The organism is Paraburkholderia sediminicola, from assembly GCF_046027825.1.
Classification (GTDB): Bacteria; Pseudomonadota; Gammaproteobacteria; order Burkholderiales; family Burkholderiaceae; genus Paraburkholderia; species Paraburkholderia sediminicola_D.
The window spans coordinates 1-57,671 of sequence record NZ_JAQQDU010000007.1 but is presented as its reverse complement, the minus strand read 5'-3'; the positions used below and the strand labels follow the sequence as shown (position 1 = coordinate 57,671).

The window sequence follows — 57,671 nt, the reverse complement described above, 5'->3', positions numbered from 1 at the left end:
CCGGGGCGAATCGCAAAGAAGGGTTCGTTCACGGCACCAGACCAGAAAACGTTTTCCAAATATAATGACTGGAAATTCCCCAGTCAATCGTTTTCCTTTTTCTCGCTTATCAGTGAAAACCCGATAGCGAACCGATGGTCGCCGATCGACCGTTGAACGCCTGATGATCGCGACGGTTTACTGCAACTCGACTTTCAACTAGCATTGGAAAACGTTATCCTTAAGCAGATGAAAAAGACCTCTCCTACGATCCGCGATGTCGCGGCCGCCGCCGGTGTTTCCGTGGCCACCGTGTCGAAGTACACGAATGGCTCGCAACGCTTTTCCGCCCCGGTCGAGGCAAAACTCAAGAGCGCCATCGAAACACTGGGCTATCGCTCGAATCCGCTGGCGCGCTCGATGATTACGGGCGAGACGCGCACCATCGGCCTCGCGATCCTCGATATCCGCAACCCCCACTTCACGAACATCGTGAAGGGGGCGAACCGGATCGCGCTGCAGAACGATTACACGCTGCTGCTCGTCGATACGGAGGAAAGTCAGGAACGCGAAAGGACACTGATTGAAGCGCTCGCACAACGGGTTGACGGCATGATCGTGAGTTCCCGAATGCCCGATGATTCGGTGCAGTGGATGCTCGAGTTGCACAAGCCCGTGGTGCTGTTCGGCCGCAGTCCGAATTTCCCGATCCCGAGCGTCGGTTCCGACGGCTATCTTGCGGCCTACATGCTGACGCGCCATCTGCTGAATCAGGGCCACCGGCGCTTCGCCTATCTCGGCTTTGAGCCGGCGCGCTGGAATAGCGAGCGGATTCGCGGGATGCAGGCGTGCCTCGACGAACAGGGCTTGAGTGCAACCGTGTACGACGCAGCGGCGCCCTCGCCACAAGCCGGCGAGCGCGCCTGCTCAGCCATCATGCTCGGACCGAACCGCCCTGATGCCGTGGTCTGCTACAACGATCTGATCGCGCTCGGCTTCATCAAGGAAGCGCGCGCACTTGGGTTCAAGCTGCCGCAGAACGTGTCGATAGCCGGTTTCGACAACGTGCCCTACGGCGAGTACACCTCCCCCGCGCTCACCACGGTCGATCTGCAAAGCGAAAGGATGGGCGAACTGGCGATGCTCAAACTGATCGACGCACTCGCCGGCAAAAGCGACAGCGAATACTCCTTACTCGAACCACGCCTCGTCGTGCGCGAATCCACGCCGCGCCGCGAACCAACCTGAAAGCGCGACATCGCGTCGAACCACTCCGTCGCGCGAGAAATCCCATGTCAATGTCTTCGCATGATGAAGCCGGATCGCGGACGCCATGCCGGCCGGCAAACGCGGCGGTCAGGCTGGCAAGCGGCCCCATTGAAGCCGAGTTGTATCCGGCGCTCGGAGCCCGTATCGGGCGCCTGCGCCACCTTGGCGGCGCGAAACCGTTCGACTATCTCGCACCGCTTGAAGTCGCCAGCTTCAATCTCTCAAGCTGGCCGAGGGCCGGCTGCTTCACGATGCTGCCGTACACCAACAAGTTTCACGGCAACACGCTGAAATGGGGCAACGAGGTCATACGCGTAGCCAATCCCTGCGCACCCGCCTTTCTGCATGGCTGGGGACTGCGGCAAGCGTGGTCGGCCGTGGAAGCGTCCAGCACGCATTGCACGATGGCGCTTTGTGCCGCGGCAACCGATGCGTGGCCCTGGGCATACCGATCGGAACTGCGCGTGCGCGTGGATGCTGACGGCATGGATCTCGCGCTAACCGTATTCAACGAGTCAGCCCGGCCCATGCCAGTCGGCATGGGCTTTCATCCATATTTTTCAATCGACAGCGGTATCGAGGCCAGCGTGAACGCGAGCGCGCGCTGGCACGCGGATGCGACAAGCGCGGGGCTGCCTGCCGTTCGCGAGGCACTCGACATGCCATTGCGACTGAGCCTGCAGAACGGTACGTTGCCTGAGGACACCCTGACCTGGTTCTGCGAGACGCCGCGCGCTGAAGCCGTGATCGGTTACCCGAACGCTGGTCGACGAATCAGCTTGTCGTGCAGCGAGGCACAGTATCTGGTCGTTCACTACCGGGCGGGTGAGCGATTTTTGTGCATTGAACCGTGCACACATCAGGCGGGAGGACTCGACCCGCTGACCCATGTGGCACTCCCCGGGCAATCGGTCTCGCTGTCGATGCGATTGCAGCTTGCCTAGCGTGCAGTCCTGCGCCGCTACGGTAGCCTCACCACCACGATCGCTCCCGCGCAGCGGAGAGTGCAGCGTCAAGCTGCGGCAACTCGGGATGCCAATGCCGCTCCCATTCCAGGCTCAATAGTCCGTCGTACCCGTCGGCGCGTAGCGCGGAAAGCAGAGCGGACATTGGGAAATCGCCATCCCCCGGAAGGACATACGCGTACCCAGCGGGCTTTTGTGCGCTGGCGACGCTATCCTTGACGTGGATATGCCGCACGTTATCGCGCACTATCGCCCAAGTGCGGACGGGATCTGCGCCGCCCTTGCGCCAGGTGTGGTGGGCATCCCACAGCACCTGGCATTGCACGTCACCGTCCAGAAACCGCAGGAGGCTCTCTTCGATCGCAAAGGCGTCGTGGGTCTCGATTGCGATATCGACGTTCCAGCCGTTGTCGGCACGCAGTTCCTGCCACCAGCGCAGCGTGGACCGAGCAGATTCGATTTCGTCGGCACTGCCACTGGCCCCACCGTCGAACACTCGCAACGTCGACGCGCCGCAGGCTTCCGCCCAAGGGACATGCCGGAGAAATGCCTCACGGCTTTCAGCCGTATTGCCGATCAGACGCAATGAGGTGCTCAGGCTCACAATTCGAACGGACGTCGATTCCATCAGATCCGCGAGTTTTTCCGGCACGGCATAGCGCGCAGCGAAGTAGCCCGGCAAATCCACCATGCCGCCCAGCGTACGCAACTCCACGCAGGGTATGTCATGGCGTTGCGCGATCGCCATGACCTCGTGCAACTCATTCTCCCCGCAGCCAAGCGACGAGAATGCCCGCTTGAAATTAAACTCATCCGAACGCGCAAGATATGACAAATCCAGGTTCTCTCGATCTGCAGGGTTCTCAATAAGCACAAGGTACAAGGATGATGCGCCGCGATGAAAACCTTATTGAACAAAAGCTTCGAAAGGAAAAATCAATTCACCAAACAATAAAGTCTGATTGACCCTTGTTCCGAAGCTTTACAAAGCTACGTCAATGTCGACACATCAAAACGTATGCTGGATGGCAGCCACAAAAGTAAACTGATTACGTCCCGATGACGGCGTGCTATTTTGTCCATCACCAACACTCGCCACCGCATTTTCAATGACAGGCGCAGAAGGCACCCCGGAAGTCGGCGGCGCATACAAGGTTTGCCCGCTAGCCCGCTGATAAGCCTGGAGAAAATAAACTCTCGTACGCACGGAGAGTGAGTAGATTTCCCCGAACGTAATCTGCTTGTAGCTGGCGGAGTCTGTCACGCCATTTGACTCGCTGGCATGCGTATAGGCATACCCCGCGCCCAGAGTCAGAGCAGTGCTCGCTCTATAAGCGGTGAACACAGCCGCGGTATTGAATATGGCCTTGTCTGCAAACAATGAATATTGACCTGGAGCATAAGCCACATTGGATCCGCTCACGCCAACCATCAGCTTGCCGACTGTGTAGCGGGCTGAAGCACCGATGATCCGCACACTTTCTGCGGTGAGATACCCACCGTTAATCGCGCTGGTGGCGAAATTGCCCAACGTCGGGCTTGTCACCAGATTTTTTCCGCCGTTATTCAATTTATTGAAACCCACCGCGCCTTCAAACGGGCCATTGCTGTACTGCAAGGCGGCACCGTAGACGCTATCCGACGATATGTCTCCCGCGACACCACCAAACGCATACATTGCGCTGGCCTGAAGACCTTTTACAAGGGGCGTTTTATACAGAACAGAATTATTGATTCTAAGTCCCGTATCCTCGCCGTCGATATCGCCAGGATGCGCGCCCGCCCAACCCGTGAGCGTGCTACCCCCTCCCAGTCCCGATAATGCACCAACCGTAAAAAAGTAAGGCGTGTATTGACGGCCAACGGTGAGGCTACCGTAAGTATCATTCGTCACGCCCACAAATGCCTGACGATTGAACATGTACCCGGTTGCCCCTTGCGCGCCAGTCAGGCTATTAAAGCCGCCTTCCAATGTAAAGATCGTGCGGGTTCCACCACCCAGGTCTTCAGTTCCCGTAAATCCAAGCCGGTCGCCATTTTTAACGCCTTGCACCAGCTCCAGATTGGAGTGCCCCCCTTGATTACTGACGTAGCCAATACCAGTATCAATCAATCCATACATGGTGACACTTGACTGAGCCATTACGCCCGACGAAATCATACCGGCGGCACATAACCCAAGGCTCCCAATAGCCTTTAGCTTCATAACTTCTTCCTTATTAGATTCTAAAAGATTCAATGACGGGTCATGCGACTGACGGCATGCCACGGGGCAGCGCAATCGATCTGAATGTTTGTTCCATCTAGTCTCCAAACCATTAGTCAATTTTTTATATTTCAACAACGCTTCAAACCGGGATGCGCACCGCGTCATGAGCGCCCGGAAGGAAAGGGGAGGACCAGGTCAGATTTCGATCTGACGCTCGATCAAACTGGCAGAACGGACAAGGGCGTCTCCAAGTCCTTCTTTAAGTACTGCAGTGCCGGCCGAGTGTGCTGCCAGCGCCCATCAACTGGCGGCACTCCATAGCCGGGTGGCCGTATCAGTGGCTCACCGCTGGCGCGGCGTTCGTGTGCTGGACTGCGGGTGCCGGCCTTACCAGTGTCCACAGCAACGTGGCGCCGATCAGATCGCCAATGCCAAGTGCAACGAAGAACGGCGTGTACCCCACCCGGCTCACGAACCAGCCCATCGTCATCGTGAAAGTGAAATTGCCAAGCCCTGCGACGAGCGCCGCCAACCCCGTGACCGTGCCGACCTCCCGGCGCGGAAACAGGTCCGCCGACATCGAGATCACCGTAATCGACAGCGTCTGGTGTGCAAAACCGCCCAGGCACAGCAGGAAGATCGCCATCGCAGGGCTGCTTACCACGCCAACACCGGCCATCCCAATCATCAGCACGGCGGCCATCGTGAACACGATTCGCTTGCCATTGACGATCGGTGTATCGAAGCGCCTTTTGAGCCAGGCCGACAACGGGCCGCCCACCATGCAACCAAGATCGGCGGCCACGAACGGCAGCCATGCAGTCAGGGCGATCGCCTTCAGATTGAAGCCACGCGCCTGATAGAGATACAGCGGCATCCAGTACACCAGCGTGCCCCACACCGGGTCCGCGAAAAAGCGGGGCATGGCAATACCCCAGAAATTCCGGTCCTTCAGGATATCGAGCAGCGACGGCTTGGGATCGTCGCTCGAGCGCAATGCCAACTCCTCCCCTCCTCCGATATACACCGACTCCTCTTTCGTCAACGCCGGGTGCCGGCTCGGATGCCGGTAGAGCGCCAGCCACAGCATCGACCAGGCAAGACCGAGCGCGCCAACGATCATGAACGCGGCCTGCCAGCTATAGTGCAGGATCGACCAGGCGATCAACGGCGGGGCAAGGATCGCGCCGGTCGACGTGCCGAGATTGAATACACCCGCCGCTGTGCCGCGCTCGTGCGACGGAAACCAGTAGGCTGCCGCGCGCATGCCGCCAGGGATGAACGATGCTTCTACAAGACCGAGCATGCCGCGCAGCACAAACAGTCCCACCCACCCGCTCGCGAAACCATGCGCCATGCAGATGAACGACCACGCAACACCGCATATCAGAAAGCCCATTCGCAGTCCGACGCGATCCATCAGATAGCCTGTGAGCGGCGCCCCGATCGGGTACATGACCAGGAACGCGCCCGTAATCCACCCGTATTGCTGGGTGCCGATATGCAGGTGCGCCATGACGGTGGGCGCGGCAACGCTCAGCGAGCTGCGCGCGAGGTAGTTGGTGATCGTGCCCAGCGTCAGCAGGCCGATCATCCACCAGCGCAAGCCCTTTACCTTGATTGTCATAATGTCTCTCTCCATTTTCATTCGCGGCGCGGCGCTTAGTTCTGTCGGGCTGCCTGCTTCAGCATCGTTTGCGCGCCATTGCGCAGCAAGCCGATATCGGTTGCCAGCGCAACATAGTCGAAGCCGCTGCGCAGATACTCGGCAGACAGCACCGGATCCGGCATCAGGATGCCGATCGGTTTGCCGCACCGGTGCGCACGAGCGGACGCATCGTGGATCGCGGCCTGCACTTCGGGATGCCGAAAATCACCGAGATGACCGAGCGCCGCAGCAAGATCGGACGGCCCGATGAAGAGCGCGTCGACGCCGTCCACCTCGGCGATCCGCTCCAGATTCGCAAGCGCCTTGACGGTTTCCAGTTGCACGAGCAGGCACACCTCGTCGTTGGCCTGCTGCAGGTAGTCACTGTCGCGGCCATAGCGGTTCGCACGGGTCGCTGACGACACCCCTCGAATACCCACCGGCGGATAGCGCACGGCCGCCGCCGCGCGAAACGCGTCCTCCGGCGTGTCGACCATCGGCACGAGCAACGTCTGCGCGCCGATGTCGAGCAGACGCTTGATCTGGACGGTGTCGTTCGTGCTGGGACGCACGACCGCGGATACATCCGATTGCGCGACGCTGCGCAACTGCTCCTGCACCATCGGCACCTCATTGGCCGCGTGCTCGGTGTCAAGGAGAATCCAGTCGTATTCGGACTGTGTCAGCACTTCTACGACATTGCTCGACGCGAGCATGCTCCAGATGCCGAGTTGCTGCTTACGGGCCAGCAATTGCGCCTTGAACCGGTTGCGCTGCATGAAATTCTCCTGATATTTTTAGCAGTCTTGATGAATTCCGAAGCCCGCGCTGACCGGCGAGGCTCCCGGTATCCGTGAACTGACCGAAGTAACGACCGGATTCATGTCGTCTCCAGTTTTTAATTGTTTGGCATTGACGGATTTCCGGTGGCCGGTTCATCTCGCCTGTCACACCGTCGCGTCATGCCGGCGTGCGAAGCTGGGCGAGCAGGCCGCCGTCCACCGGCAGTACATGCCCGGTAATAAACGACGCGGCGTTGGATGCGAGGAACAACACGGGCAGCGCGGCTTCGTCCGGATCGCCATGGCGCGGCAGCGGCAAACCACGCGCCGCGGCCGGGTTCACCTCACGCACATGCGAATGGGGAATCTGCGCGGGCGCGATTGCATTGACGCGGATACCGTGACCACCAAAATCCACCGCAAGACAACGCGTCAGCGCATCCATCCCCCCTTTCGTCATATCGTAAATCGCGTTGTTGCGATGCGCGCGCTGCGCACCCGGCGACGACACATTGACGATCGCGCCCTTATGTCCGCGGGCAATCCAGCCGCGAATCACATCGAGACTCAACGCCCACGTCGCCCGAAGATTGACGCCTACGATGCTATCGAAGTCCTCAAGGCTCGCTTCGAGCGTGGGCATTTTCGTCTGCGTCATGCCCGCGTTGTTGATCAGCAGGTCCGCCCCGCCGAGGCGCGCGGCGCAGGCAAGGATGTCGTGCCGGTGCGCGGCACCGGCCAGATCGCCGATAACCAGCTCGCAGCGCTCGCCCAGTTCGGCCGACAGGGCCGCCAGCGCATCCTCACGCCGACCCGTCGCGACAACATGCGCACCCGCCTGATGAAAGCACCGGGCGATGGCCATGCCGATGGCGCCGCTCGCGCCAGTCACTACCGCCACCTTGTCGCTGAAATCAAATTGCGCTTGCATAGCTGTATTCATTGAAATTCGGGAAGAGAGAGGTCACACGCTACGGGAGGGCGAGGAGATCAAAACGTTTTACTAATATCCCCAAATGTCGATATTCAGTCAAACGTTTTCCCTCCACAACGCGCCAGAACAAACCACGATTGACAGCACCCAACAAGTTGACCTAGACGCCGAGGCAACCGCAGATTTTCGAGCCTAATATTGTGCATTTTTCATAAATTAAATCGGAATATTTGACAATATTGCGTAAAAATGAGTTTTAGACGCTCAGAAGATCGACTCGCACCCTGATCGAGCGGCACGCCAAAATCCATGACTTGCTTGCCAACGTCGTTTGTGTAAAATTCAGGAAAACGTTATCTAACAAGATAAACGATAACGTTTTCCCCTCTGAACAAAGTACCTGGCACGCGGTGCGTCGCCGCCGCGGCAACCAGTCTTTCCGTCGGCACCGCGCCGCCGGCGCAAACCGCACCAATCCGACAGCGCGTCCCGAGGCCGCGCCACACCACCTGAAAGGGAGCAGCAGATGAAGATCGTCGCCGTCCGCGTCACGCCCATAGCCATTTCCGATCCGCCGCTACTCAACGCGAGCGGCGTTCACGAGCCGTATGCGCTGCGCTCGATCATCGAGGTGGAGACCGACAACGGCCTGATCGGTCTGAGCGAAACCTATGGTGACAAGCCCGTGCTCGATGCGCTGCTGCGCGTCAAAGACCGCCTCATCGGACTCAGTCCGTTCGACCTGAATGGACTGTGGCGCCAGGTGGCGTCGAGCGTGCCTCACGGCGAGACAGGCACGCCCGCCATCGAACTGGACCTGGCGCCCGGCTCACAGGAGAACAAGGCCGGTCACAAGACCTTCGGCGCCTTCGAGGTCGCCCTGCTCGACCTGCAGGCACGCTCGCTCGGCATTCCCGTGCACGAACTCCTCGGTGGCGCTGTGCGCCGGCAGGTGCCGTTCTCGGCCTACCTCTTCTTCAAGTTCGCGAGCGACGTCGATCCGTCGTACCGGCCCGACACCTGGGGGGAAGCGCTCAGCACCGATCAGATCGTCGCGCAGGCGCGCACGATGATCGACCGCTACGGCTTCGGCAGCATCAAGCTCAAAGCGGGGGCGCTCGACCCCGAACACGAGGTCGAATGCCTGAAGGCCCTCAAGCGGGCTTTCCCCCATCACCCCCTGCGGATCGACCCGAATGCGAACTGGTCGCTCGACACCGCTATCCGCATGGCGGAGCAACTGCAAGGCGATCTCGAGTACTACGAAGATCCCACACCCGGTCTCGAAGGCATGGCCGAACTGCACAAGGCGACAGGCTTGCCGCTTGCCACCAACATGGTCGTAACAAACATGGAGGAATTCCGCCGCAACGTCACGCTTAATGGCGTGCAGATCCTGCTGTCGGATCATCACTACTGGGGCGGCCTGCGGGCAACGCAATCGCTTGCGGTCATGTGCGAGACGTTCGGCCTTGGCCTGTCGATGCACTCCAATTCGCACCTGGGCATCAGCCTGATGGCCATGTCGCATCTGGCTGCGGCCGTGCCCAACCTGACCTATGCTTGTGACACACACTATCCATGGCAGGACGACGAGGTCATCAAGGGCGGCAAGATCGCCATCGAGAACGGCTGCGTCACGCTGACCGACGCACCGGGGCTTGGCGTCGAACTGGATCACGATGCGCTAGCCGCACTGCATGAGCAATATCTGCGTTGCGGCATCACGCAGCGCGACGACGTTGCCCAGATGCGTAAATTCCGCCCCGACTGGACCCGCAAGAAGCCGCGCTATTGACACGTAGCCATCACAAGTACACATCGTATTACCCATTCAGGAGTAAACAATATGGCGAAGATTGGCTTCATCGGCCTCGGCATCATGGGCGCGCACATGGCGCGCAACCTCATCAAGGGCGGTCACTCGTTGTTCGTGAACGGCGCGTACTCGGTGCCGGAAGATCTGGGCAAGACAGCCACGGTGGTCGCCAACTCGACAGCCGTGGCACAAGCGGCCGACATCGTCGTCATCATGGTGCCGGACACGCCTGACGTCGCCAACGTGCTGTTCGCCGACGACGGCGTCGCCGCCGGCCTCACGCACGGCAAGCTGGTGATCGACATGAGCTCGATCTCACCGCTCGAGACGCAAGCCTTCGCGAAGAAAATCAATGCACTCGGCTGCGACTATCTCGACGCGCCGGTGTCAGGCTGTGAAGTAGGTGCACGCGAAGCGACACTCACGATCATGGTGGGCGGCCCGGAAAAGGCCTTCGAATCGGCCAAGCCGCTGTTCGAACTGATGGGCAAGAACATTTCGCTCATCGGTGACAACGGCGCGGGACAGACCTGCAAGGTTGCGAACCAGATCATCGTCGCACTGAACATCGAAGCCGTGGCCGAAGCGCTCCTGTTCGCGTCGAGTTCAGGCGCCGATCCGGAGCGCGTGCGCAAAGCGTTGATGGGCGGTTTCGCTTCGTCGCGGATTCTCGAAGTACATGGTGAGCGTATGACGAAGCGTACGTTCGATCCGGGTTTCCGTATCGAACTGCACCAGAAGGACCTGAACCTTGCGCTCGACGGCGCACGCAAGCTCGGCATCGCCCTGCCGCACACGGCAAGCGCGCAGCAACTGTTCAGCGTCTGCGCGGCGAACGGCGGCAAGGCGTGGGATCACTCCGCCATGGTCCGCGCGCTCGAGATCATGGCCAATAAGACGGTGGTCTGAAATCGACGCTCAATAACGGGCGCGGACCACCTGCAGCAGACGGTCCGCCCGCGAAAAATACCAGATCGCGAGGCCGGCCAGCACCGGGTACATACAGCACAGGCGCGCGAGCGCCCCAACCTCAGCAGAAAAGCCCATTACCTTCCCCGGTCAATCGTGGATGCCAATTTGAAACGGCGCGACCAGGCTATTAGGTGCCGGTTCGGGCCTCATCTGGAGACAACAAAACCATACGCGCGGACCTATTATCAGTGATTCCCGGCGGCGCGATATAAGTGGCTTCCATAATCGCTTCCGCCCACGTTGACGCGGGCATCAGCATCGGCATTCCCAGGTCAGTTTTCTTGCCTCTCCAGTATCGGTCGGCGCGACGCCCCCTGTCACGAGATCGACACACCCAGTAGCTTGCCGACCCCAAACGTAAACGCCGCGGCAACGAGACCGATCACGATCTGCCGCAGCGCGGAGAACGCCGCGCTGCGGCCATTGAATAGCGAAGTGAAGACGCCGATAGAGGCGAGCGCAAGCATGCTAAGCACGACACATTGCATGATCGCGTTAAGCCCGTGTGTCCACAGGAACGGCATCACGGGAAAAATCGCGCCGACCGAGAACAGGCAAAAGGAGACGCCCGCAGCCGACCACGGATTGCCGCCCAACTCCGCGGGATCGAGACCAAGTTCCTCGCGCGTCAAGGTATCGAGCGCCTTGTCCTTGTCACGCATCATTTGCGATGCCACCCGTTTGGCCTCGGCAACGTCCAGGCCCTTGGCGCGATAGATCAGCGTCAGTTCGTGCTCTTCGGCTTCCGGCGACATCTCCAGCTCTTCCGCTTCCTTGGCAATCTGGGTATTGGCCAACTCGCGCGCATTGGTCACCGAAAGCCACTCACCCAACGCCATCGAACACGCGCCGGCAATCAGGCCGGCGAGCCCCGTCAACAGGATTGCCTTGTTGCCGGTTCCCGCACCGGCCACGCCCATGATCAGGCAGAAGTTCGAAACGAGGCCGTCGTTCGCCCCGAGCACGGCCGCGCGCAGATCGTTACCCGACGAGACGCCCTTGTGCCACGACTCCGCTGCGGCGATGCGTGCCCCTTGCGACAGGTCCGCGTTGCCGCCGTGAGCCAGGGTCTGGACTACCGCCGCGTGGTGATGCTCGTCGGCCGACAGGCGGCCTGCGTCCGGCTGCCCGTGGTATTTGTTACGGTCGGTGTATTCGGCCGCGGCGAGCGTGGGGAGCACGAAACTCGCGCCGAACATGCGTACCAGTGCTTTCATCAGGCGCGTTTTCACGGCCTGGCCGGTGCCCTTCGGCTGGATGCCATTCGCTCTCAGCTTATCGGCCCACAGTTGCGCATGATCGTGCTCCGACTTCGCTAGATCACGGTAGACCTGCTTGCGGGTGTCGTCCTTCTCGACTTTCGCGAGCGTTTCATAGAGCGCGGCGCTATGGAGCTCATCGGAAAGATTGGCTCTGTACCGCTTGACTTCATGTTTGCTTGCCATCGTGACGTGCCTGCATATCGGGTCGCTAACAACGAAGCGTAATCGATTCAGACAGGAAAATCAGAAAGGCCCCAAAGCGCATCTTTAGCGATCACGCCAACGGTTCTCATCCCCATTCGGTTCTGAACGATTCGCAGAACAATCAGCAAACCGAGCAGACGTGCAGACGGCCAGAAACCCGCGAGATCACTGCGCCGCGGGCGCCGCCCGATAGCCTCGCCGGCCGACAGCCAAAGCGAGCATGGCGGATACCGCGAGACTCGCGGCCACCACGTAAAGTCCGGCAGCATATCCACCCGTCACACTCTTCAGCCAGCCGATTGCGAACGGGCCGACAAAACCGCCAAGATTACCGATCGAATTGATCATGGCGATACCGGCCGCTGCACCGGCGCCCGAGAGAAAGGTGCTCGGCATGGCCCACAGCGGCGCCTTGGCCGCGCTAATGCCCACGTTCACGACGATCAACGCCAGCACCACCGCGACGATGGTATCCGCAAAGCCTGCCCATGCGAGTCCGACGCCTGCCGCGACGCACGGAATCACTACATGCCAGGTGCGCTCGCCCGTGCGATCCGAATGGCGCGCCCACAGCACCATGCCGACCACCGCCAGCACGCTGGGAATTGCATTCAACGCACCCGTGCCCAACGCGCTAAAGCCGAATTGACGAATGATCAGCGGCGCCCATAGCCCGAGCGTATAAAGGCCTGCGGAAGTGCCGAAGTAAATCATCGACATGATCCACACGCGCGGGTCGCGCAGCGCCGCGAGCGCACCGGCCGCATGGCCTGCCTGCGATTCACGTCCTGCCCGCTCTTCGCGCAACGTCGCGATAAGCCACGATTTCTCATCCGCGGCAAGCCACGTCGCCTTTTCTGGTGAATCGGTGAGCGCTTTCAGAACCACGAATCCGAGTACGACAGCAGGAATTGCTTCGACGATGAACAGCCATTGCCAGTCTTTCAGTCCGAACAGGGCCGGCATCTGCATGATGGCGCCTGAAATGGGCGACCCGATTGCCGTCGACAGCGGCGCGGCCGCCATGAACGCGGCGGCTGCGACTGCACGCTGCCGCGCCGGAAACCACTGGCTGAGATAAAGAATGATGCCGGGAAAGAATCCGGCTTCGGCCACACCGAGCAAAAAGCGCAGCGTATAGAACGAGTTCGGCCCGACGACAAACGCGGAAGCCGCCGACACCAGCCCCCATGTCACCATCACGCGTGCAATCCAGATGCGCGCGCCGACCTTGTTCAGAATGAGGTTCGAGGGCACTTCGAACAGAAAGTAGCCAAGAAAGAAGATACCGCCGCCGAGCCCGAACATGGTCGGCGAGAGGCCGAGGTCCTTGTTCATCGTGAGCGCGGCGAAGCCGACGTTCACGCGGTCGAGAAAGCTGACAAAGTAAAGCAGCATGACGAAGGGCAAAATGCGCCACGTCAGCTTGCGCACCACACGGGCTTGCAATTCATTGGCCATGCCAGTCTCCAGTCTTTAAATCGCCCGTGACGTGTTCGTCCGGGCGTTATGTTTTTGTCTGATGCACGTGTTGCGCGTTGCGTGTCGCGTATTGCGGGTTCAGGCCGCCTTGAACTGCGCCGCCGGTTCCGCTGCGAGGATCGCGCAGATGGCATCGGTCACCTGTACGGTCGTGGCCGTGCCGCCAAGGTCGCGGGTGTGCAGCGCCGGGTCAGCCGTGATGCGTTCGATCGCGTTCATCAGTTGCTGGGCAGCGCCCGTCTCGCCGAGATGCTCGAGCATCATCACGACCGACCAGAACGTGCCGACCGGATTGGCGAGCCCCTGGCCCATGATGTCAAAAGCGGAGCCGTGAATCGGTTCGAACATCGAGGGATAGCGGCGCTCGGGGTCGAGATTCGCGGTCGGCGCGATGCCGAGGCTGCCGGCCAGTGCCGCGGCCAGATCGCTGAGAATGTCCGCGTGAAGGTTCGTCGCGACGATCGTATCGAGCGTCGCGGGACGGTTGACCATGCGCGCGGTGGCGGCATCGACGAGTTCCTTGTCCCATTGGACGTCGGGAAATTCCCTCGATACCTCAAGGGCGATCTCGTCCCACATGACCATCGCGTGCCGCTGGGCATTGCTTTTGGTGATCACCGTCAGCAGCTTGCGTGGCCGCGACTGGGCGAGACGGAACGCGAACCGAAGAATGCGCTCGACGCCTGCACGGGTCATCATCGAGACATCGGTTGCCACTTCGATCGGATGGCCCTGATGCACGCGCCCGCCTACGCCGGCGTACTCGCCCTCCGAGTTCTCGCGCACGATCACCCAGTCGAGATCCTTCGGCCCACAGCGCTTTAACGGCCCGTCGATGCCGGGAAGAATGCGGGTGGGACGCACATTCGCATACTGATCGAAGCCCTGGCAGATCTTCAGGCGCAAACCCCACAGCGTCACGTGATCGGGAATATGCGGGTCACCCGCCGAGCCGAACAGAATCGCGTCCTTGTTGCGGATCGCATCCAGCCCATCGGCCGGCATCATCGCACCGTGCTGGCGGTAAAAGTCACCGCCCCAATCGAAATTTTCGAACTCGAATCCGAAAGCGTCGTTTCGCGCGGCGATGGCTTCGAGAACCCGTTGACCCGCGGGCACGACTTCCTTGCCGATGCCGTCGCCGGGAATGGTTGCGATGCGGTAGGTCTTCACTGGCGTCTCCTTGATGTTGAACGTATGGCTGCATCCTAGAACGGGGACCGCTCGCGAAAACGCTGCTAGACTCAAAGCATCCTTAACCTGAAGTTAACAATCAGCGGCTCACTGGCCCGCTTGTCGGCCTGGCCATTGACCCTACCGACGAGCCCGCTTATGGGCCCACTCAAAATGACCTCGTCGATACAACCGGACGACCTCGCGTTCTTCTCCACACTCGCCGCAAGCGGCAGCCTCACTGCGACGGCACGCGAACTTGGTTTGAGTACGGCGGCCGTGAGCAAGCACCTGTCGCAAATGGAATTGCGGGCGGGCGTGGCGCTCGTCAATCGCACGACACGGCGTATGAGCCTCACGCCGGAGGGCGAGCTCTATCTGACTCGCGCGAGGCGCATCCTGAGCGAAATGGACGATCTGGCGCAGTTGCTCGGCGGCTCGCAAGCGGCGCCGAAAGGCCTGCTGCGCGTCAACGCGACCCTCGGCTTCGGCCGCAGTCATGTGGCGCCGTTCATCTCCCGGTTTGTGCGGCGCTTTCCCGAGGTGGACGTGCAATTGCAACTCTCCGTCGACCCACCGCCGCTCAGCGACGACGCCTTCGACGTGTGCGTGCGCTTTGGCGAACCGCCGGATGCTCGCGTGATTGCCCGCCGGGTCGCGTCCAATCGGCGGCTGCTTTGCGCAGCGCCTGCGTATTTCGCCAACCGGCTCGCGCCACGCAATCCGGCAGAGCTATCGCAGCACAACTGCATCGGCATTCGTCAGGGCGGCGACGGCTATGGGCTATGGCGTCTGACCAGCGGACGCGGTGCAGCCGAAAAGACCGATACGGTACGCGTGCGCGGCAACCTCACCACCAACGACGGCGAGATCGCGGTGAAGTGGGCGCTGGATGGCCACGGCATTCTGATGCGAGCCGAATGGGATATCGCGGAGTATCTCGCCGACGGCCGCCTGATCCATGTCCTGCCGGAATACCGCACGCCGGGTGCCGATATTTACGCGGTGTACCCGCAACAGTTGCAGATGACGGCGCGGGTCAAGGCATTCGTCGACATGCTGATAGAGACGCTTGGGTCGCGGTGAGTCAATCTTGGCAAAGTTCTGCAATGCAGAACTGTGGCGATAGCCAACCGATCGGGAATTCAAACCGGATAATTCCCCCAACTTCCTTGTATTACATAGCCTTACGTCGCAAATCAAGCACCCATTCCGGTTTAGGTGTTTTCCCTATTTTGGCCTGCATTGCAGGCCAAACGAGCGATTTCCCCCGTTGACACAGAACGAACGGTCGTGCCAAATTGCACCTGCATCCTGTGCGCAAGCATGCGATCAATGAGTTCATAGCAGCGCCGAGCCGCCCCAGCGATCAGGAGACAACCCAGCAGGCAACCGGACTTCAGGCGCACACCATCAGACCCACTATTTCGTATTCCTGATCAGATTGCAAAGGCCCGTTATCGCCTATTGAAATCGCATCGCGCAACAGATCGCCAGAATCTTGCACCACAAGCATTACTTCGCCAGTTCAGTCGATTCCAAAAAACAAGGAGACACGAAGCATGCCGGCAAGTCATCGCAATCGTTTTGGAGCCATTCTCGGATTAGTCGGCGCGTGCGCACTGGGCGCGACTCAGTGCGCCCATGCGCAAAGCAGCGTCACGTTGTACGGTATCGTCGACGCCTCCCTCCTCTATACCAGCAAAACACTTGACCCGACGACCGGCCAGAGCGCCGGCCATCAATACTCGTTCACTGACAGCGGCCTCTCCGGCTCGCGCTTCGGCATGCGCGGCGCAGAAGATCTCGGCGGCGGCATGCGCGCGATCTTCGAACTCGAAAGCGGTATCAGCATTGCCAACGGCGCGCTCAGCAATTCGAACGGCAACGAGTTCGGGCGGCAAGCGTGGGTCGGGGTGGACAGCCACTACGGTACGGTCAAGGCCGGTTTGCAGTTCTCGCCTTTCTTCCTCGCCGTGTACGACTTCGATCCGCGCGACATGTCGTACTTCGGCAGCGGCCTCATCACCTACCTCAATAACGTCTATGTGACCGGCCTGTTCAACCCGAACGGCATTTCGTACACGTCACCGGAAATCGCCGGCTTGCAAGCGAGCGCGATGATGGCATTGGGGGGCCAGGCGGGCGATTTTCAGGCAGGCCGCCAGTACTCTGCGAGCCTGCGTTACCACCTTGGCACGCTGACCGTGGATGCCGCGCTCTACAGCGGCAACGCCGGCGGCAGCGCGGCGTCGATCGCGATCCCAAGCGTGGTTGAATTCGACGGCCGCGCAATCGGCGCCAGTTACGTGTTCAACAACCTGACCGTGAAGGCTTCCTACGTACAGTACAAGGTGGCCGGTTCGTTCAACGATCGCGTCTATTCAGGCGGCGCCAGTTATCGCATCACACCGGCGCTGAACGTCGACGCGGGCGTGTGGGTCACGCGCGACGGGAACAACTCGTCGAACAATTCCATACTGGCGTCCACCGGGGTCGAGTATTCGCTGTCGAAGGCCACCGTGGTGTATGGGCAAGCCGGCTTCGTGACCAACCACGGCGCGATGCACACCGGCCTGTCCGTCAACAACGCATTGAACGAAGCCACCGGCACAAGCGCCGGCGTGAACCTCGGCATCCGGCACATGTTCTAGCCGCAGTGGAATGCGAGATGCCGACGTGCCGCATGGGCGGCGCGTCGGATCATTCGCGGGCGTGATTGACAAGCATTCGATTCATGCTGAATGCACGTGACGGTGCAACGCTTGTGCGATTTGCGCAGGGTGTGTCCAACATGCCTGCCCGGAGCGCGCGCATTCTAAGTGACTTCCTTAATAATCTGCAATGCAAAACAATCAAATGGAAAACCCTATTGACGCAAACTGAACGATCGTGCCAAATTTCTCTCACACCATCGCACATCACTTTTCGTCATTGCGCCGATGCGTGCGCGTTTCAAACCGTCGACAACCGTCGATAGCGGTCGCCGGATTCAGGCAGCGGCTGTTGTCCCGTCCGTAGTCAGGCGTGCGGCGATGCGTCCCCAGAAACAAAAGGTGACGTTTGCGCCCCACGCCCTGTTGGAGGGTGTAAAAGCGTGGATATGTTTTTGCAGCAGTTTCTCAACGGGTTGACGCTGGGTGGCATCTACAGCCTCGTCGCACTCGGACTCACACTGGTCTACGGCATTCTCGCAGTGCCGAATTTCGCCCACGGCGCGTTCTACATGGTCGGCGCCTTCGTCTCGTTCTACCTCATGAGCCGGCTCGGCTGGAACTACTGGCTCGCCATGATCGGCTCCGGCGTCGCGGTCGCGGTGCTCGCCATCCTCGCTGAGCGGTTGGTGTTCAATCCGCTGCGCAAATCTTCCGAATTGCACCCGATGATCGCCGCGATCGGCCTTCTGCTGTTTCTCGAGGCCGGTGCGCAAGCGATCTGGGGCGCGGACTTTCATCGCATGGCCACGCCCTATGCCGGCATCGTCGATCTGGGCGGCGTCACCGCGCCGTTGCAGCGCCTGCTGATCATCGGCGCCGCGTTCGCGTTGGTGGTGTTGCTGCAACTCTTCCTCAAATACACGGTGATTGGCTCGAGCATCATCGCAATGGCGCAGGACCGTGAAGGCGCCTCGCTGATGGGTATCGACGCCAACAAGGTAACGATGCTGACTTTCGGCATCTCCGGCCTCCTCGCCGCCGTCGCGGCCACGCTGTACGCGCCGATCAACCTCGTCTATCCGGCGATGGGACAACTGGTGATCCTGAAGGCCTTCGTGATCATCATTCTCGGCGGCATGGGCAGCGTGCCGGGCGCGATCGTAGGCGGGCTGATCATCGGCATGGCGGAGAGCTTCGGCGCCTTCTACATTTCGACCGACTACAAGGACATTATCGCCTTCGTGCTGCTGGTGGTGATTCTGTCGGTTCGTCCTCAGGGGCTGTTCACCAGGGAACTGCGCGCATCGTGAAATCAGTCATGAAATTATTCGAGGGCAAGCTGGGGTGGGCGCTGCTGTTCGTGCTCGGTCTCGTGTTTCCGTTGCTGGCCACCAACGACTACATGCTCACCGTGATGTCCACGGCGTACGTCTTCGCGCTGGCTACCGTCGGGCTGAATCTGATCACCGGCTATACAGGGCAGTTCAACCTCGCGCACGGTAGCTTCATGGCGGTGGGCGCGTACACGGTGGGCATTCTCACGGTCGATCATCAGGTGCCGTTCTGGCTCGCGTTCGTGGCCTCCGGTGTCGTCGTCGCGATACTGGGCGCGCTGGTCGGCCTCGTGTCGCTGCGCCTGCGCGGCCACTACTTTTCGATCTTCACGCTGTGCGTCGGCTACATCATGTTTCTCGTGATCGAGAAATGGGACAGCCTTACGCACGGTGTCTCGGACATCGTTGGCATCCCGGCACCCTCGGGATTCGGCATCGTCTCGTTTGAGAATCCGCGGCCACTCTATTACCTGGTGTTCGCGTTCCTCGTGCTCGGCGTGTGGCTGATGCATCGCATCGTCAACTCGCTGCTCGGCCGGACCTTCATGGCGATTCGCAATAGCGACGGCCTCGCGCAATCGCTCGGCATCAACCTGATGCGCAACAAGGTGCTGGCCTTCGTGCTGTCGGTCGTCTATGCGGGACTCGCGGGCGGCCTCTATGCGGGTTCCGTGCGCTTTCTCGGACCGGATCTGGCTGGCGTCGAGCATACCTTCGATATGACGATGTACATGCTGGTGGGCGGCATCGGCACCCTCGCCGGCCCGCTGCTCGGCGCACTCGCCATTCCATGGCTCACCCAGTATCTGCAGTTTCTGCAGGCGTACCGCTTCGTCGTGTTCGGCCCGATCCTGATTCTGCTGGTGATCTTTCTGCCCAACGGTATCGTCGGTCTGTACATGGCGAGAAAGAACCGGCGCGCGCAACGCGCAATGCCGAAAAACGGCATCGTCGCGCGTCAGTCGCAGCCCGCACGCGGAGACCGTCATGCTTGAAATCGACTCGCTCAGCAAACACTTTGGCGGCCTCGTTGCGGTGGACGACGTCAGCACGCATATCGAAGCCGGCAAGATCAACGCGATCATCGGACCGAACGGCGCGGGCAAAACCACTTTCTTCAATCTGATCAGCGGCACGCATCTGCCAAGCTCTGGCCGCATCCGCTTTAAAGACCAGGACGTGACAAAGCTGGGTGCCGATCAGATGGCGCGCCTGGGTGTCGCGCGCACCTTTCAATCCACCGCGCTGTTCGACCGGGCCAGCGTGCTCGACAACCTGATCGTCGGCCACAGGTTGCGCACGCGCTCGGGGCTGTGGGACGTGCTGACGCATTCAACGCGGCTCAAGCAGGAAGAACGCATCTGCCGCGAGAAGGCGCGGGAGGCTCTGGACTTCGTCGGCTTGTCGGCGATGGCGGAGCGGATGGCCGGGGACATCTCGCAGGAAGAGCGCAAACGCGCCGCCGTGGCGCTCGCGCTCGCCACCGAGCCGAGCCTGATGCTGCTCGACGAACCAGCGGGCGGCGTCAATCCCGAAGAGACCGAAGGCCTCGCCGAATTGATCCGCAAGCTGGTCAGGCACGGCGTGACGGTGTGCCTTGTCGAACACAAGATGAACATGATCATGAAGCTCGCCGACCGCATCATGGTGCTGAACTACGGCAAGAAAATCGCCGAGGGCACGCCTGCCGAGATTCGCGCGAACCCGGCCGTGATCGACGCCTATCTCGGGAGCGAACATGCTGAAGTTTGAAAACGTCGCGCTCGACTACGGCAGTTTCCGCGCGCTGGACGGCATCACGCTGCACGCGAACGACGGCGAACTGGTGGTGCTGCTCGGCGCCAACGGCGCGGGCAAGAGTTCGATCTTCCTCGCGACAAGCGGCCTGCGCCGCGCCTCGAGCGGCAGCCTGCGCCTGGGAACACGCGAGTTGCTCGGCATGTCGCCCGCGCAGATCGTGCGCAGCGGCGTGATTCAGTGTCCTGAGGGCCGCAAGCTGTTCCCGGGCATGTCGGTGCTAAAGAACCTCACGCTCGGCGCCTACGTGCATCGCGGCGACAAGGCCGGCAATCAGCGCAATCTCGACCAGGTGTTCGCGCTCTTCCCGCTGCTCGCCGAACGCAAGGACCATCTGGCGGGTTCGTTGTCCGGCGGCCAGCAGCAGATGGTGGCGATCGGCCGCGCGATGATGGCGCGTCCCAAGGTGCTGCTGCTCGACGAACCATCGCTTGGCCTCGCGCCGTTGGTGGTCAAGCAGGTATTCGAGGTGATCCAGCAGATCAATCGCGCGGGCACGACCGTGCTGCTCGCCGAACAGAACGCGTTCGCAGCACTAAAAATCGCGCACCGCGCCTATGTCATCGAAAACGGCCGCATCGTGCTCGAAGGCGATCACGCGAGCCTGATGAACAATGAAGCGATCCGGCGCGCTTACGTCGGTGGCTGAACGAATCTGCTGCATGGCCTGACGCATGACCACGAACATGGCTATGAACATGAGCATGTGCGCGGGCCCATTCGAACAATCCCAAAGGAGACACGTATGACGATCAAACGCTTGTGCGGACGCGCTGGAGTGGTTGCGGCTGTCGCCACGACGGCGCTGCTGGGCTCTGGCGCCGCGATGGCGCAGCAGGTGGTGCATATCGGCTACTCCGGCCCGTTAAGCGGCGGTGCGGCGAAGTACGGTCAGGAAGTGCTCGAAGGTATGCAGATGGCGGCCGCCGACGTCAATCAGGCCGGCATCGAAGTGGCCGGCAAGAAGATCAAGTTCGAGATCGTGCCGCTCGACGACAAGTACAACCCCGCCGAAACCGCGATCAACGCGCGGCGCCTCGCGCAGGAACAACAGGCTGCCGTGGTGCTCGTGCCGCATTCGGGCGGCGGCTTCGCGGTGCAGACCAGCAACGAACAACAGAAACTTCTGCTGCTCTCGTACACCAGCGTGCCGCAGATTACCGAGCGCGGCAACAAGCTCACAGTGCGCATTCCGCCCTCATTCACGTCGTACCTGAACTCATTCGTCAAGTACGAAATGGCGACCTACGGCAAGAAGGTTGCGCTCGCCGCGACGGATACCGACTACGGCAAGGCCTGGGTCGCCGCATTCAAACCCGCATGGGAAGCGGCCGGCGGCACGATCGTCGCGGACAATGCCATGTCGTATAACCGCGCCACCGATTTCTACAGCGGCGTGAGCCGTGTGCTGGCGGCCAAACCCGACGTGATGTTTATCGGCGGCCCGTCCGAGCCGACCGGTCTGATTGCGCAGCAGGCACGCGAATTGGGTTTCAAGGGCGGCTTTATCGTCATGGACCAGGCCAAGCTCGACGAAGTGGCTAAAGTCACAGGCGGCTATGCGGCGTTGAATGGTGCGATCGGGGTACTGCCGTTGGCCAACGACAACACACCGAACGCTAAAATGTTTGTGGAGCGCTATCGCAAGAGCCACGACGGGCGGGACCCGAGCCAGGAAGTTTCACTAAACTACACCGCGGTCTACGCAACGGCACTCGCGATGAAGCTGGCCGGCAGTGTCAGCGACGCGACCGCGATCCGCAACCAGTTCGATAAAGCCGTGAAGGCGCTGCCGCCGCAGGCCAATCCGCAAAGCGTGACGGGCGTCGACGATCGCGGCGGCTTCGTGATCGGCAATCCGCTTGCGGCGGTGGTTCAGGGTGGACAGTTGAAGTCGGCAGACTTGAGTTCGCTGGCCGCGGCGAAGTGACGAATCTGTAGAGAAAGACTTAAAAAAGGCGCCGTGATTTTCACGGCGCCTTGTGCTTTTGAGGCCTGACGTATTTGAAGTCTTGCGTACGTGAAGCCTCTTGTTTTTGGATCCGGCGCTTCCGCCGGCTCCCGATTACCCCTTCAACGCCTCGATAATCTGACCACGCACTTCGGGCCGCTCGGCAAACGGGTCGGTCGGATTACGCGGCGTGACGATATCCTCCGCGCGGGTTTTCACGGCGCCTAGCGCATGGGGATGCGAAAAGATATAGAACTGCTCTTCGCGGATCGCATCGAACACCATCACCGCGACCTCTTGCGCACTCACCTTGCCCGAACTCACCGCCTTCTCGCTCATTACGCGCGACACGCGTTGCGATAAGGTCGGCGGCGTGTCGTTGGCCAGTTCGGACGGGCGGTTGCGATGCCCCGTCGCGATACCAGTCGGCACGAAATACGGACACAGCACCGAGCACGCCACCTGCTGTGTCACCAGCGAAAGATCCTGATACAGCGATTCGGTCAACGACACCACCGCATGTTTCGACACGTTGTACGGACCCATCATCGGCGGATTGAGCATGCCGGCCATAGACGCGGTATTGACGATGTGCCCGCGATATCCCGCATCGCGTTTGGCCGCTTCAAGCATCAGCGGCGTGAACGCCCGCACGCCGTGAATCACGCCCCACAGGTTGACGCCCAGCAACCATTGCCAGTCGCGTTCGGTGTTCTCCCATACGAGGCCGCCGCTGCCGCCCACACCCGCATTGTTGAAGACCAGATGCACACTGCCGTAGGTGTCGATCGTCGCGCGCGCCAGGGCGTCGATTTCCTCGCCCTTCGCGACGTCGACACGACGCGCGATGGCTTGCGCGCCGGCTGCGCTCACCTCGGCGAACGTTTCGTCGAGTGCGTCCTGTTGCACGTCGGCGAGTACGAGGCGCATGCCCAGCTTCGTGCCGAGCCGTGCGAACTCGCGGCCGAATCCGGAGCCGGCACCGGTGATCACCGCAACCTTGCCTTCAAAATTGTCCATGCCCTCTCCCATTTGTCCCATTGACGGTTGGTGTATTCAGTCAGGTGCCTGGTGCGTATCTACATCGAGCTAACGTGCAGTGGGATAGTACTGCTCGCGCAAGTCCCGTTTCAGCACCTTGCCGATCGGACTGCGCGGCAAGGTGTCGATGAAAGTCAGCGCAGAGAGCCGCTGCATTTTCCCCAGCCGCGCGTTGACCCACGCAAGCAGCGTGTCGGCGTCGGTCAGTGCTTCTGGCCTGCGCACCACGAACGCAACCGGTGTCTCACCCCACTCCTTCGATTGCGCGCCCACCACGGCCACATCCGAGACGTCGGGATGTGAGCGCAGTTCGCCCTCAAGATCGCTCGGATAGATGTTGAAGCCACCCGAAATGATCATGTCCTTCCTGCGATCGAGCAGCGTCAAAAAACCGTCTGTATCGAAGCGGCCCATATCCCCCGTGCGGATGAAGCGCTTGCCGCTCGGGTCGTACCATTCCGCCTCGGCCGTCTTGTCCGGTTGACGGTAGTAGCCGGTCATCATCGCGGGAGAATGGCCGACGATCTCGCCCACCTCGCCTGCCGCCACCTCGTTGCCGAGTTCGTCGATCAGACGGATATCGTGACCTTCCACGGGTTTGCCGACCGTATGCAGCTTGGTGGGATATTCGTCGGCCTCCAGCTGGCATGAGCCGCCACCTTCGGTCATGCCGTAGTACTCAGTGAGCTTGCCCGGCCAGCGGCGCACCACGTCCGCCTTCACGCTCGCCGCGAAAGGCGCGCTGGTGCAGAATTTGGCCTGAAAGCTGGAGAGGTCGTAACGGTCGAAGTCCGGATGCGCCATCAGGCGCTGATACTGGACCGGCACCAGCATCGTATGCGTGACGCGGTACTGCTCCGCCAGTTCCAGATAACGTGTGGCGTTGAACTTCGGCATCAACACCACCGTACCGCCGAAGGTCAGCGTCGGCATGAAACTCACGAGCGTCGTGTTCGAATACAACGGTGTGGAGATCAGCGTCGTGGCGTCAGGGCCATAGCCGCGCTGAATACTGCGTGCCGCGTAGGCCCAGCGCATGCCGTGCGACTGCACAATGCCTTTCGGCGTGCCCGTGGTGCCTGACGAATAGATGATGTTGAACGGCCAAGTCGGATCGATCGTCACGGGTTCAGGCGTGCCTTTCCCGGGCGCGAGCCAGGCTTCAAGCGCGGTGCTGCCTGCGTGCACATCGAGCGCGACGGGGATTGCCTTGATCTCAGCGGCAACGGGTTCGAGCAGACGCTTGACGTCGGCATCGAGGAACAACAGCCGCGCGCCCGAGTTGCCGATCATGCTGACGAGACTCGCCGCGCTCGATGACGGCGCGAGCGGCGCCACCACCGCCCCTGCACGCAGGCCGCCGAGAAACGCCACGGCGTATTCCACCGAGGCGCCTGCGCATAACGCAATCGCATCGCAAGGATTGAAGCCGTCGCGCTGCAATGCGGCGGCAAAGCGATCGACTCGCGCGTCCAGCACGGTGTAAGTCACGATCTCGCCGTCGCAGATCAACGCAGCGTGGTCGCCGCGCTCTTTAGCGAAGCGGCGGAGCATGTCGGTGATGCAGACGAACGGTTCGTCCAGCAATGCGTCGAGCCATGTCATGACGAAGTGCCTCCGGTACTGCCGTTGCGCTCATTGGCTGCGGCTGTGCGTGCCGCATCCTCTTCCTGCAACTTGCGCCACAGGATCTTGCCACTTCCCGACTTGGGCAACGACGTCACAAACTCGACAATACGCGGCGCCTTGTAAGACGCCATCTGCTCATGGGACCAGTCGACGATCTCCTGCTCGCTGATCGTGCCGGCATGCGCCGCAGCGGGCACCACCAGCGCCTTGACCGTCTCGCCGCGCTTCACGTCCTTCACACCGATTACGCACACCTCCTGAATCGCGGGATGCCGGTACATCAGCGCCTCGACTTCAGCGGGCCAGACCTTGTAGCCCGATGCGTTGATCATGCGCTTGAGGCGATCGGTCATGAAAAAATACCCGTCCTCGTCAATATGACCGAGGTCGCCGGTACGCAGAAAGCGCTTGCCGTCGAGCTGGATAAACGCTTCCTCATTCGCCTTCGGATTGCGCCAGTAGCCCTGCATCACCTGCGGCGCGTTCACGACGATCTCACCGGTCTCGCCTTGCGGCAGTTCCTGCAACGTGACCGGATCGATCACGCGCGAGTCCACGTCGAACACCGGAATGCCCAGGCACTGCGGTTTCGGCCGATGCGGCGGATTGATGTGCGTGCCCGCAATCGTCTCGGACATGCCATAGCCTTCGACGTAATCGAGCCCTGTCATCGACTTAAGCTTTCTGGCGATCGCATCCGGCATCGCCGCGCCGCCGCCACGCGCGCCCGTCAGGCTCGACAGATCGTATTCACCGAGCTTCGGATTCGACAGAAAGTCGACCATCATCGCTGTGATCGACTGCCACGCGGTGACGCGATATTTCTGCATGCATAGCGCCGCGGCTTCCCGATCCCAACGCGGCAACACGACGATCGTGGCGGCCGAGAACACCGCGCTGTTCATGCCGCCCTGCATACCGGTCACGTGGAAGAACGGCAAGATCGATAGATAAACGCCGTCGGACGGCGCCGAGAACCAGACGCAGCCGCCGAGCAGCGTGCTCATCACGCTGCGGTGCGTATGCATGCAGCCTTTCGGCTTGCCGGTGGTGCCGGACGTGTACGGCATCACGCACAGATCTTCGGGGCCGGTGGTAAGCGGACCGGGTGCGATATGACGTTCGAGCACCTCATACCACGGCGTGACGCCAGGAATATTGAAGGTCTTGCGCGGTGCCGCCACGAATTCCGGCACGGTAAACGGCGATGGCCGCTTCACGTAATCGCTATACGTCGCGACGATTGCATGCTCGATGCCTTGACCGGGGCCGGTGCCGATCAGCGGCTCGACGTTCGCGAACAGGCATTGCGGCGCGATGATCGTGGTCGCCCCGCTGTCCTCGACGTAATGAGCCAGCTCGCCGCTCATGTTCATCGGATTGACCGGCACCACGACGGCGTTCGCCCGCAGGATCCCGTAGTAAGCGATGATCCATTGCGGGCTGTTCTGCATGTAGAGCAGCACGCGATCGCCCGCCTTCACGTGGCACTCCTGCTGAAGAAATCCGGCAATGCGCTCGGCTTCGTCCTTGAACTCGCTGAACGTAACCGGCGTGTCGTAGAAGACGATGAACGGCTTATGCGGATAGCGCGCCGCCGACACCTCGGCGTTATAGAAAATGTTGGTTTCGGGCAGCGTCAGATGCTTTGGCACTTGCGGCGGCCAATTCGGGTGATGGCGTTCGTTCATAGGCGTCTCCTGCCTTACTGTCTGTGCGCGTTTCACACGGAGGGTGCGCGCTTCGTTGACATCCGCCGCGCGACGAACGCAGCGGATTAGTGAACCAAAGGAATCCGGAAAGTCAGGGGTTTCACAAACGCCCGAGGTGGCGTCCAAGCTCCATCTTTGCGATGGCGTTACGGTGCACTTCGTCGGGCCCGTCCGCAAAACGCAGCGTGCGCGAGCTTGCGTACGCGCGCGCGAGGCCGAAGTCGTCGCTGACCGCCCCGCCGCCGTGCACCTGCATGGCCCAGTCGATCACCTGGCACGCCATGTTCGGCGCGGCCACCTTGATCATGGCGATCTCCTGACGCGCGTCCTTGTTGCCGACCGTATCCATCTTGTGCGCCGCGTTCAGCACCAGAAAACGCGTCTGGTCGATCATGATGCGTGAATTCGCGATCCGTTCGCGGGTGACACCCTGGTCGGCGATCGGCCGGCCAAACGCTACACGGTCCAGCGAGCGGCGGCACATCGATTCGAGCGCGCGCTCAGCGCGTCCGATCAAACGCATGCAGTGATGGATACGCCCCGGTCCGAGCCGCCCTTGTGCGATCTCGAAGCCACGGCCCTCACCGAGCAACATGTTGCTGGCCGGCACACGCACGTTTTCAAAGGAGATTTCCGCGTGACCGTGCGGGGCGTCGTCATAACCGAATACCGGAAGGTGACGTAGTACCTTCACGCCTGGTGTGCCCATCGGCACCAGAATCATCGACTGCTGCTGATGCCGGTTGGTGTGATCCGGATTGGACTTGCCCATGAAGATGAGGACCTTGCAGCGCGGATCGTTCGCGCCCGAGGTCCACCATTTGCGGCCGTTCAGAATGTATTCGTCGCCGTCGCGTTCAATGCGCGCTTCGATATTGGTCGCATCCGACGAGGCCACGTCCGGCTCCGTCATTGCAAAGGCCGAGCGGATCGTGCCGTCCAGCAACGGCAACAGCCATTGCTGTTGCTGCTCGGACGTGGCGTAACGCACAAGCGTTTCCATGTTGCCGGTGTCCGGCGCCGAGCAGTTGAACGGCTCCGCACCGATATGCGAGCGCCCCATGATTTCGCACAGCGGCGCATATTCGAGGTTGGTGAGCCCCGCACCGTATTTCGACTCGGGCAGAAACAGGTTCCACAATCCTGCGGCCTTCGCCTTCTGTTTCAAGTCCTCGATGATCGGCGCGGGCTGCCATCGGTTACCGGACTCACGCGCGGCGTCCATCTGTGCTTCGAAGATCGCCTCGGCCGGATACACGTACTCGTCCATGAAAGCGTTCAGGCGCTGCTGCAAACTCTTGACCTTGTCCGAGTGCTGAAAATCCATGCGGTGTCTCCTTCTTCTTGTGCGTGAACGCAGCGCGCCTGGGTTCTCGCGCTGCGCCTCGGAACCGCTCAGTCAGCCGATGCGTCAGACGATGATCGAGCCGCCATCCACCGCGAAATACTGACCCGTGATATGACGCGACGCTTCACTCGCGAGGAACACGACCGGGCCCTTCAGATCCTCGTCGCCGCCGAGGCGCTGTAAAGGCGTGCGCGACACGATGGTGTCTTCGAGTTTGTCGAGCAACCCTGCCGACATCTTCGACGGGAAAAAACCCGGGCAGATTGCGTTGACGTTGATGTTGTACTTGCCCCATTCCGCCGCGAGCGCCCGCGTGAAGTTGATCGCCGCGGCTTTGGACGTGTTGTACGCAATCGTGTTCATGCCGGGCGGCGAACCCTTCAGACCCGCCACCGACGCAATGTTGATGATCTTGCCGGCCCGGCGCGGAATCATGCTGCGCTTGCCGACTTCCCGAGCGACAAAAAACGGCGCATGAACGTTCAGGTTCATCACCTTGTGCCACGCTTCGTCGGGATAATCTTCAGCCGGTGCGCCCCATGTCGCGCCCGCGTTGTTCACGAGAATGTCGACGCAGCCGTGCACGCCAAGCACTTCATCCACGAGGCCGGGAATCCCCTCGAAGCGCTGCAGATCGTTAACCACGGTCTGCACCTCGATACCCCGGCTTTGCAGATGTGTTTTCGCTTCGGCCAGTTCTTCGGCCTTGCGTGCGGTGATCGCCACGCGGCAGCCCATTTCTCCCAGCGCTTCGGCCATTTGCAGGCCGAGCCCGCGCGAGCCTCCGGTGATCAGTGCAACCTTGCCGTCCAGTTGAAACAGGTCTTTCACAGACATTACGCCGCTCCTCCAGGTTGTTCTGCAATGCAGACTTCTATTCCAGATTTGCTGACCATCATACGTGCCGAAATTCAGCCTGTAAATAAAAGCACGCTCATTCACTTTTGATTTAAACTGACACGCATCGTCGATGGGCGGGTCATCGGGACTTACCCGAATACCGCACTTTTCAATCGAGCCGCGTCTATGCGATTTCGTGGGTTTCCGCGCGCTTCGCGTAGTTGTGCTGCATAGCGGCTCACCTTTGGACGGGTCTTCTCCCATGCAAGATGCGCTGATCATCAACTCGCGTGATCTGGAATTCCAGTTATTCGAAGTGCTCGAGGCCGAGACGCTCACGCAGCGCGCGCGCCACGCCGACCATAGCCGCGAGACCTTCAACGCGGCACTCGAAACCGCCCATGCGGTCGCCGCCGAAAAGTTCGCGACACACAACCGCCTCTCGGACGAGCACGAACCGCAATTCGACGGTCAACGCGTCACGATGCCTGCCGAGGTGAAGGACGCACTCGACGCGTTCCGCTCCGCAGGCTTCCTCGCCGCAGGAAAGGACTACGAATGGGGTGGCATGCAGTTGCCCTCGGTGATTTCCTTCGCGTGCCTGTCGCTCTTCAAGAGCGCCAACATCGCTACCTCGTCTTACGCGATGCTGACCACGGCGAACGCGAACGTAATCGAACGCTTCGGCAGCGCCGCGCAAAAGCGCAAGTATCTGCAGGCGTTATTCGAAGGCCGGGCATTCGGCACCATGGCGCTAACCGAGCCGCAAGCGGGATCGAGCCTCTCGGATCTCGTCACCAGTGCGACGCCCAATGAAGACGGCACCTACTCGATCCGCGGCAACAAGATTTTCATCTCCGGCGGCGATCACGAACTCAGCGAGAACATCGTCCACCTGGTGCTGGCGCGCATTCCCGGCGGGCCGCCGGGCGTCAAGGGCATCTCGCTCTTCACGGTGCCGAAGTTCCACGTGAATGACGACGGCAGCCGCGGCGCGCGCAACGACGTCGCGCTCGCCGGGCTGATTCACAAGATGGGCTGGCGTGGCACCACGTCGACGATGCTGTCGTTCGGCGAACGCGGCGAATGCATCGGCGAACTGGTGGGCGAACCGCACAACGGTCTCGCTTACATGTTCCACATGATGAACGAGGCGCGGATCGGCGTCGGTCTCGGCGCGGTCATGCTCGGCTATCGCGGCTATCTGGCCTCGCTCGATTACGCGCGCGAACGCCCACAAGGGCGGCGGCCGGACAACAAGAACCCGCTCGATCCGCAAGTGCCGCTGATCGAACATGCCGACGTGCGCCGCATGCTGCTCGCACAAAAGGCCTATGTCGAAGGCGCCTATGCTTTGTGCCTGTACGCGGCGCGCCTCGTCGACGAACAGAACACCGGCGAGAACGACACCGCGCGCGCCGAAGCGAGCCTGCTGCTCGATCTGCTGACACCGGTGGTGAAATCGTGGCCGTCGCAGTGGTGCCTTGAAGCAAATAGTCTGGCGATCCAGATTCACGGCGGTTACGGCTATACGCGTGAATATCCGGTCGAGCAGTTCTACCGCGACAACCGCCTGAACCTGATTCACGAAGGCACGCACGGTATCCAGGCGCTCGATCTGCTCGGCCGCAAGGTCGTGATGAAACAGGGTGCCGCGCTCAAGCAGTTGGGGCGCGAAATCCACCGTAGCGTTGAATCGGCGCGCGCTCATCCGGCGCTGCAAGTGCATGCCGAATCGCTCAGCAAGGCATGGAGCGAATTGACCAGTACGGTCGAAGCCTTATTGCCCACGCTGGCCAGCGAAAGCGAAAGCGAACGCGCGCTCGCCAACGCGAATGCTTTTCTCGAAGCGTTCGGCCATATCGTGATTGCGTGGACGTGGCTGCGGCAGGCGATCGTTGCGAGCGCCGCGCTACCGGGAGCCACGAGCGAAGCCGACGGTGACTTCTATCGCGGCAAGCTGCATGCGTGCCAGTGGTTCTTCCGTTGGGAATTGCCGCGTGTTTCGCTAATGCTTTGGACACTGCGAGGCCTGGACGATACGACGCTCACGATGGCGCCCACGTGGTTCTGAGTGCTGCGGCTCGATGCGCCTCTCGATGCCGCTTCATCCCCATCAATGCGACAGCGCGATTTCCAGCTGCGTCACCACGTCGATCAGGCGCGGCCGCACTTCTTCAAGCAGGAATTCTTTCGAGAGCTTGAATGAGGGGCCGCCGACATTGATCGCCATGATCGGCAGCTCGCCGCCCGGCTGGAAAGCGCGCGCGATGCCGTTCACCTCTTTCTGCCAGTCCCCGAACGACGTCGTCACGCCGAGCGTGCGGTAATCTTCGAGCGCATTCTCAATGCCGCGGCGGGTTTTCGGCCACGCCACGTGATCGAGCTCACGCACCTGTTCCATGAAGCTGAGACGATCGTGTTCCGGGATCGCGGCGAGCCACGCACGGCCAATCGCCGACGTGGCGACCGGAATACGTGAACCGACTTCCAGCGTCAGCGTGAGCGCAACCGAGGCCCGGCAATTTTCCACGTAGATCATCGAGAGCCGGTCGCGCGTCCCTAACGATACGGTCGCGCCGACGATGTCGGCCAATTCCTGCATCACCGGCCGGGCGATCTTGCGCACATCGAGCCGCGCCAGCATCGCGCTGCCCAACGCAAGCGAAGCCGTGCCAAGCCGGTATTTGCCGCTCTCTTTCAGATGAATCAGATAGCCGAGCAGCGTGAGCGTATGCGTCAGGCGCGATACCGTCGATTTCGGCAGATTGCAGCGCAACGCGAGTTCCTGATTGCTCAGCGATTTGTCGCCTGAGCGAAAACACGCCAGCACCTCGAGCCCGCGCGCGAGTGCCGTGACGAAATGCCGGTCGTCCTTGTGCGCCTCGTGCGCGGTCCGGCTCGCGAGGTCTGTATTTGCCCTGGCGGATGCAACGGGTGTTGGCGCAGCTTCACCGGTGCTCGGACCGTCCGCCGGATTATCGATCGGGCTGTGATTGGTTTTGCTCAAAATGAAACGCGCTCCTGCGAAACGGCACCATCTGAAGGACAAACCGTGGCCCAGATCGAGGGTGATCCGGGCTGCGGAATTATAGACAACCGCAAAGCGTCGCTCAGGCTTCTTCTTTCGGCGCGACCACTACCGGGCTGAAAAAATAAATGACCGCGCCGATCACGAGCGGCACGACGGTCACCGCAAACAGCGCCGCGTAAATCCCCGCGTTCGATAGATGGGCCTGTTTTGCGGCACCCGCGATCCAGCCGAAACAACTGCTGGTCAGCGCCACGCCGAGAAAAACGAGGCTGTTGAGCAGACCCAGGCCAAGCCCGATCCGGTGCGGCGCAATGATGGCGCGCGCTTGCGACATCACGAGTGGATGGATCGAGCCGACCGAGAACAACACGCATATCAACGCGACACTGACGACCCAGTTGCCGTCCGGGCTGACGGCGAGCACGAGCGCCGCCAGCACGCCGGCGATCAGCCACAACAGCGAAATGAGCTTGGGCGCGCAGAACCGCACGGCCACAGGAATACAGAACGATGCGGCGATCCCGATCACGCTGGTGACAGTCATTGCATTGCCGCGCGCGATGACGTCGAAGCCGTAGATGTCAGCAAGATACGGGCCGCCCCATGACGTACGGAACGTGCTGCCGACCGAGAGCGCGAGGCAGGCCGGCATCAAGGTCCAGAAACCGGTGTACCGTTTCGCCGCGCCTGCCGCGTGTCGCGACGCGGCGAGGCTTTGCTCATGTGCGGCGGCATCGCGCCGCCGCACGAAGCATACGACCCCAAGCGTCGCGCATAGCATGGAGAGCGCAGCCGTGACCATCACCGGACGCCAGCCGAAGCTGGCCGTGGCCCGGCTCAGCGGAAACGCGGCCAGCAACGCGCCCGCCATGCCGATCGCACTCGCCGTCGTGACGGCGCGCACATTGCGCGTGCCGTGGCCGGTACGCAATACGTAATTGAGGAGCCCCATGAAGATGGGCGCGCAACCAAGTCCGATGCCCGCTTGCGCGACGAGCGCAACGGTTGCGCTCGCTGTCATCGACAGGATCCCGGCGCACGCAGCGCCGATGCCCATCAGCAGCGCGGTGGGTCCGCGCACGCCATAGCGGTCGAACATGATGCCGACCGGCAGTTGCGCGATCGCGAACACGAGAAAGAACGAGCCCGCGAACCAGCCGAACATTTGCGGCGAGAAATGAAAATCCCCAATCAACTGGGTGGAGATCACCGCGATATAGCTGCGGAAAAACTGGCTGAGCACGTAGCTGAAGGTCAGTGCCCACAAGCCGTAATCGATCGACGATGCAGCCGCATTCGTGCGTGGTTCGTGTAGTTGTTGCTGTACGCCATCAGACATCTTCGGTGCGCTTTTGATGATCGAAGTCGCCATGATAGGCGAATCCGGCGACGGGCGGCCGGATCAGTTTTTTCAACACGGGCGCGTTTGCTGGAGTATTGTTTAAGCGCGCTGGGAGCTTCACGGCGTCACTCTTCTACAAGACAGGGTGCTCCATGCGGGCGGCAAAGTGCTTGCAGGCGCGTGGTTTTTTGCATGCAACGATTCGAAATCAACTTTTCGAGGAATGGAGAAAACGTGAAAACAGTCAATCTATTGAAGGCGCTCGGCATCGCATTGTGTGTGGCGACGGCGTCCAGTGCCTATGCCCAGTCGAGCGATGCGATGGCGTCCGGCACCATGGCGGCGCCGGGTACCAATCCTAAAGTCGTCAAGAAGGTGGACCGCAAGCTGGGTCTGGACGTGCGCAAGGCTTTGGCGAAAGCGCAGGGTTTTGATGTGTCGAACGTATTTGTCCGGGCTCGCGGCGGCGCGGTGACATTGACCGGATCGGTGCCCGACGGCGCGCAGATCCCGCAAGCGGAGGAAGTGGCCAAGGGCGTTGCGGGCGTGAAATCGGTGAACAACAAGCTGACGATCGGCACGCAAGGCGGCAGTGGCGGTTAATCGCGCCTCACGACCGATCGATCATTGATGACAGGTTGCGATGGGTAGCGCCGCAAGCGTGAATCTGCGGCGGTGCCTGTCGTCCTGGCCTTGTCCTGGTATTTGGAACCGTCACGCGGGCGCGATGGCGCCCAATCGACGTATTACGTGCCCAATTACGTGCCCAATTCGTATTCAGGAATTAGCACGCGCAGTGCCGCGATCAGCCCACCCAGTGTCCCGGCACCCATGCCCAATGATTGCCTTCCCAGCGATAGTGGCCCTTCACCCAGTGATAGCCTGGGGCCGGCGCGGCCGGCACGACCTCGACGATCGGCTCCGGCTGCGGCGGCCGTCCCGGTTCGACGACGCAGGCTGACAACAAGGCTGCACACAGACCCGCAAGCGATACGGCGCGGATAGTCGATTGGATTTTCATTTTCTCTCCCTGGTGATTTTTGAGGTTATGCGCGCACGAGCCCTGTCATCGGCCGTGTGCCGCCGCTCTCGCCGAACAGCGTGCTGGCCGTGCGTTGCGGATCGAGTCCGAGGCTTTCGCTTGCGGCGCCGGCGATCAGCGCATCCAGCGACAGGGTTGGTTTGAGGTCGCGCGCCTGGTAAAGGTCGCCCGGTTTCAGGCCGGGCCAGTCGGCGAGCACGCGCCCGCCTGCCACTGAGCCGCCCAGCACCATCGCCACCGAACCGGTGCCGTGATCGGTGCCTCCCGTGCCGTTGGCGGCGGCGGTTCTGCCGAATTCCGTCGCCACCACCACGGTCGTCTTGCTCCACAACGGCCCCATGCCGTCGCGCAACGCCGCCAGCATCGTATCGAGCGCTTTCAACTGATTGGCGAGGCGCGCGTTCTGCGCAGTGTGCGTGTCCCAGCCACCGGTTTCGATCATCGCGATCCGCGGGCCGTCGTCGCGTGACAGAAAACCAGCGGCAAGCTTGCCGAGGCTCGCCGGGTCCTGACGCGTGCCGGCGTCGCCGGCAAGCCCGCGGGCGGTCATGGCCGATTCCCATAGCGGCCGCAATTGCGCGTCCTGGTCGTACAGTTGCGAGACTCGCATGAGCAGATCGTCTGGCGCCTGCGGCAACCCGGAGGGCGCGTATGACGTGACGGCCGCCTTGCCGCGTAGCGCCATTGGCACCGTCGGCGCAAAGGCGATCGCGTTCTCCTTCGTAGCTGGCATCGATGCGGCGAGCCGGTTCAGCCAGCCGTCCTTCATCTGATACGGCGACGTGCCACCGGTCTCCAGCACGTTCTGCCCGTCGAAGTGCGAACGGTCGCGATATGGCGACGCCACCGCGTGCACGAACAGCGCCTGGTGGTCCGCATACATGGCGGCGGTCTGCACGAGCGAGGGATGGAGTGCGAAGGTCCCGTCGAGCCGGGTCGCCTTCGCGGGGTCGATCGCGAGCGCGCCGCGCAAGGTCGCGTAGGCGGGTTCGGCGTACGGCACGACGATGTTCAGGCCATCGGCCGCACCGCGCTGGATCACGAACACGAAGCGGCGGTCGGTTGCGACGCTGGCAAAAGCGATCTGCGGCGACACGAGAATCGCGCCCGCGCCCGCAGCGGCGATGCTCAGAAACTTGCGGCGTGAAAACATGGCATTCATCTCCGTTGAAAATCCGGCGAGACCAGCAGCAGCGCAATCGCCGTCGACGCACTGTCGGCGCGCGACACAGCGGTGGCGGTCGGCGCACTGAGCGAACCGGCCAGCAAGGTCTGGCCGAGCGAACGCGCATCGAGCCGGTCGCCGACCCGCGACGCGAAGCGCTGCGCCACTTCGACCCGGCGCACGAGCGCATCGGGCGCCGCCCAGCTCGCGGCAATGTCGTCGTAGCCGGCGGGTGAACCCGGGCGCCATACCGGCTGCCCGAGTTGCGTGAGGATAGGCGCGGCCTGCATGTTGCCTATGTCCTGCCAGCCAAGCCCGCGCATCGAAGAAATGGTCCATTCCCACGGCGTCTTGAACTTGACGGCGACCGGCGACCACGCCTGCGGCATGTCGAGCAAAGTTCGGTACACGGTCGGCAGATCGCCCCCACTGCGCTCGAACGCGTTCGCCAGCCGCTCACTCACGTCCGGCGGCGGATTGTCTGCGACGAAGTGACGGGCGAGCTTGCCGCCGATGTGCTGCGCCGTCGCGGGCGCGCTGGCGAGGTCGTGCAGGATCGCCAGCGCCTGCTCTTCGCCCGGCTGGTCATAGCGGCGCCCCATGATGGTTCGCGAACCCGGTTCGTGCAGCGCGGCGCGAAACACGAAGGTGCCCGGCGCGGCGTTCGGCTGCAGGTCCTGCCGACGCGGGTTGCCAGGGTTACCCGGATTGCCGGCCAGACTCCAGCCGGTCAGCGCGCGAGCAAATTCGGTAACGTCGTCCTGGCTATAGCCGCTGCGCACACCGAGCGTGTGCAGCTCCATGATTTCACGCGCCAGGTTCTCGTTCAGACCGCGCTTGATGTCCGGATTGCGCTGCGCGGCACGCATGATCGCCATGCTGTCCGGTCCGACCGAACGCGGCTGATCGAGAAACAACTGCATGGCCGGATGACGTTCGACCGCGACCAGCATGTCTTCGAAACGGCCGAGCACGTGCGGACGGATCGCTTCCGCCTCGAATGAGCCGGCCAGTGCCGCAACGGCGGGTTTTTCCGTGGATACCGCGAAGTGATTCGCCCAGAAATGGACCAGCCGCTCGACGAAAGGCGTCTGCGTGGTGAGCGCGCTTGCGACCCGCGCGTTCACCGAGGAACGGTACATGTCGACAATTTCGCCGCGCAACGCTTTTCGTTCGGCTTGCTTAGCAGTTTGCGCGGCGGCTTCTGTTGTGCCTTGCCCGGCAGATTGCGTGTTAGCTTGCCCGTTGGTTGGCGTGTTGGCCTGCGCATTCGCCTGGCTGGCGGACGCGCCTTCGCCGACGTTCTGCTGATTTTGTTGATTTTGCCGGTTCAACTGGTTCAGCTGCATGCGCTGCTGTATCAGCTCGGTGGACAGCGCCACCGAATCAGGCTGGCTCGCCCACGCGGCAGGCCGCGACTGATACTGCTCGAGCTGCGCGAGCAGCCACCCCTTCGGGTCGGCGGGCGGCGAGTCGTCGGCACGCGCGCCAAGGCCGAAGCGGTTTAGTGCAATCGCCGCGGCATTCATGTTCGGTGAGGTAGCCATACCGTCCTCTTCGGCGTTGGATATTTCTTTAAACGAGCGCCACGATGAAATCCGTCGCGCCCGCTCAATATTCTTTTATTCCCCCGAAGCTTCACTCGAAGATTCACTCGCGGCCTGCTTGGCCGGCTGTTTCGCCGGCTTGTTTGCATTGGCGGCCTGCTGCGGTTCACGCCACTGTCCGCGCAGCTTCAGGCTGTCGGCGAATTCGACACGCTCCTCAGGCGACAGCGTTGCCGCAAAATCCGCCACACTGCCCTCCACTTGCGCGCGCAAGCTGCTGTCGGCCTCGCGCGTGCGGGCCAGCGCTGCGTCCAGTGCCGCGCGATCGAACTGCGGCGCGGCGAGCAGGCGCAACACTTCACGACGCCCTTCGCGGCCCTCGATGGCAAACTGCTTACCCTCGCGGCGCGCACTCTTCAACCCGTCGAGAAAGGCCTTCTGGCGATCGGCCGGCAGCGGCTCGGCGGCGAAACGCAACGCCGTGCGCTGCTGCTCCAGCGCCGGCACGGTCGCGCCATGCGCCGCAAACCATTGATAAGCACCACCGACAATCGCACCCAGCAAGAACACATTGAGCACCAGCGAGGCCACCAGCACGAATTTCCACGACCGGCCGTTCATTCGCCGCTCCAATCGGCGGAGGTCCCGCCGAAGCTCGAAGTTAAATAAGAAGACTCATGGACCGGTTGCACCGTCCCGGTCAACACGAAAAACGACACCGCAAAAGCGCCGGCGACGCCGCCCAGCAGTCCGACACCGGCCACCGCCGCGCCCGACCACCACAAGCGTTTGCGCGGCACAGCCGGCCGTCGCACCGGCGCGCTGCCGATGATGCGCTGCTGCAACGCCGCGCCCGGCGGGTCGACCTGATCGGCCGCCAGCCACGCATCGATGCCGGCGGCGTCCGCCAGCACCGCATCGGCTTCAGCGCGATGCGACGCCGCCCATGCCTGTGCCGCTGCGCGTTCCTGTTGCGGCCAGCGGCGCGGATCCGCACCGTAGGCGTCGACGATCTGAAGGAATCTTTCGGGCGTCATGACTTGTCCTTGCTAAGGCCGCTGCCGGCCAGTTGGGCGCGCAGATTGCGGCGCGCACGTGCCAGCAGACTTTCCAACGCATCGACCGTGATCCCCATCAGGGCGGCAGCGTCGATGTTCGACATCTCCTGGTAGTAATTGAGCACCAACGCCTCGCGCTGCCGTGCCGGTAATGCGGCGAGCGCCTCGCGAACGCGCTCGTCCTGGGCACGCGCTTCGAGGGCGGCGTCGGGCAATGCGGCGGGGTCGATCTCATCGGGCATGTCGTCGTGCGGGACTTCGCGGCGGCCGCGCAACCGGTCATAGCAAAGATTGAGCGCAACACGATGCACCCACGTATCGACCTTCGCCTCGCCTTCCCGCCAGCGTGAAGCCTGTTTCCAGATTCGCACGAAGACCTCCTGCGCCACGTCTTCCGCTTCCATGCGATCGCCCAGCATGCGCGTGGCGAGCGCGAGCAGACGCGGCAACTTGCGCGCGACAAGCGAGCGGACCGCAGCCGGGTCCTGCCGGGCAACCCCCTCCAGCAGTTCCGCATCGGGATCGCGTTCGCTCAAGACGTGCGGCTCCCCGGCTCGCGCCGACTTCAAGCCCAGTGACCTTCGATCCAGCGCCAGTTAGGGCCACGCTGCACCCAATGCCCCGGCACCCAGCGATGGCCGACGCGAACCGGCTGCCAGTGGCCAGGCACCCACACATAACGGCCATGGTCCCAACGCCAGCGGCCTTGATCCCACACGTAGCCGGCACGCGGCGCCGGCACCACTTCGACGCGCGGCGGCGGGGGCGCCATGGGCGCGATGATCACTGCCTGCGCGAAGGCCGGCGCAGCCGTCAGCGCGGCAGCGCACGTGATCGCGACAGCCAGCACGGAACTCAGAAGGCGGACCGGTTTGAACGATGTCATTTGGCTTTCTCCAGTAAGGGTCGGAGCGAGAAGCGACTCCGTTTCTTCTTCAACGCAGCAGCGGAAAAAATCTGTCGCTTTGATTCGCACTGAAAGTAATGCATTGAAACACGCGAGATGCAGCGGTTGGAATTGCCAGCAAATCACAGAGACCGTCAGCAACAAGACAGGAAATGTTATGCAAATGAATGCAAACAGATAGCCAACGTAATGTTCGCGCCCCGAAATCTTAATCAGCAGATGTTTCAATGCGCGCTGTTTCTAGCGGTAAGACACCTTAGCTGTATTTCTAACAATATCCCCAGCGAACATCCACACGTGCATCACTGGAAACGCTGAACGGCGAAGTCGAATCTGGAGCCAGTCACATGTTCCGTAGAACCCTCTTACCCATCCCGTTTGCCGCGATGCTTGCGCTCGCAGCTTGCGGTAGCAATAACGTGAATACGCCGGCCTCAACGCCGGCGGCTGCCTCGACACCGGCATCGTCGCCGGCCGTCGCAGTGTCGGCGCAGGATGCCGTCACGACGGCGACGCCGATCAAACACGTAGTGGTGATCTTCGGCGAGAACGTCTCGTTCGACCACTACTTCGCGACCTACCCGCAGGCCAGCAACCCGGTCGGCGAACCGCAATTCACGGCAGCCTCCGGCACGCCGACGGTCAACAACCTCAGCAACAACAACCTGATTGCCGCAAACCCGAACTCGCTGTCGACCTCGCCGAACACGGCAGGCCGCACGGTCGGCACCGTGACGGTTGCGGGCCTCGGCCTGCCGGCAGCCGATCTGCTGCCGTTCCGTCTCGATCGTTCGCAAGCCAATACGTCGAGCCAGAACCACGCGTATGCCGCGGAACAGCTCGCGTATAACGGCGGCGCGATGGACTCGTTCCCGCTGTTCACGGCGTCGGGTTCGACGATTGCCGGCAGCACCGGCGCGTTCGCCACGAAGGGCCAGGTGCTCGGTTACTTCGACGGCAACACCGTCACGGCGATGTGGAACTACGCGCAAAACTTCGCGATGAACCAGAACGCCTATACGGACACGTACGGTCCGTCGACGCCTGGGGCAATTGAAGTGGTATCGGGCCAGAACAACGGTGTCGTGGTAACGGGCGGAACCTCGGCCAACGCGATTCCGGATTCGACCGGCGGCTTCACGCTGGTCGGCGACCTGGATCCGACCGGCGACACCTGCACGATCGCGGCAAAGAGCACGGTAACGGCGGCGATGTCGTCAAGCAACAAGAACATCGGCGACCTGCTCAACGCGAAGGGCCTCACGTGGGGCGGCTTCATGGGCGGCTTCAACCTGACAACCACCAATGCCAACGGCACGACCGGTTGCGCGCGCTCGACCTTCTCGCAGGTGCTGAACGCGACCAAGGCCGACTACGTGCAGCATCACGCGTGGTTCCAGTACTACCCGACCACGGCCAACCTCGCGCACACGCGTCCGACGTCGACGGCGGTGATCGGCATGACCGATCCGCTCGACAACACGGCAACGCCGGTTCACCACCAGTACGATACGAACGACTTCTTCACTGCGGTAGCGGCGGGCAACTATCCGTCGGTGAGCTTCCTGAAGGCACCGGCGATCAGCGACGGTCACCCGGGCAACTCGGACCCGATCGACGAGCAGGCTTTCGTCACGAAGGTGATCAACTTCTTGCAGCAACAGCCTGACTGGAAGAACACCGCCGTGATCATCGCCTACGACGATTCGGACGGTTGGTACGATCACCGCTTCATGGCGCCGAAGAACTCGTCGTTCGATTCGACCACGGCGCAATCCGCGGGCGGCGTGACGGTGGCCGGCACCGACAACCTGAGCGGTACGGGCCAGTGCACGGCAACGGGCGCGGTTCAACCGCAGGGTGTGAATGGCGGTGCAGTGAACGGCCGTTGCGGCCCGGGTACGCGCACGCCGTTTATCGTGGTGTCGCCGTGGGCGAAGGTCAACTTCGTTGACGATACGGCGATCACCCAGGCCTCCGTGGTCAGGTTCATCGAAGACAACTGGCTCGGCGGTCAACGCCTTGGCAACGGTTCGTTCGATGCAGCCGCGGGCAGCATCATGAACATGTTCAATTTCTCGGGCTCGGGCAACAACCCGACTGTGTATCTGGACGAGAACCTGGGTACGAAGCTGTCGGCGGCGCCGGCCAGCTAAGTGCCACGCGTGCGGACTGCCCTTCTGGTGCACCTGCCGTCACGTCATGCACGAACGCTTTTCGTGCATGACGACACGAAACACGGCGCTGGAAAGAGCACGAAACACATCAAGCTGTAGTTGGGCGTCGAGCCAGTGCAAACGTGCTGGCTCGATTTGCTTTTTGATCGCACCCGATCGACTTACTTGTCATCAACGCCATGAACCATCCTTCAGACGCCGTCCTGCCGTCGCATGTGCCTGCCGGCGGGGAGCCGGGTCCCGTCATTACCCGCCGCTCGTGGCTTAGGCTGCTCGCGTGGAGCGCCGCCGGCATCGTGTTCGCGCTCGTCGTGGTTTGCGCGTACGCGCTCATCTACCCGGAACGGATGCCGCCCGCAGTCGGCTCGATCGTCGAAGACATCACCGGCGCGAATCCTAACCCGGTTCATTTGATGCGTCCGATAGACGCGCCGCTGAGCGCGGTTGCGCTGCTCGGCAAACAGATTTTCTTCGACCCGACGCTGTCGGCGTCGGGTACGCAATCGTGCGCGTCGTGCCACTCGCCGCAACATGCCTATGCGCCAGATAACGGGTTCCCGGTGCAGTTCGGCGGCACACATATGAATCAGGCCGGCTACCGGCCGCCGCCGTCGTTGGCTTATCTGTACCGCCAGGCGCCGTTTAGCATCGGGCCCGATCAGGGCGATACCGATGTGCCGGTGGATATGACCCAACTGGCGTCACAGGCGGCCGGCGTGCAGCGCGCGCAGAAGACGGCGCTCGCCGCGCCCGCCGCTCCGGCGATGGTGCCGCAAGGCGGCCTGTTCTGGGACGGCCGTGCCGATACGCTGCAAATCCAGGCAATTGGTCCGCTGATGAATCCGGTGGAGATGGCCAATGCGACGGAGGCCGATGTCGCGCACAAGCTGCTGCAAACAAAGTATGTGGATCAGTTCAAACAGATCTTCGGCCCGGGCATCGTCAACAATCCGAGCCTGTTGATCTCGGAAGCGATGTTCGCCGTGGGACGCTATCAGACCGAGGATCAGTCGTTTCATGCCTTTACCAGCAAGTACGATTACTGGCTGGAAGGCAAAGCGCGACTGACGCATGCTGAATTGCACGGTTTGCAGTTGTTCAACGATAAGGACAAGGCGAACTGCGCGGGTTGCCATTTGAGTCAGCCCAGCAAGGATGGTTTGCCGCCGGTGTTTACCGATACGCAGTTCGAAGCGCTTGGGGTGCCGCGCAATCCGGACATTCCGGCCAATAAGGATCCAAAGTTCTTCGATATGGGCGTGTGCGGGCCGTTCCGCGATGACATGACGAAGGAGACGCAATACTGCGGGATGTTCCTGACGCCGACCCTGCGCAATGTTGCCGAGCGCAAGGTGTTCTTCCATAACGGCGTGTATCACGACCTCAAGCACGTTATGGACTTCTACAACCTGCGCAATACGGCGCCTGAGAAGATCTATCCGCGGGATGCGTCCGGCAAGGTGCAGAAGTACAACGATCTGCCGGCTCAGTATCACGCCAATATCGACGTTGCCGATGCGCCGTTCGATCGTAAGTTCGGGGATCAACCGGCTATGACGGATCAGGATATTCAGGACATCATTGCGTTCATGAAGACACTGAGCGACGGGTACAAGGCGGCAGGGTCCTGACCTGCCCTGAGGGCTAAGGGCTGCTCGTATGGCCTTTGCGCAGCATCGCGCGAGCCGGTGAGGTATCCTTGCCGGTTCCGCGACCTCTATCCGTACCCTGCCCGATGGCCGATTTCCCTTTCAACGCCGTACTCTTCGACTGCGACGGCGTGCTCGTCGACTCCGAACCCATCACCAACCGCGTGCTGACCGAGATGCTCGGTGAGTTGGGCTGGCAATTGAGCCTCGAAGAGACGATGCAAATTTTCGTGGGCAAGGCCGTCAGGGATGAAGCCGCACTCATCGAAGCGCGCACCGGCTTCGCGATTACGCCGGATTGGCTGATGCAGTTTCGCGCACGCCGCAATGAGGCGCTCGATCGGGACCTGGTGGCGATTGACGGCGCGCCGTCAGCAGTGCGCGCGCTTCACGCAACACTCAACGGACGCATCGCTGTCGCGTCGGGCGCCGATCGCATCAAAGTGGAATTACAACTGACGAAGGCCGGCATTCTCGATTGCTTCGAAGGGCGCATCTTCAGCGGCCACGAAACGCCGCGCAACAAGCCGTATCCCGATGTCTACCTCGCCGCGGCCGCAGGGCTGGGCATGGATCCGCAACGTTGCGCTGTGGTGGACGATACCGTCACAGGCGTGACGGCAGGCGTAGCCGCCGGCGCCACGGTGTTCGGCTATTGCCCGAAAGAACTGAGCCACAGCAGTGCGACTGCCTTGCATGGCGCGGGCGCGGTTCATGTCTTCAGGGACATGGCAGAATTGCCAGCCCTGCTCGCCGGATGGCGTGGCGTGCAGGGTTAAGGACACGCGCCGTTATTCGAACGCGGGATCGGTCGAGGCAGGCGACATTCAATCGTGTTGGTGCGCCTTCAGCCAGGCGAGCACGTCAGCCGCATTTTGATCTGGCGGAAACACGGGATAGAAAACCTTTTCGATGACACCGTGACTGACGATCATCGTGAGCCGCTTAAGCAAAGTCATGCCGGCCGTTTCAAAGGTCGGCAAGGACAGTGCCTCGGTGAAGCGCAAATTCAGGTCAGACAGCAACGGAAAAGACAGGTGAAGGCGATCCACGGCCTCGCGCTGACGGGCTGGGTCCTGGGTAGAGAGTCCGAACAGATAAGCCGCCCCGGCCTCTCTAAGTTCATCGGCATGGTCACGGAAAGCACAGGATTGCGGCGTGCATCCCGGGGCGCCCGGAATCGTGAGCCAGCCTTCAAGAAGCGGGTCGTCCGGCTTTTTCTTCCAGGGATAGGCGTAGATAACCGTTCGCCCCGCGAGGCTGCTGAGATGCACCGCTTCACCACTCGTCGAAGTCAACGCGAAATCCGGCAAGCGGGTCCCTTCCAGATGACTGGCCGCGCCATCGTCAGCGGGTACAGGCAGCGTCGCCCAGTCGATCACCATCGTGTCCGTCATTTTCCTGCTCCTTCGGTAAGCCGGCGGATGGAAGAGGCGCACTAAACAAAAAAGCCCCAACCGTTGCCGGCGGGGCTATGTGACTTGCGTTGCAGCGAACTTCTAGCGCGTACACATCCCCCATGGCTCGCTCGAGTGAGCGTGCGCATGATGATGAATCGCAATCGCGATGGACGTGGCGTTTTGCATGACGATAGAGTTTGCCTTCGCGTTAAAGGGCTGTCAACGGATACGTCCTTTGCCGATACACAATGCGTGACGGCGTAGCAGGTTTGCGTCGCGCGATGATTGCGGCGGAAACCGTCGTGCATAGCACGTGCCGCCACGTCCGGATATTGCTACTTCGCTGTATCGAGCGGACGCAGTACTTGCCCGCTCACGTTGTCCTCCACCTGCCAGCCGGCCGCATGCAACACGTCACGCAGACGGTCGGCCTCGCTCCACTGCTTGAGGGCGCGAGCCTTCTCGCGGGCATCGCCGAGAAGCGCGATATCCGCGGGAACCGTCACTGCGTCCGCCTTCCAGTCGGCAAGCCGTAGTCCGAGCACGGAGTCGAAGCGATCGACTGTCGCTCGCCGTGTCGCCGCCGGCAGATCGCTTCTGACCACGTCCCATAGCACAGCGAGCGCACGCGGCAGGTTCAGATCCTGATCGACCTCGGTCTTGAAACGAGCCACCAAACTCAAATCTGGCGTACCGCCCTCCGGCCACTGCGCATAAGTTCTGCGCAAGCGGTCCAATGCAGATTGCGCGGCATCGAGTGCCTCCGGATTGAAGCGCAACGTGCTCCGATAGTGCGCGCTCAGGCATAAGTAGCGATACGCGAGCGGATCGATGCCGCGCTCGATCAACGTCTGCAGGCGCACGAAGTCGCCGCCCGACTTCGACATCTTGCCGGCGTCTAGCGTCAGGAAATGGCCGTGCATCCAGAAGTTCGCGAGGCGGGTTCCATGGCGTGCCTGAGTCTGCGCGATTTCATTGCTGTGATGCACGGCGATGTGATCTTCTCCGCCGCAATGAATGTCGAACCACGAGCCCAGGTATTGCGCCGACATCGCCGAGCATTCGATATGCCAACCGGGAAAGCCTCTTCCCCATGGGCTATCCCACTCCATCTGCCGTTTCGTGTCCGGTGGACTGAATTTCCACAGCGCGAAATCCGTCACGTGCTGCTTCTCTCCCAGTGCAACACGTTTGCCGGCCTGCAGTCCTGCTACATCGAGACGCGCGAGAAAGCCGTAATCGTCCTGTTTGCTCGTGTCGAAGTAGATGCCGTCGGTCGTGCGATAGGTGTAGCCGTTACGCTCGAGTTCGGCGATGAAGTCGATCTGTTCGGCAATGTGATCAGTCGCGCGGCACCACACCGATGGCTCCAGCAGGTTCAGCGCGTGCCAGTCACGCATGAAAGCCGCGGTATAGCGCTCCGCGATTGTCCACGCCGACTCGCCGGTGCGCCTGCTGCCTTTCTCCATTTTGTCCTCGCCTTCGTCGGCATCGGAGACCAGGTGACCGACGTCGGTGATATTGACGACGTGCCGCACGGTGTAGCCGTTCAACGCCAGGACGCGGCGCAGCACGTCTTCGAACACGTAGGTTCGAAGATTGCCGATGTGCGCGTGGTCGTACACCGTAGGGCCGCAGCAATACAGGCCCACGTGGTCCGCTTGAATGGGTGTGAAAGCGCGTAAGGTGCGCGACCAGGTGTCGTACAGGGCGAGCGGCATTTGAATTCCTGTGGTTGGTGAGCGCGTTGGTGGACGTAAGAGCGGAACGTAAGGCGAACGGTGAGAAACGAAAACGGACAAACCAGAACAAAAAGGCCACCGGTCTTGTGACGGGTGGCCTCAGGGATACGGACGTGTACAGATCGACTCGCTAGACGCAAGCTCCCCTTGGCAGGCTGCAACAGCATGCGTGCAAAGAATGCAAACGGGAATGGATAGAAGCGGTCATGGAAACGATGCTAACGCGTGTTTCGAAGCGGGTCAATCCCGATTGGCAGCTCTGCGTCGGCAGCATGAGTCTTCGGAATGCATGAAAAAGCCCTGCAAGACTTTCATCGTGCAGGGCTCGTTCTCAACCTATTCCAGGTTCCGCTTATCGCGACATCATATGCATGCTGACGTTATGCATGATCCACAATGACCCGATGATCAGAATCACCGCCGTAAGCACCGTAAAACCGAACGCCATGACGTTCCAACGCTGTGCCGACGACGTATTCATGTGCAGGAAGAAAACCAGGTGCACGACGATCTGCACGAGCGCAAGGCCCGCGATCGCGAGCAATGCGTTCTCGCCGGTCAGCGTCCCGTTGAGGACGAGACCGAACGCCGCGGCAGTCAGGATGACGGAGAGAATGAAACCCGCCGTATAGCTGCCGATGCTGCCGTGACTCGCGCCCGAGTGCGCCAGGTGGGCGGTTTCGCTATGGTCCATTTAGATCACGCTCGCAAGATAGACAAAGGTGAAGACGCCGATCCACACGACGTCCAGAAAGTGCCAGAAAAGGCTCAGGCACGTCAGGCGAATCATGTCGCGTTCGGTCAGATCGCGATGACGCATCACCTGCACGGCGAGCACCACCATCCAGATCAGGCCGCACGTCACGTGCAAACCGTGCGTGCCGACCAGCGTAAAGAACGACGACAGGAACGCGCTACGGCTCGGGCCTGCACCCTGTGCGATCAGGTGCGAGAACTCGCGCATTTCCAGCACGAGGAACGCAAGACCCAGCAGGAACGTCACGCCGAGCCAGAAAAGCAGCACGCCCTTCCGGTTCTTGTGCGCACCCAGCATCGCGAAGCCGTATGTGATGCTGCTCAGCAGCAGCATCGCCGTTTCAAGCGCGACGCCCGGGATCTCGAACAGATCCTTGCCGGTCGGACCACCCGCGAACTGGTGCTGCATCACCGCGAACACCGCAAACAGCGACGCGAAGATGATGCAGTCTGTCATCAGGTACAGCCAGAAGCCGAATACCGAATGCGACGGCGGGTGATCGGCATGATGCGCATCGTGATGATGCGTGCCCGCCGTAAGAGTGTTGTTTGACATCAATCCACCTCCAACGCGACCTGCGCATCAGCACGGGAGCGTTTTTCTTCAATCGCGACCTGCGCACCGGCGCCGGAGCGTTTTTGTTCAATCGCCGCTACCGTGGCGGCCGGGATGTAAAAGCCTTCGTTCTTCTGGAAGCTGTAAATGATCACAGTACCGATCGAGCCGACCAGACCAACAATCGCGAGCCACCAGATGTGCCACACAGCGGCAAAACCCAGCACCAGCGAGAACATCGCCACAACCAGACCCGCGGACGTGTTCGACGGCATGTGAATGTCGCGATACACCGGCTTCGGCCGATTCTTGCGCGACTTCATTTCAGCGAATGCGTCCAGTTCACGCACGTCCGGAATGATCGCGAAGTTGTACGACGCCGGCGGCGAACTCGTCGCCCATTCCAGCGTGTGACCGTCCCACGGATCGCCCGTGACGTCGCGGTTTTGCGGCAGGTTGCGGTCGCGGATGCTGACGACCAGTTGCAGCACCTGGCAAGCGATACCGATGGCGATCAGCACAGCACCGACCCACGCGAATATCAGCCACGGATGCCAATCCGGATTGTCATAGTGATTCAGACGACGCGTCATGCCCATGAAGCCCAGCACGTACAGCGGCGTGAACGCAACCCAGAAACCGATCTGCCAGAACCAGAACGACGCCTTGCCCCACTTCTCATTCAGCTTGAAGCCGAACGCCTTCGGGAACCAGTAGTTGAAACCAGCCAGGTAGCCGAACAGCACGCCACCAATAATCACGTTGTGGAAGTGAGCGATCAGGAACAGGCTGTTGTGCAGCACGAAGTCCGCGCCCGGAATCGCCATCATCACGCCGGTCATACCGCCGATCGTGAAGGTGACCATGAAGCCGAGGGTCCACAGGATCGGCGTCGTGAACTGCAGACGGCCCTTGTAGATCGTGAACAGCCAGTTGAACACTTTCACGCCGGTCGGAATAGCAATGACCATCGTCGCGATACCGAAGAACGCGTTGACGTCAGCGCCCGAACCCATCGTGAAGAAGTGGTGCAGCCACACGAGGAACGACAGCACCATGATCGCGCAGGTCGCCCACACCATCGTCTTGTAGCCGAACAGCGGCTTCTTGGCGAACGTAGCCACGACTTCCGAGAAGATACCGAACGCCGGCAGGATCAGGATGTACACCTCAGGGTGACCCCATGCCCAGATCAGGTTCAGGTACAGCATGGCGTTACCGCCGCCGTCGTTCGTGAAGAAGTGCATGCCGAGGTAGCGGTCCAGACCGAGCAGCGCGAGCGTGACGGTCAGGATCGGGAACGAGGCCATGATCAGCACGTTCGTGCACAGCGCGGTCCACGTGAACACGGGCATCTTCATCCAGGTCATGCCCGGGGCGCGCATCTTCACGATGGTCACGAAGAAGTTCACGCCAGTCAGCAACGTGCCGATACCGGAGAGTTGCAGACTCCACAGGTAATAGTCGACCCCGACACCTGGACTGAACTGCAATTCGGACAGCGGCGGATAAGCTAGCCAGCCGGTTTGCGCGAATTCACCGATCACCAGCGAGATGTTGATCAGGATCGCGCTGATCGCGGTCATCCAGAAGCTCAACGAGTTGAGGAACGGGAACGCAACATCGCGGGCACCGATCTGCAACGGCACGATGAGGTTCATCAGGCCGACCATGAACGCCATCGCCATGAAGAAAATCATGATGACGCCGTGCGCGGTGAAGATCTGGTCGTAATGATGCGGCGGCAAGAAGCCTGGCGCGTTATACGACAGCGCTAGCTGGGTACGCATCATGATCGCGTCCGCAAAGCCGCGGAACAGCATGATGAGCGCAACCACGATGTACATCACGCCCAGCTTCTTGTGGTCGACCGATGTGAGCCATTCGGTCCACAGGTAGCGCCACTTGCCAAAATAGGTGATCAGACCCAGAACGAGCGCACCGCCGAGGGCGATCCCGGCAGCCGTCACCATGATGATCGGCTCGTGGTACGGAATCGAGTCTAGTGAGAGTTTTCCGAACATGCGTTACCCCTTACCCTTTGGCGCACAGTTAGCGTCTTTCATGTTGTCGAGGACGTTACCGTTGTTGTATCGGGCAATGATGTTGTGAAAGAGCTTCGGATCGACCGACGAGAAGTAGCGCACCGGTTCCTTCTCGGTAGGCGCCGACACCGCGTGGTAGCGGTCCATGTCGAGGCGGTCGGACGAGGCGCGTACCTTGGCGACCCACGCATTGAACTCTTCAGGCGACGTAGCGAGTGCACGGAACTTCATGTCCGAGAAACCCTTGCCGCTGAAATTGGCCGCAGTGCCGGCGTAGTTGCCGGCTTCGTCAGCGATCAGATGCAGACGCGTTTGCATGCCGGCCATCGCGTAGATCTGGCCGCCGAGTTGCGGAATGAAGAACGAGTTCATCACCGTGTCGGACGTGATGAGGAAGTTCACCGGCGTGCCGACCGGGAACGCCAGCTGGTTCACTGATGCAATGCCGAGGTCGGGATAGATGAAGAGCCACTTCCAGTCGAGTGCGACGACTTCGACGTTGATCGGCTTCACCTGCGACTCGAGCGGCTTATACGGATCGAGCTCGTGCGTGCTTTTCCACGTCAGCACGGCGAGGAACAGAATGATCAGCGTCGGAATCGTCCAGATAGCGATTTCGATACCGGTCGAATGCACCCAGCCCGGACGGTATTCGGCATTCTTGTTCGACGCGCGGTAGCGCCATGCGAACAGCAGCGTGAGCACGATAACCGGAACGACCACGATCAGCATGGCCCAGGTCGACGTGGCAATCAGCTCACGTTCCGCCAGACCCACACTGCCCTTCGGATTCAAAACATCAAGCTTGCTGCAACCCGAGAGCAGCACCATGAGGCCGGTGAACAGGAAACTTATCGACCCGCGCAGAGTCTTTCCTTTCATATCCTTTGCCCTTCTCTTACGACTTCAACGAACGTCATTCGACCGCTCTCCTTTTTATAAGCGATCGCATAATAGGGTGTCGTCAAGAGGATATAAACACTCGATTTAGCAACGATCTATTGCGTCGCAACACCGTGCGACACGTTGCCGCACGCGTGCGCGCATGCGAAGGTTCGAAAAGCTCTATTGCAAGATACCGGCGGAGTCGCAGATCACGAAAGTCCCTTTGAATAAGCGCTAAAACGCAACGCGACCTGAATGGTCGCGTTGCGCCTAGTCGCGAAAATGGACGTGTGTCGATACGAAAGATAACGCGTCGGCAAAGGCAGCATCCGTGCGACGGATGCTGCACCTGCACCGTGTTCTGCTTCGATCAGCCGGGCGTGCGTGCCGCGACGGTAGCAGGCGCCGCTGCCTGCAAGTGCTCGCCACCGTCAGCCGGTACGGCGTCGTCCGAAGGGTGTGCGCTTCGTTCCGACTGAGCCAGCAGCGTACCGACCGACGGGTCGATCGCATCGGTGAACGGCTTCGGATTGATGCCAATGGCCAGCACCAGCAAAGCCATCGCGCCGAGCAACACGAACTCGCGTTTGCCGAGATCCTGCAGCTTCGCGACGCGTGCGTTGGCAATCGCGCCGAAAATCACGCGCTTGTACATCCACAGGGTGTAGGCCGCGCTCAGGACCAACGTGGAGGCCGCGATGGCGCCGATCCAGAAATTGAAGCGGATCGCGCCCATCAACACCATGAACTCGCCGACAAAACCCGAAGTACCCGGCAGGCCGATATTGGCCATCGAGAACAGCATGACGAATGCGGCGAAGCGCGGCATGGTGTTAGCGACGCCGCCGTAATCAGCGATCGAAGCGGTCTTCGTGCGGTCGTAGAGCATGCCCGTGCACAGCAGCATCGCGCCGGAGACCACGCCGTACGACAGCATCTGCACGATTGCGCCCGCCTGACCGATACGGTTGAAGACGAACAGGCCGAGGGTCACGAGGCCCATGTGCGCGATAGTCGAATACGCGAGCAAGCGGCGCATGTCCGTCTGCACGAGTGCCAGCAGGCTCGAGTAGATCACAGCGACCAGCGACAGCGTGATCATCATCGGCGCGAAGAAATGGCTGGCCTGCGGGGCGATCGGCAGCGCGAAACGCAGCAGACCGTAGCCGCCCAGCTTGAGCATGCCGATCATCACCGCGGCGCCGGTCGGGCCATCGAGGTGGACGTCGGGCAGCCACGTATGCAGCGGCCACATCGGCACCTTCACACCGAACGCAGCAAGGAAGCCGAGGAAGACCAGAACCTGCGCCCAGGTGCCGAGATGCGTTTCACGCCACAGCGCGAGATCGAAGCTGTGCGTCTGGCTGTACAGGTACAGCATCGACATCAGCATCATCAGCGAGCCGAGGAACGAGACGAAGAAGAACTTCACCGCGGCATACGTGCGGTTCGCGTTGCCCCACGTGCCGATCAGCAGATACAGCGGAATCAGCGTCGCTTCGAACGAGATGAAGAACAGCATGCCGTCCATCGACGTGAACACGCCCTGCATGAAACCCGACAGCATCAGGAATGCGCCGAAGTACTGCGCGGTGCGTTCGGTGATCGACTCCCACGAGGCGACCACGATGATGATCGTGGTCAACGCGGTCAACGCGACGAGCCACAGCGAAATCCCATCTACCCCCACATGCCACGCAATATCGAACGTGGGCGACCAGCGGACGTTTTCGACGAACTGCATCGACGTCACGTCGTTGCGGAAATTCGACACGAGCGGAATCACCGGCAGGAAGCCCGCTACCGCGCCGATCAGCGCAAGCCATCGCGTGCGACTACGTGCCGCGTCAGATCCGGCACGCAAAACCACCAGGCCGGCGACAATAGGGATCCAGATGAGTAGGCTAAGAAGCGGAGGCAATGGCATGTGTTCTGTTGAAAACTTGAAATACAAAACGCCGCTTCAACGCCTTCAAAAACGAAAGCATTGAAATGGATATGTAGGCTGGATTTCGCTGAAATCGACGTCGAAGCGGTGCTGCCCGCCTCACGTTTACCCGCAGTCGAATGACCAAGGGTGGGAGATTACCAAGATAAGAATACTTTTGCACCGCAACAACGCTGCGACGCCTTTGGCAATGTATTGTTGCCGCGCCTGCCCTTGCGAAACGCCAAAAAATGTGCACATGCACAAACTCGTTTAAGCAGAAAATTCACCATGCCTTTTGCATGAAGAAGAAAGCAGTTGACAGGCGGTTAGCGACTCTTGCACGAGCACTTCCACGCAACGATTGCACCGGAATGATTCATGCGGGTGCATGACCTGCCGTTGAGGTCGATTTCGGGAGGTCGGCGAAAATTTAGCGCGTCCGCGAGCAGAAAATTTTTTTGATCCGGCACTCTAAAGAAACGTCGGCAAGCGCCTGGTAAGACCCAGGTGATCAGCCTACCCGCATGCTTTCAGATAGATATCAGACGACGGCGGCATACGCCTGCGAGCCTTACAGAACCCGAATATACTTCGGCGGTTCAGGGGCCGACGCTCGTGCGCAACACGGTTGTTTCTTCGCACGTTTGACGCCGCCCTCACCGGCCAGACTTATCGGATACCGCATGGCGCTTCGTGATGAAGGTGTCGTTCCCGCGCTCGAATGTCGCGGGCTTAGCAAGACCTACGGCACCGGCCGCATCGTGCTGGCACGGCTCGATTTCACACTCGATCCGGGTGAATTCGTCGCGATCATGGGGGATTCCGGCGTCGGCAAATCGACGCTGCTGAATCTCATTGCAGGGCTCGACAGCGCGGATAGCGGCGAGGTGATCATCGACGGCAGCGCGGTCTCGCGTCTGGATGACAATGCGGCGACACGTTTGCGCCGGCAAAAACTGGGGTTCGTGTTCCAGGCGTTTCACGTGCTGCCTCATCTGACACTTGCGCAGAACGTCGCTTTGCCGCTGCTGCTTAACGATCTACCCACGGCCGGCGCGCTCGATCTGCTCGCGGCCGTCGGCTTGAGCGGCCGTGGCGACGATTTCCCGCGACAACTGTCGGGCGGCGAGTTGCAGCGCGTCGCCATTGCACGGGCGCTTGTGCATCGTCCCAAACTGATTCTCGCGGATGAACCCACCGGCAACCTCGATCCCGATACCGCACACGACGTGCTCGGCCTGTTCCGCGCGCAAAGCAAGGCAACCGGTGCGGCCACGATCATGGTCACGCACTCGGAAGCAGCCGCGGCAGTCGCGGACCGCATCCTGATTCTGAGCGACGGCGGTTTGCACGCATCATCTGGACGCAAGTCTCCTTCCGACTCGCAGTCCGACTCCCGATCTATTGCACGTTCCGCCGACGATGCACGCTGACCCAGGACCACTGCAACGAATGCGAGGTCATCGCATGCTCGCGCGCTGGCTGTTGGGTGCCGAGTGGCGCAGTCATCGCGGACGCGCACTGGTTGCGATCGCAACGATCGCGCTCGGCGTCGCGCTTGGCTACGCCGTTCAATTGATCAACAGCGCGGCCTTCAATGAATTCTCGGCTGCGGCTCGCAGCCTCTCGGGCGAGGCCGATCTGCAGGTGCGTGGTGCACAGCCGTTATTCGATGAGTCCATCTATCCGCGTTTGTCGACTGAATCCGGTGTGGCGCTGGCGAGTCCCGTACTCGCCCTCGACGTCACCGTGCCGGATCAGAACGCCGCGCTGCCCGTGCTCGGTATCGACGTCTTCAAGGCAAGCCGCATCGCGCCGGACCTGATCGGCGTACCGTCGCCGGAGCGGCCGTTCGATACGCTCGCGGCTGATACGGTGTTTCTCTCGTCGGCAGCACAACAATGGCTGAACGTGAAGATCGGCGATGACATCGCGCTGCAAAGCGGCACGTCGATCGTGCACTTGCGCGTGGCCGGCGGTCTCGTGAGAACGCGGCCGGGTCAGCGGCTTGCGGTGATGGATATTGCTGCCGCTCAGTGGAAGTTCGGCAAGGTGGGCAAGCTGTCACGCATCGACGTGCAACTCGAACGCGGTGTCGATCGCGAGCGCTTCAAACGTGCCCTGCAAGCGCAACTCGGCAGCCGATGGGTGATCTCCGAGACACGCGATGCCGAAAGTCGTACCGATCGCCTGTCGCGCGCCTATCGGATCAACATGAACGTGCTCGCACTGGTCGCGCTTTTCACCGGCGCCTTCCTCGTGTTTTCGACGCAGGCGCTGGGGGTCGTGCGACGCCGTGCGCAGTTCGCGATGCTGCGCGTGCTTGGACTGACGCGCGGCCAGTTGTTGCGTCAGATTCTGATGGAAGGCGCGCTGCTCGGCCTGCTCGGTTCGCTGTCCGGACTCGCGCTCGGCTATGCGATGGCGAGCGGCGCCCTGCACTTTTTCGGCAGTGACCTAGGCGGTGGCTATTTTCCTGGCGTACAACCGCACGTCGGTTTCGAACCGCTGGCGACCGCGCTATTTCTGGCGCTCGGCATCGCCGTGTCGGCACTAGGCAGTCTTGCCCCCGCACTGGAGGCGGCGCGTGCGCGGCCCGCCGCGGCGCTCAAAGCCGGCGCCGAAGAAGGCGCGCTGGCGCGCCTCGCTACGCCGTGGCCCGCTCTGGTATGTCTGCTGGTTGCCGCCGTTCTCACGCAGGTACCACCGTTGTTCGATGCGCCCATCGGCGGCTATCTGGCCGTTGCGCTGTTGCTGGTCGGCGGGATTGCGCTGATGCCGCGCGTGACCGCGTTCATATTCGGCGCGGCGAGCCGTGCCTTCGGTGCGCGACGTCGCGCCGGTGCGGCCAGCACGCTCGCGCTGGCGCGTCTCGCGAATGCGCCAGGCCATGCATCAATCGCGATGGGGGGCGTGTTGTCGAGCTTCGCGCTGATCGTCGCGATGGCGATCATGGTGGCCAGCTTCCGTGTTTCCGTCGAAGACTGGTTGGGCCACCTGCTCTCGGCCGATCTGTACGTTCGCGTGGCGCCGAACGGTGACACCGGCGGCTTGCGCCCCGACGAACAGACTATGCTGGGCGCCGTACCCGGCATCAAGACCGCTGCGTTTGCCCGCACCTCGCATCTCACGCTCGACCCTGCACGGCCTGACGTCACCGTGCTCGCGCGCGAAATCGACGCCGCCGATCCAGGTGCGAACCTGCAGATGACTGGGGCGGTGCTGCCTCCTTCCGCGTTGCATGAGGGCGAAACGCCTGTTTGGGTATCCGAAGCAATGGTTGATCTGTATGGATATAAGCTCGGCCAGCGCGTGCAGTTGCCGCTCGGCGAACGCAGTCACGTGTTCGTTGTGGCTGGCATATGGCGTGATTACGTGCGTCAGACCGGCGCGATCCAGATACGGCTTTCGGATTACCGGCGTTTAACCGCCGATTCTGGCGCGACAGATGTAGCTGTCACCGTTCAACCTGGGACGAGCGTCGAGCGCGTGATGGCCAGCCTGCGTGCGCTGCCCTTCGGTCCATCGCTGACCCTGTCACAACCGGGCGAAATTCGTGCGCGTACGCTGGTGATCTTCGATCGGAGTTTTGCCGTCACGTATCTACTCGAGGGCGTCGCGATCGTCATCGGCCTGTTCGGCGTCGCGGCGACGTTTTCTGCACAAACACTTGCCCGGGCCCGTGAGTTCGGCATGCTGCGGCATGTGGGCGTCACCCGCTCGCAGGTCCTCGCGATTCTCGCACTCGAAGGCGGGATGCTCACCGCTTGTGGCATCGCAATGGGCTTCGTTCTCGGATTCGCAATTAGTCTGATCCTTGTGTACGTCGTCAACCCGCAGTCGTTTCATTGGAGCATGTCGCTGCACGTTCCATGGACGGTGCTCGGCACGGTGGCATTAGTGATGCTGGCTTCGTCATGTTCGACCGCGGTGATTGCGGGACGAGGCGCGGTGTCCGTGGATGCGGTGCGCGCGGTGAAGGAGGATTGGTGATGGGTGAATTGCCGCGTGAGGTCGTGCAGGAGCCAACGTATGAGGCGGTGTATGAGGCGGCGCATGGATCGACGTATCAAGCGACGCTGCGCCCTTATCGAACTGATCGCATCTGGCTGGCGCACAGCATTCCGAGCGAGTCGTCAGCTGCGCGGCCAAGCCTGCCGAGTGTGGGGCGACTAAGCGCTGCGATTCATGCGGTACTGCTTTGCATGGGATTGATGGCGACCGCGTCTGCGGCAGCCGCGACGCCCGAGTTCGCAGCGGTCACGCAGGATCATCCGATCGGCCTTCCGCAAGACACCGGCGCACACCCGGCTTTTCGCACCGAATGGTGGTACGCGACAGGCTGGCTCATGACACCGGACAATCAACCGCTCGGTTTCCAGATCACCTTCTTCCGCTCGGCAACGGGCCACGATGCGGCCGATCCGAGTGCGTTCGCGCCGTCGCAATTGATCATTGCCCATGCCGCGTTAAGCGATCCCGCGCTCGGTCATCTTACGCACGATCAGCGCATTGCCCGCCAAGGCTTCGGGCTCGCGTATGCGAAGCCGGACAACACCGACGTCAAACTCGACGCATGGAAAATCATCCGCACCGCCGACGGCCACTACGACGTTACAGTGGACGCGAACGGATTCGCGCTGCACCTCGCGTTGACACCGACGCAAGCGCCTTTGATCCAAGGCGAGCGCGGCTACTCCCGCAAAGGCCCGCGCCAGGAACAGGCAAGCTATTACTACAGCGAGCCGCAATTGCGCGTGACCGGCAGCGTAGTTCGACCGGTCGCGGCGGGCAGCAAATCGGCGGGCGAAACAGCCGTTACCGGCGCGGCGTGGCTCGATCACGAATGGTCGAGCACGCTACTCGATACCGATGCCGTGGGATGGGATTGGCTCGGCGCCAACCTGACGGATGGTTCGGCCTTGATGGCTTTCAAGGTCCGCAGCCGCGATGGACACGCGGTATGGGCGCATGCAGCATTGAGAAATCGCGACGGTCAGGTGACGACGTTTGGCCGCGATCAGGTCGACTTCACGCCAGTTCGTACATGGCGCTCGCCGCGCACGAACACGTCGTATCCCGTCTCGATGACGGTCAAAACCGGCACGCTGACGTGGCGCCTCGATCCATTGATGGATGACCAGGAGCTCGATTCCCGTCAATCGACCGGCGCAGTGTATTGGGAAGGTGCCGTGCGGGTGAGCCGTGGCGGCACGGACGTCGGACGGGCTTATCTGGAGCTGACGGGTTACGCGAACGCGATCCGGATCGGGAAGGAATAACGCCAGAGGAACGGGCGCCGTATCAGGCAAGGTCCCGCCGCGGCGATTTCCGCATCGTCGTTTCTTAAACCCCAAGCGTATCGATGCGCAGCTTTTGCCGATGGACGGCGCCGGGTTGGCGGGTGCTTGCGGGTCATTGATTCGGCG

49 protein-coding genes are annotated in these 57,671 nt (G+C 61.4%); 19 read left to right on the top strand and 30 right to left on the bottom strand.

The genetic code is table 11. The features are described from left to right. The first annotated feature begins 228 nt into the window (after positions 1-228). The gene (locus PQQ96_RS05625) at positions 229-1,227 is read left to right on the top strand and encodes a LacI family DNA-binding transcriptional regulator (protein WP_408289843.1); all 999 of its coding nucleotides are present in this window, start codon (positions 229-231) and stop codon (positions 1,225-1,227) included. Positions 1,228-1,271: 44 nt separating this feature from the next. After that, positions 1,272-2,192: an aldose epimerase family protein gene (locus PQQ96_RS05620; protein ID WP_408289841.1), complete on the top strand. Its 921-nt coding sequence runs from the start codon at positions 1,272-1,274 to the stop codon at positions 2,190-2,192. Positions 2,193-2,220: 28 nt separating this feature from the next. Here the strand turns inward: PQQ96_RS05620 and PQQ96_RS05615 are convergent, their stop codons facing one another. The 5 genes from PQQ96_RS05615 to PQQ96_RS05595 all read right to left on the bottom strand — a co-directional run bounded on the left by PQQ96_RS05615 (position 2,221) and on the right by PQQ96_RS05595 (position 7,783). Next, positions 2,221-3,087, bottom strand: a complete 867-nt coding sequence (locus PQQ96_RS05615; protein WP_408290028.1) for a sugar phosphate isomerase/epimerase family protein — start codon at positions 3,085-3,087, stop codon at positions 2,221-2,223. A gap of 135 nt (positions 3,088-3,222) precedes the next feature. Continuing rightward, positions 3,223-4,419 (bottom strand): porin, encoded by a 1,197-nt coding sequence (locus PQQ96_RS05610; RefSeq protein WP_408289839.1) that lies wholly within the window; start codon positions 4,417-4,419, stop codon positions 3,223-3,225. 337 nt (positions 4,420-4,756) lie between these two features. Then, the gene (locus tag PQQ96_RS05605; protein WP_408289837.1) at positions 4,757-6,049 is read right to left on the bottom strand and encodes an MFS transporter; all 1,293 of its coding nucleotides are present in this window, start codon (positions 6,047-6,049) and stop codon (positions 4,757-4,759) included. A 35-nt stretch (positions 6,050-6,084) separates the two neighbouring features. Next, positions 6,085-6,849 (bottom strand): HpcH/HpaI aldolase family protein, encoded by a 765-nt coding sequence (locus PQQ96_RS05600; protein ID WP_408289836.1) that lies wholly within the window; start codon positions 6,847-6,849, stop codon positions 6,085-6,087. Between the two features lie 181 nt (positions 6,850-7,030). Continuing rightward, complete coding sequence (locus PQQ96_RS05595) at positions 7,031-7,783, bottom strand: SDR family NAD(P)-dependent oxidoreductase (RefSeq protein WP_408289834.1); 753 nt, start codon at positions 7,781-7,783, stop codon at positions 7,031-7,033. A gap of 529 nt (positions 7,784-8,312) precedes the next feature. On the opposite strand from PQQ96_RS05595, the gene PQQ96_RS05590 reads away from it, so the two are divergent. Together PQQ96_RS05590 and PQQ96_RS05585 are read left to right on the top strand one after the other, a co-directional pair. Beyond that, positions 8,313-9,584, top strand: a complete 1,272-nt coding sequence (locus tag PQQ96_RS05590) for a glucarate dehydratase family protein (protein WP_408289832.1) — start codon at positions 8,313-8,315, stop codon at positions 9,582-9,584. A gap of 51 nt (positions 9,585-9,635) precedes the next feature. Beyond that, a complete protein-coding gene (locus tag PQQ96_RS05585; RefSeq protein ID WP_408289830.1) occupies positions 9,636-10,514 on the top strand; it encodes a 2-hydroxy-3-oxopropionate reductase in 879 nt (292 codons plus the stop codon). Positions 10,515-10,523: 9 nt separating this feature from the next. On the opposite strand, the gene PQQ96_RS05580 is transcribed toward PQQ96_RS05585, so the two are convergent. From PQQ96_RS05580 to PQQ96_RS05565, 4 genes are all read right to left on the bottom strand, one after another. Beyond that, entirely contained in the window at positions 10,524-10,652 is a 129-nt protein-coding gene (locus PQQ96_RS05580; protein WP_408289828.1) for a hypothetical protein, read from the bottom strand. 242 nt (positions 10,653-10,894) lie between these two features. After that, the gene (locus PQQ96_RS05575) at positions 10,895-12,022 is read right to left on the bottom strand and encodes a VIT1/CCC1 transporter family protein (RefSeq protein WP_408289827.1); all 1,128 of its coding nucleotides are present in this window, start codon (positions 12,020-12,022) and stop codon (positions 10,895-10,897) included. Positions 12,023-12,208: 186 nt separating this feature from the next. Further along, the gene (locus tag PQQ96_RS05570; RefSeq protein ID WP_408289825.1) at positions 12,209-13,504 is read right to left on the bottom strand and encodes an MFS transporter; all 1,296 of its coding nucleotides are present in this window, start codon (positions 13,502-13,504) and stop codon (positions 12,209-12,211) included. Between the two features lie 99 nt (positions 13,505-13,603). Next, on the bottom strand, positions 13,604-14,698 hold the full coding sequence (locus tag PQQ96_RS05565; RefSeq protein ID WP_408289823.1) for a tartrate dehydrogenase: 1,095 nt from the start codon (positions 14,696-14,698) through the stop codon (positions 13,604-13,606). Between the two features lie 174 nt (positions 14,699-14,872). On the opposite strand from PQQ96_RS05565, the gene PQQ96_RS05560 reads away from it, so the two are divergent. The 7 genes from PQQ96_RS05560 (at position 14,873) to PQQ96_RS05530 (ending at position 22,416) form a co-directional block, all read left to right on the top strand. Next, a complete protein-coding gene (locus PQQ96_RS05560; protein ID WP_408290027.1) occupies positions 14,873-15,784 on the top strand; it encodes a LysR family transcriptional regulator in 912 nt (303 codons plus the stop codon). A 476-nt stretch (positions 15,785-16,260) separates the two neighbouring features. Continuing rightward, complete coding sequence (locus PQQ96_RS05555) at positions 16,261-17,352, top strand: porin (protein ID WP_408289821.1); 1,092 nt, start codon at positions 16,261-16,263, stop codon at positions 17,350-17,352. A gap of 443 nt (positions 17,353-17,795) precedes the next feature. Further along, positions 17,796-18,665 carry a branched-chain amino acid ABC transporter permease gene (locus tag PQQ96_RS05550; protein WP_074287603.1) on the top strand — a complete coding sequence of 290 codons (870 nt, stop codon included), beginning with the start codon at positions 17,796-17,798 and terminating at the stop codon, positions 18,663-18,665. 8 nt (positions 18,666-18,673) lie between these two features. Continuing rightward, entirely contained in the window at positions 18,674-19,684 is a 1,011-nt protein-coding gene (locus PQQ96_RS05545; protein ID WP_408289819.1) for a branched-chain amino acid ABC transporter permease, read from the top strand. Further along, the gene (locus PQQ96_RS05540; protein ID WP_408289817.1) at positions 19,677-20,441 is read left to right on the top strand and encodes an ABC transporter ATP-binding protein; all 765 of its coding nucleotides are present in this window, start codon (positions 19,677-19,679) and stop codon (positions 20,439-20,441) included. Before PQQ96_RS05545 ends, PQQ96_RS05540 begins: the two co-directional genes overlap by 8 nt. Further along, positions 20,428-21,135: an ABC transporter ATP-binding protein gene (locus PQQ96_RS05535; RefSeq protein ID WP_408289815.1), complete on the top strand. Its 708-nt coding sequence runs from the start codon at positions 20,428-20,430 to the stop codon at positions 21,133-21,135. Before PQQ96_RS05540 ends, PQQ96_RS05535 begins: the two co-directional genes overlap by 14 nt. 96 nt (positions 21,136-21,231) lie before the next feature. Next, on the top strand, positions 21,232-22,416 hold the full coding sequence (locus tag PQQ96_RS05530; RefSeq protein WP_408289813.1) for an ABC transporter substrate-binding protein: 1,185 nt from the start codon (positions 21,232-21,234) through the stop codon (positions 22,414-22,416). Between the two features lie 135 nt (positions 22,417-22,551). Here the strand turns inward: PQQ96_RS05530 and PQQ96_RS05525 are convergent, their stop codons facing one another. The 5 genes from PQQ96_RS05525 to PQQ96_RS05505 all read right to left on the bottom strand — a co-directional run bounded on the left by PQQ96_RS05525 (position 22,552) and on the right by PQQ96_RS05505 (position 29,004). Next, on the bottom strand, positions 22,552-23,457 hold the full coding sequence (locus PQQ96_RS05525) for an SDR family oxidoreductase (RefSeq protein WP_408289811.1): 906 nt from the start codon (positions 23,455-23,457) through the stop codon (positions 22,552-22,554). 69 nt (positions 23,458-23,526) lie between these two features. Beyond that, the gene (locus tag PQQ96_RS05520) at positions 23,527-25,083 is read right to left on the bottom strand and encodes a class I adenylate-forming enzyme family protein (RefSeq protein WP_408289809.1); all 1,557 of its coding nucleotides are present in this window, start codon (positions 25,081-25,083) and stop codon (positions 23,527-23,529) included. Next, positions 25,080-26,798, bottom strand: a complete 1,719-nt coding sequence (locus tag PQQ96_RS05515; RefSeq protein WP_408289807.1) for a long-chain fatty acid--CoA ligase — start codon at positions 26,796-26,798, stop codon at positions 25,080-25,082. The genes PQQ96_RS05520 and PQQ96_RS05515 overlap by 4 nt, the downstream gene beginning before the upstream one ends. A 121-nt stretch (positions 26,799-26,919) precedes the next feature. Next, positions 26,920-28,146: an acyl-CoA dehydrogenase family protein gene (locus PQQ96_RS05510; RefSeq protein WP_408289805.1), complete on the bottom strand. Its 1,227-nt coding sequence runs from the start codon at positions 28,144-28,146 to the stop codon at positions 26,920-26,922. A gap of 84 nt (positions 28,147-28,230) precedes the next feature. Next, on the bottom strand, positions 28,231-29,004 hold the full coding sequence (locus tag PQQ96_RS05505; RefSeq protein WP_408289803.1) for an SDR family oxidoreductase: 774 nt from the start codon (positions 29,002-29,004) through the stop codon (positions 28,231-28,233). Positions 29,005-29,269: 265 nt separating this feature from the next. Here PQQ96_RS05505 and PQQ96_RS05500 point away from each other — a divergent pair, with 265 nt between their 5' ends. Next, positions 29,270-31,081 (top strand): acyl-CoA dehydrogenase, encoded by a 1,812-nt coding sequence (locus tag PQQ96_RS05500; protein WP_408289801.1) that lies wholly within the window; start codon positions 29,270-29,272, stop codon positions 31,079-31,081. A gap of 42 nt (positions 31,082-31,123) precedes the next feature. Here PQQ96_RS05500 and PQQ96_RS05495 read toward each other — a convergent pair whose 3' ends face one another. Together PQQ96_RS05495 and PQQ96_RS05490 are read right to left on the bottom strand one after the other, a co-directional pair. After that, positions 31,124-32,017, bottom strand: coding sequence for an IclR family transcriptional regulator (locus PQQ96_RS05495; protein WP_408289799.1), 894 nt, complete (start codon positions 32,015-32,017; stop codon positions 31,124-31,126). A 103-nt stretch (positions 32,018-32,120) separates the two neighbouring features. Continuing rightward, complete coding sequence (locus PQQ96_RS05490; RefSeq protein ID WP_408289797.1) at positions 32,121-33,413, bottom strand: MFS transporter; 1,293 nt, start codon at positions 33,411-33,413, stop codon at positions 32,121-32,123. 204 nt (positions 33,414-33,617) lie between these two features. Here PQQ96_RS05490 and PQQ96_RS05485 point away from each other — a divergent pair, with 204 nt between their 5' ends. Further along, on the top strand, positions 33,618-33,986 hold the full coding sequence (locus tag PQQ96_RS05485) for a BON domain-containing protein (RefSeq protein WP_408289795.1): 369 nt from the start codon (positions 33,618-33,620) through the stop codon (positions 33,984-33,986). Positions 33,987-34,188: 202 nt separating this feature from the next. Here the strand turns inward: PQQ96_RS05485 and PQQ96_RS05480 are convergent, their stop codons facing one another. From PQQ96_RS05480 to PQQ96_RS05450, 7 genes are all read right to left on the bottom strand, one after another. Beyond that, positions 34,189-34,404: a YXWGXW repeat-containing protein gene (locus tag PQQ96_RS05480; RefSeq protein WP_408289793.1), complete on the bottom strand. Its 216-nt coding sequence runs from the start codon at positions 34,402-34,404 to the stop codon at positions 34,189-34,191. 25 nt (positions 34,405-34,429) lie between these two features. Then, positions 34,430-35,578 carry a DUF1501 domain-containing protein gene (locus PQQ96_RS05475; protein ID WP_408289791.1) on the bottom strand — a complete coding sequence of 383 codons (1,149 nt, stop codon included), beginning with the start codon at positions 35,576-35,578 and terminating at the stop codon, positions 34,430-34,432. Positions 35,579-35,583: 5 nt separating this feature from the next. Then, positions 35,584-37,137 (bottom strand): DUF1800 domain-containing protein, encoded by a 1,554-nt coding sequence (locus PQQ96_RS05470; protein ID WP_408289790.1) that lies wholly within the window; start codon positions 37,135-37,137, stop codon positions 35,584-35,586. Positions 37,138-37,212: 75 nt separating this feature from the next. Continuing rightward, on the bottom strand, positions 37,213-37,758 hold the full coding sequence (locus PQQ96_RS05465; protein WP_408289788.1) for a periplasmic heavy metal sensor: 546 nt from the start codon (positions 37,756-37,758) through the stop codon (positions 37,213-37,215). Next, entirely contained in the window at positions 37,755-38,174 is a 420-nt protein-coding gene (locus PQQ96_RS05460; RefSeq protein WP_408289786.1) for a hypothetical protein, read from the bottom strand. Before PQQ96_RS05460 ends, PQQ96_RS05465 begins: the two co-directional genes overlap by 4 nt. Further along, positions 38,171-38,731, bottom strand: a complete 561-nt coding sequence (locus tag PQQ96_RS05455; RefSeq protein ID WP_408289785.1) for an RNA polymerase sigma factor — start codon at positions 38,729-38,731, stop codon at positions 38,171-38,173. Before PQQ96_RS05455 ends, PQQ96_RS05460 begins: the two co-directional genes overlap by 4 nt. Positions 38,732-38,760: 29 nt before the next feature. Beyond that, on the bottom strand, positions 38,761-39,081 hold the full coding sequence (locus PQQ96_RS05450) for a YXWGXW repeat-containing protein (RefSeq protein WP_408289783.1): 321 nt from the start codon (positions 39,079-39,081) through the stop codon (positions 38,761-38,763). A 368-nt stretch (positions 39,082-39,449) separates the two neighbouring features. On the opposite strand from PQQ96_RS05450, the gene PQQ96_RS05445 reads away from it, so the two are divergent. The 3 genes from PQQ96_RS05445 (at position 39,450) to PQQ96_RS05435 (ending at position 43,707) form a co-directional block, all read left to right on the top strand. Then, the gene (locus PQQ96_RS05445; RefSeq protein ID WP_408289781.1) at positions 39,450-41,258 is read left to right on the top strand and encodes an alkaline phosphatase family protein; all 1,809 of its coding nucleotides are present in this window, start codon (positions 39,450-39,452) and stop codon (positions 41,256-41,258) included. Between the two features lie 200 nt (positions 41,259-41,458). After that, on the top strand, positions 41,459-42,910 hold the full coding sequence (locus tag PQQ96_RS05440; RefSeq protein WP_408289780.1) for a cytochrome-c peroxidase: 1,452 nt from the start codon (positions 41,459-41,461) through the stop codon (positions 42,908-42,910). 104 nt (positions 42,911-43,014) lie between these two features. Further along, positions 43,015-43,707: an HAD family hydrolase gene (locus tag PQQ96_RS05435; RefSeq protein ID WP_408289778.1), complete on the top strand. Its 693-nt coding sequence runs from the start codon at positions 43,015-43,017 to the stop codon at positions 43,705-43,707. Positions 43,708-43,755: 48 nt separating this feature from the next. On the opposite strand, the gene PQQ96_RS05430 is transcribed toward PQQ96_RS05435, so the two are convergent. The 7 genes from PQQ96_RS05430 to PQQ96_RS05400 all read right to left on the bottom strand — a co-directional run bounded on the left by PQQ96_RS05430 (position 43,756) and on the right by PQQ96_RS05400 (position 52,239). Then, positions 43,756-44,313 (bottom strand): peroxiredoxin, encoded by a 558-nt coding sequence (locus tag PQQ96_RS05430; protein WP_408289777.1) that lies wholly within the window; start codon positions 44,311-44,313, stop codon positions 43,756-43,758. 350 nt (positions 44,314-44,663) lie between these two features. Next, positions 44,664-46,049: a cysteine--tRNA ligase gene (cysS, locus tag PQQ96_RS05425; protein ID WP_408289775.1), complete on the bottom strand. Its 1,386-nt coding sequence runs from the start codon at positions 46,047-46,049 to the stop codon at positions 44,664-44,666. Between the two features lie 373 nt (positions 46,050-46,422). Beyond that, positions 46,423-46,764 carry a cytochrome o ubiquinol oxidase subunit IV gene (gene cyoD, locus PQQ96_RS05420; protein ID WP_408289774.1) on the bottom strand — a complete coding sequence of 114 codons (342 nt, stop codon included), beginning with the start codon at positions 46,762-46,764 and terminating at the stop codon, positions 46,423-46,425. Beyond that, positions 46,765-47,382: a cytochrome o ubiquinol oxidase subunit III gene (cyoC, locus tag PQQ96_RS05415; RefSeq protein ID WP_408289772.1), complete on the bottom strand. Its 618-nt coding sequence runs from the start codon at positions 47,380-47,382 to the stop codon at positions 46,765-46,767. It lies immediately after the preceding gene. After that, a complete protein-coding gene (gene cyoB, locus PQQ96_RS05410) occupies positions 47,382-49,406 on the bottom strand; it encodes a cytochrome o ubiquinol oxidase subunit I (RefSeq protein ID WP_408289771.1) in 2,025 nt (674 codons plus the stop codon). Before cyoB ends, cyoC begins: the two co-directional genes overlap by 1 nt. Positions 49,407-49,409: 3 nt before the next feature. Continuing rightward, positions 49,410-50,309, bottom strand: a complete 900-nt coding sequence (gene cyoA, locus PQQ96_RS05405) for a ubiquinol oxidase subunit II (protein ID WP_408289770.1) — start codon at positions 50,307-50,309, stop codon at positions 49,410-49,412. A 373-nt stretch (positions 50,310-50,682) separates the two neighbouring features. Next, on the bottom strand, positions 50,683-52,239 hold the full coding sequence (locus tag PQQ96_RS05400) for an NADH-quinone oxidoreductase subunit M (protein WP_408289768.1): 1,557 nt from the start codon (positions 52,237-52,239) through the stop codon (positions 50,683-50,685). A 686-nt stretch (positions 52,240-52,925) separates the two neighbouring features. Here PQQ96_RS05400 and PQQ96_RS05395 point away from each other — a divergent pair. The 3 genes from PQQ96_RS05395 to PQQ96_RS05385 all read left to right on the top strand — a co-directional run bounded on the left by PQQ96_RS05395 (position 52,926) and on the right by PQQ96_RS05385 (position 57,524). Further along, positions 52,926-53,675, top strand: coding sequence for an ABC transporter ATP-binding protein (locus tag PQQ96_RS05395; protein ID WP_408289767.1), 750 nt, complete (start codon positions 52,926-52,928; stop codon positions 53,673-53,675). Continuing rightward, the gene (locus tag PQQ96_RS05390) at positions 53,665-56,235 is read left to right on the top strand and encodes an FtsX-like permease family protein (RefSeq protein ID WP_408289765.1); all 2,571 of its coding nucleotides are present in this window, start codon (positions 53,665-53,667) and stop codon (positions 56,233-56,235) included. The genes PQQ96_RS05395 and PQQ96_RS05390 overlap by 11 nt, the downstream gene beginning before the upstream one ends. Positions 56,236-56,447: 212 nt before the next feature. Further along, positions 56,448-57,524 carry a lipocalin-like domain-containing protein gene (locus PQQ96_RS05385; RefSeq protein ID WP_408290025.1) on the top strand — a complete coding sequence of 359 codons (1,077 nt, stop codon included), beginning with the start codon at positions 56,448-56,450 and terminating at the stop codon, positions 57,522-57,524. Positions 57,525-57,671 lie beyond the last annotated feature (147 nt).

Coding starts and splice junctions, on each gene's coding strand:
- PQQ96_RS05625 (WP_408289843.1), top strand. CDS start 229: ATGAAAAAGACCTCTCCTACGATCCGCGATGTCGCGGCCGCCGCCGGT.
- PQQ96_RS05620 (WP_408289841.1), top strand. CDS start 1,272: ATGTCAATGTCTTCGCATGATGAAGCCGGATCGCGGACGCCATGCCGG.
- PQQ96_RS05610 (WP_408289839.1), bottom strand. CDS start 4,419: ATGAAGCTAAAGGCTATTGGGAGCCTTGGGTTATGTGCCGCCGGTATG.
- PQQ96_RS05605 (WP_408289837.1), bottom strand. CDS start 6,049: ATGACAATCAAGGTAAAGGGCTTGCGCTGGTGGATGATCGGCCTGCTG.
- PQQ96_RS05600 (WP_408289836.1), bottom strand. CDS start 6,849: ATGCAGCGCAACCGGTTCAAGGCGCAATTGCTGGCCCGTAAGCAGCAA.
- PQQ96_RS05595 (WP_408289834.1), bottom strand. CDS start 7,783: ATGCAAGCGCAATTTGATTTCAGCGACAAGGTGGCGGTAGTGACTGGC.
- PQQ96_RS05590 (WP_408289832.1), top strand. CDS start 8,313: ATGAAGATCGTCGCCGTCCGCGTCACGCCCATAGCCATTTCCGATCCG.
- PQQ96_RS05585 (WP_408289830.1), top strand. CDS start 9,636: ATGGCGAAGATTGGCTTCATCGGCCTCGGCATCATGGGCGCGCACATG.
- PQQ96_RS05580 (WP_408289828.1), bottom strand. CDS start 10,652: ATGGGCTTTTCTGCTGAGGTTGGGGCGCTCGCGCGCCTGTGCTGTATG.
- PQQ96_RS05575 (WP_408289827.1), bottom strand. CDS start 12,022: ATGGCAAGCAAACATGAAGTCAAGCGGTACAGAGCCAATCTTTCCGAT.
- PQQ96_RS05570 (WP_408289825.1), bottom strand. CDS start 13,504: ATGGCCAATGAATTGCAAGCCCGTGTGGTGCGCAAGCTGACGTGGCGC.
- PQQ96_RS05560 (WP_408290027.1), top strand. CDS start 14,873: ATGACCTCGTCGATACAACCGGACGACCTCGCGTTCTTCTCCACACTC.
- PQQ96_RS05555 (WP_408289821.1), top strand. CDS start 16,261: ATGCCGGCAAGTCATCGCAATCGTTTTGGAGCCATTCTCGGATTAGTC.
- PQQ96_RS05545 (WP_408289819.1), top strand. CDS start 18,674: ATGAAATTATTCGAGGGCAAGCTGGGGTGGGCGCTGCTGTTCGTGCTC.
- PQQ96_RS05540 (WP_408289817.1), top strand. CDS start 19,677: ATGCTTGAAATCGACTCGCTCAGCAAACACTTTGGCGGCCTCGTTGCG.
- PQQ96_RS05535 (WP_408289815.1), top strand. CDS start 20,428: ATGCTGAAGTTTGAAAACGTCGCGCTCGACTACGGCAGTTTCCGCGCG.
- PQQ96_RS05530 (WP_408289813.1), top strand. CDS start 21,232: ATGACGATCAAACGCTTGTGCGGACGCGCTGGAGTGGTTGCGGCTGTC.
- PQQ96_RS05525 (WP_408289811.1), bottom strand. CDS start 23,457: ATGGACAATTTTGAAGGCAAGGTTGCGGTGATCACCGGTGCCGGCTCC.
- PQQ96_RS05520 (WP_408289809.1), bottom strand. CDS start 25,083: ATGACATGGCTCGACGCATTGCTGGACGAACCGTTCGTCTGCATCACC.
- PQQ96_RS05515 (WP_408289807.1), bottom strand. CDS start 26,798: ATGAACGAACGCCATCACCCGAATTGGCCGCCGCAAGTGCCAAAGCAT.
- PQQ96_RS05510 (WP_408289805.1), bottom strand. CDS start 28,146: ATGGATTTTCAGCACTCGGACAAGGTCAAGAGTTTGCAGCAGCGCCTG.
- PQQ96_RS05505 (WP_408289803.1), bottom strand. CDS start 29,004: ATGTCTGTGAAAGACCTGTTTCAACTGGACGGCAAGGTTGCACTGATC.
- PQQ96_RS05500 (WP_408289801.1), top strand. CDS start 29,270: ATGCAAGATGCGCTGATCATCAACTCGCGTGATCTGGAATTCCAGTTA.
- PQQ96_RS05490 (WP_408289797.1), bottom strand. CDS start 33,413: ATGGCGACTTCGATCATCAAAAGCGCACCGAAGATGTCTGATGGCGTA.
- PQQ96_RS05480 (WP_408289793.1), bottom strand. CDS start 34,404: ATGAAAATCCAATCGACTATCCGCGCCGTATCGCTTGCGGGTCTGTGT.
- PQQ96_RS05475 (WP_408289791.1), bottom strand. CDS start 35,578: ATGTTTTCACGCCGCAAGTTTCTGAGCATCGCCGCTGCGGGCGCGGGC.
- PQQ96_RS05470 (WP_408289790.1), bottom strand. CDS start 37,137: ATGGCTACCTCACCGAACATGAATGCCGCGGCGATTGCACTAAACCGC.
- PQQ96_RS05465 (WP_408289788.1), bottom strand. CDS start 37,758: ATGAACGGCCGGTCGTGGAAATTCGTGCTGGTGGCCTCGCTGGTGCTC.
- PQQ96_RS05460 (WP_408289786.1), bottom strand. CDS start 38,174: ATGACGCCCGAAAGATTCCTTCAGATCGTCGACGCCTACGGTGCGGAT.
- PQQ96_RS05450 (WP_408289783.1), bottom strand. CDS start 39,081: ATGACATCGTTCAAACCGGTCCGCCTTCTGAGTTCCGTGCTGGCTGTC.
- PQQ96_RS05445 (WP_408289781.1), top strand. CDS start 39,450: ATGTTCCGTAGAACCCTCTTACCCATCCCGTTTGCCGCGATGCTTGCG.
- PQQ96_RS05440 (WP_408289780.1), top strand. CDS start 41,459: ATGAACCATCCTTCAGACGCCGTCCTGCCGTCGCATGTGCCTGCCGGC.
- PQQ96_RS05435 (WP_408289778.1), top strand. CDS start 43,015: ATGGCCGATTTCCCTTTCAACGCCGTACTCTTCGACTGCGACGGCGTG.
- PQQ96_RS05430 (WP_408289777.1), bottom strand. CDS start 44,313: ATGGTGATCGACTGGGCGACGCTGCCTGTACCCGCTGACGATGGCGCG.
- cysS (WP_408289775.1), bottom strand. CDS start 46,049: ATGCCGCTCGCCCTGTACGACACCTGGTCGCGCACCTTACGCGCTTTC.
- cyoD (WP_408289774.1), bottom strand. CDS start 46,764: ATGGACCATAGCGAAACCGCCCACCTGGCGCACTCGGGCGCGAGTCAC.
- cyoC (WP_408289772.1), bottom strand. CDS start 47,382: ATGTCAAACAACACTCTTACGGCGGGCACGCATCATCACGATGCGCAT.
- cyoB (WP_408289771.1), bottom strand. CDS start 49,406: ATGTTCGGAAAACTCTCACTAGACTCGATTCCGTACCACGAGCCGATC.
- cyoA (WP_408289770.1), bottom strand. CDS start 50,309: ATGAAAGGAAAGACTCTGCGCGGGTCGATAAGTTTCCTGTTCACCGGC.
- PQQ96_RS05400 (WP_408289768.1), bottom strand. CDS start 52,239: ATGCCATTGCCTCCGCTTCTTAGCCTACTCATCTGGATCCCTATTGTC.
- PQQ96_RS05395 (WP_408289767.1), top strand. CDS start 52,926: ATGGCGCTTCGTGATGAAGGTGTCGTTCCCGCGCTCGAATGTCGCGGG.
- PQQ96_RS05390 (WP_408289765.1), top strand. CDS start 53,665: ATGCACGCTGACCCAGGACCACTGCAACGAATGCGAGGTCATCGCATG.
- PQQ96_RS05385 (WP_408290025.1), top strand. CDS start 56,448: ATGGGATTGATGGCGACCGCGTCTGCGGCAGCCGCGACGCCCGAGTTC.